Here is a 55,197-nt window from a genome sequence, read left to right on the forward strand (position 1 = left end):
GATCAAACTCTCCATAATAGAAGAAAATGAATAGCTCATTTCTTGCTGACTCGAATCCGAAGATTCTTGTGTGTGTTTCTTTTCAACCAACCGAAGCTGGCTTAGTTAGAAACGTTTTGCTCAAGTGCGTTAGCACTCTCGCTGTATTTCATTGATGTTTTGCTGTTCAGTTTTCAAGGTTCATGTAGGAAGAACTAACTTGCGTTCTTCGTTTTTAGTAGTTGTCGTTGTTTCGGTGACAACTTTTATATCATAACATTTTGTTTCGTCCGTGTCAACAACTAATTTCAATTTCTTTTTTCGTTGTTTGACTGTTTTCGTTATGTCGGACTGGCAACGTTATCTAATATAACACCTGGTTCTTTTAAATGCAACACTAATATCAAAATTAGTTTTAATTTCTTCTCCAGTAAAACAAAAACCGCTATACAATGCGCTTTCAAGGGCATTGTACAGCGATTGCTTCCTTTATTCTTTCGGACGCATCTGCGGGAATAGAAGGATGTCACGAATCGATTGCGCATTCGTCAACAACATAACAAGTCGATCGACTCCGATTCCAAGACCCCCAGTTGGTGGTAACCCATACTCAAGCGCTTCAATGAAGTCATCGTCCATATCATGCGCCTCGTCATTCCCTTGTTCTTTCTCAACAAGTTGTGATTCGAAACGTTCACGCTGATCGATTGGATCGTTTAGCTCCGTAAATGCATTCGCGTGTTCACGACGCACAATGAACAATTCGAAACGATCTGTAAAACGACCATCTTCCGGGTTTTTCTTAGCAAGCGGCGAGATTTCAACCGGGTGCCCATAGATGAATGTCGGCTGCACAAGTTGCTCTTCTACTTTTTGTTCGAAGAATTCATTCAGCACATGCCCCACTTCCATCGTCGCTTTTACTTCTACTCCATGTTCTTTAGCAAGTGCATGGGCTTCTTCCTTCGTCATTTCTTTCCAGAAGTCGACACCCGTATATTGTTTGATTGCGTCAACCATATGCAGACGAGTCCACCCTGGCGCTAAATTAATCAAATCTTCCCCGTACTGCACTTCCGTCTTACCAAGCACTTCTTGTGCAATATGCGAGACCATGTTTTCCGTCAATGCCATGATATCGTTATAATCCGCATATGCTTCATATAGTTCTATCATCGTGAATTCAGGGTTATGGCGCGTCGAAGTTCCTTCATTACGGAATACTCGTCCAATTTCATAAACCTTCTCAAGTCCACCTACAATGAGGCGTTTCAAATGGAGTTCGATTGCAATACGCATATAGAGTTCCATATCGAGTGCATTGTGGTGTGTGATAAACGGACGTGCAGAAGCTCCCCCCGCAATTGCGTGAAGCATCGGCGTTTCAACTTCAAGGAAACCTTGTCCATCTAAATAACGACGCATCGACTGGATGATACGGCTTCTTAGAATGAATGTCTCTTTACTACCCTCTGTTGCAATCAAATCTAAATAACGCTGACGGTAACGTTGTTCAATATCCTTTAGACCATGGAATTTCTCAGGTAGCGGGCGCAGCGCTTTTGTAAGGAACGTGAATTCAGTCGCTTTAATAGAAAGTTCTCCAACTTTCGTCTTGAAGATCGTACCCGTAATTCCGATAATATCGCCTAGGTCTGTACTATTGTAGAGCTTATAAGCATCCTCACCAATCGCATCTTGTCTTACGTAGATTTGGACCTGGCCTCCAAGATCTTGCAGATTCGCAAATCCCGCTTTTCCTTTTCCACGTTTCGTCATGATACGACCTGCAATTGTTACTTCATGAGTCGTTTCATCAAGATCTTCTTTTGACATCTCTTCAAATTGTTCTTGGATTTCATTTGATAGATGTGTACGTTCAAATCTCGAGCCGAATGGATCTAATCCACTTTCCCGTATATCCTGCATCTTCTGGCGTCTCACCAAAAGCTGGTCGTTCATTTCATCTAAGTGTGACATTTCTTTCACTCCTTCATCATTATCCGCTGCATTAGATAGCATGCATCTATTGTACACAATTTGTGCCGCCCGGACACGCTTTACTTATCCGCACTATTCGATTGTTTCATAAAAAAAGAGCCCCCACAATACGCGGCGGCCTGGATCATCTGATTCAAACAGCACTTACACCAAACGCTACTTGTTCGCGTTCCATTATTTCAGCAGCAAAACCGTTCATTAGATTAGTTAAGTCATGAGCTGTTTCTACAAACTAGATGGCTGGAGACATTTCATTCGCCATCTTGTAATAAATGACCGACTCCATTAACCTTCCTCCAAAGTACTACACCCGCGTCTATCACCGCACGACCCTTTAATGGAGCAATTTCAAGAAGTGGAATCAAAACGAAGGCCCGCTCATACATTCTTGGATGCGGCACAATCAAGTTTTCTGTTTCAATATTTTCGTTATTATACAGCAAAATATCAAGGTCGGCTGTCCGCGGACCCCATCTTACATCACGAACCCGACCGAGTCCGTGTTCAATTTTTTGGCACGCATCCAATAGGGCCTGTGCTGTTAACGCTGTTTCTACACATACCACCATGTTGAGGAAGTCCGCTTGATCCGTAAAGCCAACGGGTGCCGTTTCGTAAATCGATGATACCGATGTAACGATAATACCGTCGTGCGAATGAAGTGCCCGTACCGCCTCCGTCAGATGATACAATCGATCACCAATATTCGAACCAATCGACAGGTATGCTACACTCACTGGAAGTGCCCCCTCGTAATATCAACCGATACCGAAGCATAATGACCAGGAATCGGCGGATCCGGTTTCACGAGTACGACACGAACACCAGTCACTTTATCCGCAAACTCAGCCAATACAGCAGTAGCAATTTTTTCCGCAACCGTTTCAATCAATTTTACAGGTTCTCCTTCTACAATCGATTGACATACATTATATACTTCCGCATAATTCACCGTTTTATCCAGATTATCCGTTTTTCCCGCCTCCGAAAGATCCGTCGCCAGTGACACCGTCACACGGAAACGCTGGCCTAGTTTCGTTTCTTCAGGCAACGCCCCGTGATACCCGTAAAACTCTAATTCATTCAGATGAATATAATCCATAGTGCATCCTCCTATTGTTCGAAATTCATTTTCCCCGTCAGCACATCCATCATTTTCGCCATTCGTGCCATTTCCTTCACGTCATGAACCCGCATAATGTGGCAGCCGTGTTCAATCCCATAACAAACCGTTGCGCCCGTTCCTTCTAACCGTTCCTCGACAGGCAATCCTAGCACATTGCCGATTAACGACTTCCGTGAAGTACCCAAAAGAACCGGGTAGCCCATTTGTGAAATTCGATCAAGTCCTTGCATCGTCCAGATGTTTTGAATAGCATTGCGTGCGAAGCCGATGCCCGGGTCGAGCCAGATATTATCATGCGCCACACCAGCTGCGACTGCAATCCCGACACTTTCTTGCAAATCAGCGATTACTTCATCCATAAAATCGCCCTCATACTCCGCCTTTTTACGATTATGCATCAATATAATCGGCACGCCATGCTTTGCTGCAACGTCAGCGATATACGGTTCACGTTTCGCTCCCCATATATCGTTTATAATCTGTGCACCCGCAAGAATCGCTTCTTCTGCGACACCCGCCTTATATGTATCAATCGACACTGTACATCCAAACTCTCTTGTCAAGGCCCTGATAACAGGAATTGTTCGTTCAAGCTCTTCTTCCAATGAGATTGGTACATGACCTGGACGAGTTGATTCCCCGCCCACATCGATAATCTTAGCCCCGTCGCGAAGCATCTCTTCCGCGTGCTTAAGTGCTGTTTCGATGCGACCGTATTTCCCGCCATCTGAAAATGAATCCGGCGTCACATTCAAAATACCCATAATAACTGTTTCCTTCTTGAAATCCATTTCCGCATTACTAAACTGATAGCTATCACGTGCACGAGCCAATTCCATCAACAGCAACCTTCTTCCATTTCATTTATTGCCTGTATATAAAATTCATGTAGCTTTTTATAATAAGCACCCGTTGCTCCTGGTAGCGAAAATCCTTCAACCATAGATAGCGGCACAAGTTCCTGCACCGCATTCGTGACAAATAACTCGTCCGCGCCCTCCACATGTTCTTTACCGTAAAATCCTTCATTCACAGTAATCCCTGCAACTCTAGCGCATTCAATAATAAACGCACGTGTCGTCCCCGGAAGAATCCCCGTTTCGACGGCTGGTGTAAACAGCACGCCATTCTTCACCCAAAATATATTTGACGTAACGCCTTCCGCAACAAAATTTTCCGCCGTCACGAAAAGGCCTTCCAACTCTTTCAATGAAGGCAGCTCCAGCCGCCCCCGCACGTTATTAAGGAAATTATGCGATTTATGGCGCACAGTACTTTCCGGTTTATTACGGGTCGTCTCAAGCCAAACAGCCCTTTTTTCCGTACCACGAACAGCCGGAGCCAATTCTTTTCTGAATAAAATCACATTCGGCGATGCGTATGAAGAGGGTGCAAGACCGATGTCATGAACTCCCGCCGAAACATTTAACCGGAAATAGCCATCCTGTCCACCATTTAAGTCATCCAGTTTACGCACAGCCGCAAGAATTTCGGTTTCATCGTAAGGCATCGTAATGCGGTACTCCGTAAGTGCTGCATGCAATCTTTCCATATGTTTATCATACAAGAGCACATTACCGCCGTAAGTCCTGAAGGTTTCAAAAAATCCGGCGCCGTATAGAAATCCATGATCGAACGGGGAGATCTTTAACTCTTCCGCACGCAGGAATTCACCATTCATCCAACACCACATAGAGAATCCCCCAATCTTACTTTTCAGCCATTGCCTTTGCTTGCCAAAGTGCTTTTGCCTTATTCAATGATTCTATATACTCCGCTTCCGGTACCGAATCAGCGACAAGACCAGCACCAGCTTGAATATGTGCAATACCATCCTTGATATAGGCCGTTCGAATAACGATATTCAGTTCGAAATCACCATTAAAGCCAAACCAACCAATAGATCCTGTATATAACCCTCTTCGCGTCGGTTCAAGTTCTTCAATAATTTCCATTGTCCGGAGTTTTGGTGAACCCGTAATTGAACCTCCCGGGAACACTCCTTTCACAATTTCTGCATTCGTAATACCTTCTGCCGCCGTTCCACGAACGTTCGACACAAGGTGCATAACGTGTGAATATTTCTCCACAACCATGAATTCATCCGTTTCCACCGTTCCAGGTGCACAAACACGTTCAAAGTCTTCCCGTTCCAAGTCTACGAGCATTATATGTTCGCCAGTCTCTTTTTCATTCGATAATAATTCTGCTTTAAGCGCCGCGTCTTCGGTTTCATCTATCCCTCTAGGCCTTGTTCCGCCGATTGGTCTCGTACTTAGTTCATCCCCACGTTTTTTCAGTAGCAGTTCGGGTGAACCCGAGACAACGGAAAATTCAGGTGAACCTAGTGACGCCATATATGGCGACGGATTGAACGAGCGCAACGCTTCATACACATCTAACGGATGAACGGTCAGCTGTTTTGATTGCCTTACCGAAAGATTGACTTGTACGACATCCCCGCTTGCAATATAAGCCTGCACGTCGCGGACCATCTGTTCGAACTGAGGTCCCGTCACTGACACAGCAAGATCCCCTTCATCCAACAACACTTCCGTCGCTTTGCCTGGTGTGAAGACTTGCTTGCTCAATCCTTCCGAAGCTGCAGCCAACCATTCAACTTCCAACTCTGCCGGCTCCAATCCGCGACCCGGAAGTGTCATGAAATATGCAATTTCAGTCTTAACGTCAAGCACTACCCAGCGGTCGAATAAATAGAAGAACAAATCAGGTGTATCGAGATCATCTAGTGTATCGACCGGTATATTTTCATAAGTACGAACATAATCGTAACTGATGAATCCAGCTGCACCACCTTGAAAATCTGGCAGTCCAGGAATAGATTCCATTTCATAGGACTTAACAAATTCATTTAACAATTCAAGTGGATTTCCTTCTCTTACCTCTTCCGTACCATCACGCCAGATAAGTTGTAAGTTATCGCCATCCAACGTCCGTAACGTAACAAGCGGATCAATTCCCGCCATACATAATGCTCCGCCGCGTCCACTTTCAAGGAGAATATGACTGTCATGCTCGTGTGCCAACTCTTTATAAGCATAGAATAGTTGTTCTTTCGTCATTGCCACTGTCGTATAAGCTATCTTTTGTTCGTTCATCCCAGTTTCCTCCCGATAACAATTAATATCTTCATCTTACCGCGTAAAAGCCATTTTACGCTATAAAAAGAAAAGCAGATGGCAACTTTTTATTTGAAGGGCGACCATACCCAACCACTACATACAAATCTCAACGACAAAAAAGAAGAAGCATCTCAGCCTCTCCCCCTTCCACCCTATTACTCTTCGTCAAACTGATAAAGTGGCGTACTCAAGTAGCGCTCGCCGTTCGACGGAAGAATCGCAACAACTTTCTTCCCTTTCCCAAGCCTCTTCGCAACTTGAAGCGCTGCAAATATTGCCGCCCCAGATGAAACACCACCAAGAATACCCTCTTCGCGTGCTGCACGTCTCGCTGTGTCATACGCTTCATCGTTCGTTACTTGGACGATTTCATCGTAAATATCAGTATTGAGAACTTTCGGAATGAACCCTGCACCAATCCCTTGAATTTTGTGCGGACCCGGCTTTCCGCCCGATAGCACAGGTGAGTCTGTCGGTTCAACAGCAATGATACTTACTTCTGGAAAGCGCTCTTTCAAGACGCTACCTACCCCTGTAATCGTACCACCCGTTCCAATTCCAGATACGAACGCATCCACGCGATCCAGCGCATCTGCAATTTCAGGGCCTGTCGTTAAACGGTGTATTTCAGGATTCGCTTCATTGTTAAACTGTTGTGGCATGAACCAACCATTTTCCTTTGAAAGCTCTTCTGCTTTACCGATAGCGCCTTTCATACCTTCTGCACCCGGCGTTAACACAAGATCCGCGCCATAAGCACGAAGTAGATTGCGTCTCTCTGTACTCATCGTATCCGGCATAACCAAAACAGCCTTATATCCTTTCGCCGCCGCGATCATCGCAAGACCAATTCCCGTGTTACCGCTTGTCGGTTCAATAATCGTACTTCCCTCTTTTAAATCTCCAGACTTTTCAGCCGCTTCAATCATCGCCAGTGCAATACGATCTTTAACACTAGATCCCGGATTCATGTACTCCAGTTTCAAATAAACATCCGCATCATCTGCACCAGTCATTCTGTTCATTTTAACTAGAGGCGTCTTGCCAACAAGATCCGCAATAGAGTTTCCAACTAACGTCATTTATATCATCTCCTAATTCCTACTATTTTGATATGTCTTATACTATTAATATTACTACCGTTATGTGAACATTGTCAACAATTGAATGCCCACTATATGTATTCTTTTCCCTATATTTTCAGACTTAATCCGCTTAACTAAGAAAAGCTGTCCGGAAACACCAATTTATATCGGCTTCCAAACAGCTTTCTATTATTTACCGTAAAACCACTTTGCGTCGAATTCTTTCCAAAACGCTTCCGGACTAACCGTTTGCGGAAGCTGCTCAAGCGCAATTTCACGCTTGATATGATCTTTTACTTCCTTAAATGAAAACGACTGCCCTTTAACTACTTCACTTACACGAATAACAGCATATGTACCATCACTCAAGGTTATAACCCCACTCGTCAATCCTTCATTCGCATTCGACACAGCTTCGACGATTGCCTTGTCGGTTGCATCAGTCGAATCGTTGATATAACCGATATCCCCACCAAGACTAGCCGAAGCGAGATCTGTCGACCGCTCTTTTGCAAGGACATCAAAACTCGAACCTTTTGAAAGCTCTTCAATCGTCTGTTCCGCATCAGTTTTCGTTGGAACGACAATAATAGCAGTTCTATATGCCGTTAAAATATTGTAAAGTGCAGTATTTTCATCGTACTGCTTCTTTACCGCATCATCTTTAACAACAATATCTTTCGTTAATACCTTTTCGAGGATGAGGTTGGAACGGATTTTCTGACGCATTCCCTCCTCACCTTGACCAGAATGAGAGCGCCCGTCTACAGAACGAATAAGCGAAATTTCAAGATCAATTTCCTTATCAGATACATTAATACCGTATTGTTCCGCGGCTACCGCCATCACTTTTTCATTTACAAGGTCAAGAAGAGTTTCGCGTCCCACTTCTTTTTCCATTGCCGACATCCACTGTTCCCTCGTAATGGGCTTACCTGCGACCGACGCCACTTCCTCATCTGTCTGCTTCGATTTGTCCGGTATGAGCCAACCAACGAACCAGAAGATATTGAAAGCTAAAAGAATTACAATTAATAGGATGAGCGGTTTCGTCTTCAGTTTGCGTTTCTGCGAACTTGTCGTTTCTTCAGGCTTCTGATTGTATTTCATCGATAAAACCTTCCAAAACTTCTTTTGGATATACATATGTCTCCATACAGAAGTGACAGTGTGCTTCAGCTTGTCCATCCTCTTCAATCATGTCTCGTATCTCGTGCTCTCCAAGACCGATAATCGCATTTCCAAATCGTTCCCTCGAGCAATTACACGAGAACGAAACAGCCATCTGATCAAGAATTTCCACGTTTGCCGTTCCGAGAACCTCTCCAAGTATCTCCTCAGGCGTAAGGCCACGGGCAATCAACGTCGAAATCGGTTCAACGTTAGCAATACGCTCTTCCAACTCCACAATTGTCTCTTCCGTTGCGCCAGGCATAACCTGAATAATGAAACCACCGGCAGCTTTCACTGTATTGTCCGGGTTAACCAGCACACCAAGTCCCACTGCAGAAGGTACCTGCTCCGAAACGACAAAGTACTCCGTAAAATCTTCAGCAATTTCACCCGATACAATCGGAACTTGCCCCGTAAAGAAATCACGAAGCCCTAGATCTTTAACAACCGACAACAAGCCATCTGTTCCAACCGCACGCCTCACGTCAAGTTTCCCCTGCTCATTTAAATCAAAATGCGTTTGCGGATTGGACGCATAACCCCGAACCTCGCCATGCGCGTTTGCATCGATAATCATCGAACCAATCGGTCCATTGCCATCAACTTTTATTGTCAGTTTATCCTCGCCTTTTGACATGGCACCCATCATGACCGCCGCTGTCATTGAACGCCCTAAAGCTGCTGTTGCAGTCGGCCACATTGCATGACGACGTTGAACTTCTGATACCGTTTCTGTCGAGCGAGCCGCATACGCCCGGATTGTTCCGTCGAACGCGAGTGCTTTAACTAAGTAATCATTCATTTATTATCTGCTCCTTTTACATGTTTCGTTCATAAATTAGATGAAGCCCTTTTAGCGTCAAGAAGTTGTCAACGACATCAATCACCGTCGTTTCACTTGCGATCAAACCAGCAAGCCCTCCAGTAGCAATGACAGTTGGTTCTTCCTTACTTTGCGCTTTCATGCGGGCAACAATACCATCAACTTGCCCAACATAACCATAAACAATTCCAGCCTGCATAGCAGCTACCGTGCTTTTCCCTACAACATGATCCGGTTTTGTCAGTTCGATCCGCGGCAATTTAGATGCTCGGTCGAACAAAGCCTCCATTGAAATTCCGATACCTGGCGCAATTGCCCCACCCATGTATTCGCCTTTTTCATTCACATAACAATAGGTTGTCGCTGTACCAAAATCAACGATAATCAACGGACTGCCGTATTCATGAACAGCCGCTACCGCATTGACAATCCGATCCGCTCCGACTTCACGCGGATTTTCGTATTTGATATTCAATCCTGTTTTGAGACCAGGGCCAACAATAAGCGGTTTTTGGTTAAAATATTTCCTGCACATTTGTTCCAGGGGAAACATAACTGGCGGGACAACGGACGAAATGATAATGCCAGTTACATCGTCAAAAGAGAGCCCTACGTGCAAAAACAAAGATTTCACTTGCATCGCATACTCATCTTCGGTCTTATGTCTATAGGTTTCCATGCGCCAATGATATTTAAGCTGCCCCTGTTCATAGACGCCAAGGACAATATTTGTATTTCCTGTATCTAGCACTAATAGCATAATGGTTTCCTCGCTAACTTCGTCATTTTCCAACACATCATACCACATATCCATGGATAGAAAAAAGCCGACTGTCTCAAAAGAAACAGTCGGCCCTTATTAGGTGTTCAGTCTTTGCGTTCTTCGTTAATTGACTTAAGAGTTTGGTCCGTTTTGTACTCTTTCGGTAAATCACCGATAGCTGGGTCCGTAGGTGCTCCAGTTGCATCAGAAATGACTGTGTCATCTCCTTCTTTCGAAAGATCTACGCTCTTAGCTGCTTCATCTTTATTGTCCAAGCCATAACGACCGTATGGACGATCAGGCAATGTGCCATGATCTTTTAGATGATTAATTTGCTCCGCGTCGAGTGTTTCTACTTCAAGAAGCGTCGTTGCAATCAAATCAAGCAACTCACGTTTTCCAGAAAGGATTTCTTTTGTACGAGCGTATTGCTCTTTGATGATACGTTGCATTTCTTGGTCGATTTCATACGCAATCGCTTCAGAATAGTTCTGTTCAGAGTTGAAGTCGCGACCCAGGAATACCTGCCCTTGCGCCTGACCGAACTGCATCGGTCCGAGTTTATCACTCATTCCGTATTCAGTTACCATCGAACGAGCCAGACCAGTTGCGCGCTGGAAGTCATTGTGAGCTCCAGTTGAAACTTCGCCGAGAACGATTTCTTCCGCTACACGACCACCAAGAAGTCCAGCAATTTTATCAAGAAGTTCAGGTTTCGTCATGAAGTAACGATCCTCTTTCGGAAGCATAACGGCATAACCGCCTGCCTGTCCGCGAGGGACGATTGTTACTTTATGAACGATTTCAGCGTCATCGAGCATTAGCCCTACAACAACGTGACCCGCTTCATGGAACGCTACAATATCGCGTTCTTTTTTCGAAATAACGCGACTCGTCTTCGCAGGTCCCGCAATAACCCGGTCCGTTGCTTCGTCGATGTCCGACATATCGATTTTCGTTTTATCGCGTCTTGCAGCAACAAGTGCTGCCTCGTTCAATAAGTTTTCAAGGTCTGCACCCGAGAATCCAGGTGTACGTTGTGCAAGTGCCTTCAAGTTGACAGTGTCGTCAAGTGGCTTGTTGCGCGCATGGACTTGAAGAACTGCTTCTCTTCCTTTTACATCCGGACGACCAACTGTAATCTGACGGTCAAAACGTCCTGGACGCAGAAGTGCAGGGTCAAGAATATCAGGGCGGTTTGTTGCAGCAACAATGATAACCCCTTCGTTCTCACCGAAACCATCCATTTCAACAAGAAGTTGGTTCAATGTTTGTTCACGTTCATCGTGTCCACCACCGAGGCCCGCGCCACGTTGGCGACCGACCGCATCGATTTCATCGATGAAAATAATACATGGTGCATTCTTTTTAGCATTTTCGAAAAGGTCACGTACACGTGATGCACCAACCCCAACGAACATTTCCACGAAATCAGAACCTGAGATTGAGAAGAACGGAACACCCGCTTCACCTGCAACCGCACGCGCCAACAACGTTTTACCGGTACCAGGAGGTCCAACTAACAGGATCCCTCTAGGAATACGTGCACCGACTTCAACGAATTTACGTGAATCTTTCAGGAAGTCAACAACTTCCACAAGTTCCGCTTTTTCCTCGTCAGCACCAGCAACATCCGTGAAACGAACTTTTTTTCGGTCATCCGTATGAAGCTTCGCCTTACTCTTACCGAAGTTCATAACACGGCCACCGCCGCCTCCTCCGCCTTGCGCCTGATTTAACAGGAAGAAGAACAAGATGAAGATGATGATGAACGGTAGAAGACCTGTGAAGAAGGATACCCACGCACTCGCAACAGGAGTTGGTAAGATTGTGATATTCGTTTTAGTTTGCGTAGCAAGTGTACGGATATCTTCCTGCGTCTTGGTATCATTCATAATATTCGTGACGAACTCTTCGCCATCCTTGTAGCCTTTCATTGTGCCCTTCACATTAAGGACAAGTTGAACTGGCTGCAAACTTACTGTTGTTACTTTTCCATCTTCCAACGCAGTAATGAATTCATCGTAACGAATCTCTTTCTGTTTCGGGTTTGTATTGTTTAGTGAACTGAATATCCCCATGATTGCAAGAAATATCAGTCCGTATAATAGAAAGTATCGAAGTATTCGATTCATCCCAAGCCTCCTCATTTCATTAGACAGAAAACTAGTGTAAATCTTATCACAGGTCTGATTCATCCTACAAAGGAAATGCCTTAGTAGAAAATCTTTTCCGCGACCCTTTAATAGGTTTTCCTACAATTGTTTAGAAAGAATAGATTTCCTTTTTCAACACGCCAATATAAGGTAAGTTTCTGTATTTCTCCATGTAATCAAGTCCGTAGCCAACGACAAACGCATCCGGTACGTCAAAACCAACGTAATCCGCTTTTAAGTCTACTTTTCGGCCACTTGGCTTATCGAGGAGAGTAACAATTTTAATAGAATTTGCTTTTCGGTATTTCATCAATTCGACAAGGTAACTTAATGTTTTCCCACTATCGATAATATCTTCAATAATGAGTACATCGCGTCCTTCAACACTTGTGTTCAAATCTTTAACGATTTTCACTTCTCCTGATGAAACTGTTGCATTACCATAACTTGAAACATCCATGAAATCGAGTTCGATATAAGCATCGATACGCTTAATGAGATCACTCATGAAAGGTAATCCACCCTTAAGCACACCAATCGCAAGTACGTACTTGTCTTGGTACTCTTCTGTCAATACCGCACCAAGCTCACGGATTTTCTCTTGAATCTGTTCTTCTGTAATTAGCACTTCTTCGATATCTTTCCCCAACATCGAAATTCCTCCTCTTTCATGCAGATCAATTATAACTTTCTTGTACTAACTATGTACTTACTTTGATCTGTCTTGCGTCGTGAAAATACCACTCCGTACCGTACTCCTGGAACTGCACAAATTTCACCTTGCGCTGTAATGATTACCGGTAATCGGTCGCGTTCTGTCATGCCAACCTTTTCATCGATAAACAACCTGGATAAACGTTTCGGGTGTGTCATCCCCGGCAACAAGATTCGATCCCCATCCTCTCTTCTCCTGATAGACAGAGGAAGTTCAGAGTGAGGCAAGTCAAAATACATGATGTCATCTGTATCCGTGAATAACTCCGTATCGAGGTTACTCACTTCATTCCAATAAAGCTGAAAATCATTTCCCCAACGGGTCCAAACGCCTTTCGGCAACACTTTTTGCAACTCCACTTCTTCGGCTGGTGTTTCGCGAACGAACGTCAGCACGCCATATTCCCGAATGAATCGGTAACCGCGTGGAAGGTTAATGGATACATTCCCATCTTGCGAAAATAGATGGTGTAACAGTTGACTTATAAGCGCAGAATTATATTTTACGGGCATAATTTCCCCATTGTAAAGATACCTTAATAGTAGTGTAATCACCCGTCTTTGTAAAGTTTGATGCATGCTGGAAAAAGCATTCCCGTCAACGACAGGCAGGCCCGCTTCTGTGAACTTAGTAATTTCAGTAAAGCGTTCCCGCGCCAGCATTTCAAGCAATTCTTCATCTTCCTGTAGATAACCTGATATTCTTACTGCATTTTCAGCGGCTCCCGGGTTTTCAGCAAGAATAAACGGAACAATTTTGTGACGGTAACGATTACGCAGATAGGCATCACTTTCATTACTTGGATCTTCACGAAAATGTAATTCGTGCTCCCCTACATATGAATAGAGGTCCGCTTTCATAGCCGGAAGGAAAGGTCGAATAAGGAATCCGCCTTCAACTTCACGCTTCACCGACATCCCCAAAGGCTGACTGCCTTTCGTTACTTGCATCAAGACCGTTTCCAACTGATCTTCTGCATGATGTGCCGTTGCCAAAACATCATAATCATGCTTTGTCATGACCCTCTCGAAAAAAGCATATCGGCCTTCCCGACAGACAGCTTGCACATTGCCGCCTTCTTTCTCAATAATAGCTGGAACCGGGACACTTCCGCCAAAAAACGGAATTCCATACACTTCACACAGCCTTGCCACAAATGTGCCATCTTCCGCGGACTCTTTCCCGCGTAATTTATGATCGACGTGAATTGCGGCAACTTCAATCCCCATTCTGTCTCGATTTGAAGCCATGAAATGTAAAAGCGCCACTGAATCTACACCACCCGAACAGGCGATTAAAATACGGTCCCCCGGGGCGATGAGTGACCACTTCTTGATAAAGCCGAATATAGTCTGTTTAAATTTATCCATTGCCCCGCTCCCTGCTCTTTTCTAATCTACTATTATTCTGATTTTACCATAGAATAACTAAAGGAGGGGACTCACTCCCTTACGCATTCAACCGAATACCCTTTCCCGGGAAATAGTTTGTGAATAGGGTGTGAAACTAGACCACTTTGGAAGAACATGGTCGATTTTCATAACTAACACAGTTCGATCGTCTCCAATTACACCAAACCTTCGCTCCATTTCATGCATAATACGGTCCGCAATTTTGTCACATTCGAACCCTCCGTACTTTTCAAGTGTGTTGTATAACGAATTCTCTTGTTTCTCAAGCGGGACATCACCATTAAAGATACCGTCCGTTAACATAAGTATAATGTCTCCTGACTTTAACTCTTCGTTTTTTGCCTCCACAGAAAAGGATGGAAGAAAACCGACGGGTACAGATTTACTATCCAGTCTTAAAAAATCGTCACCGCGTTTAATATACGTGCTCATCGACCCTGCCTTCCAAGACCATATACGACCGTCTTGCAAATCAACGAGGGCCAGGTCAAGCGTGGCGTACATATCATCCAGCCCGTTCAAAGACATCATATAATGCAAGGTATGCATAGCTGTTTCAGGATCCATTTTCCGGTCCAAACATTCTCGCATCAAACGAATTACCTTTCGACTCTCACGATATGCATTTAGATCCTGGCCCATTCCATCCGACAACAAAACTGCGGTTAACCCTTCATGAATCGGGAACACTTCATATGCATCACCTGCGTGAAATGTTTCCCCGCCTGATGTTGCCGCAATACCATAATCAAGAGTAAAACGAACTGCCGAACCAAAAGTTAGTTGGATATGCGGAAAAGGGTCTTGTAAAACGGCAGATTTGGCGACCCGGAACGGCTCATCGTACATTTCTTCAAGAATCGGCAGAATAAACCTTTCAGCAACTGTCGTATCTGTTTCAAAGTCAGATCTTTTCTCGGGAATACAACAGATGATGCGACGCGCTCCCCTCTCCCCTGGTAAAACATCAATCTGGAAGTACTCAATATCTTTCTCTTGGAGCCGTTTCGCCAACTCTTCCTCGGCAGGCTTATAAACAGTCAAATCCTCTTTTACTTCATTCATGATTTTATCCAGGTGGGTGCTCATATCACGCAACTGGAGGGCAAGCATTTTTCGTCCATGCTGTAGTTGTCCCGTCAATAAACGGCTGGCAGCTTGTTCCTCAAGTTCCGTCACCAATCCATTGAATCGGATGCACTTATATTTAATTTTTTCCTCAACACGGTGACGTTTAGCTTTTTTCGTCATAGAATAGGTCGCTTCCCATTCACTTAGTAGCCCGCCCATATCATTATCTCCGCCTTCCCAGCATTTAGCATGACGAAAACACGACTGGCAAATCTTCGGTATTACTTGCTGAGGCAATACATCGGCATTATCGCGGGGGGGAAACCGGTCGCCAACAAGCGTCGACATAAATTCAGAGAACTTCTGGAAATCAGCTAGTTGTTCGTCTAGGCGTTCCGCTAACCATTTTTGTTGTTTTTCAGTAGTTTCCGTATTCTCCGGATAAAAAATGTGTTTAATCGGCTCTAGTCTTTTCGATGGGATTAGTAAAAAAATAATTGTTGCAGTAGCGATCGTTACAAAGTGCGAAGTATCAAGTGGCAGGGTCAAATCATACATAAGGAAAAATAAAGATACAGAGGCCGCACCTAACACGATACCAACTTTTCCAAACCGGCGGAGTGTACCTGCAAAAAAACCTGTCATGCCATATACCGCCATCATTCCAGTGAAGGATAATTCCGCCACTCCCACAATTGCGGCAATGATCATTGCGATTGTTGTTGAAAATGGCAGTCCTCCCACAAGTGCCGCAAGCAAGATAGTCAGGTGAATGAGTGTACCTGAAACCGAAACAGGACCTAACATAAGCCCGTTCATGCCAGTTGTAGCCAGCGCACCGACAAGGCAGGCGGCTCCAAGACGTTCAGGCGTCCATTTACCAAAGAAGATTCGATCTGCGGCAGGAAATGCGACAAAGAGGAAGAATGTCATGAATAAAGCAAGGACTGCTTCAAAGCCTATATATAATTGAACATTTACTGGTGGTTGCCCGACATGCATAATGAACTGCCACAACACTTGAACAACGATAATGCATCCCGCTACTGTTAGCGGCACCGATTTTCGCATTAGCGGATATTTAATAACCGCATTAAATAACGCAAGCATCAATAGATGTATAACAGCCTGTCCAAGACCAAGGAATGCACTCCCAAACATCCCGCCAATGAACACCCATATAAGATGCTTTCTGAAGCGGGCTCGCGCAAGTGCCCACACCGGCAAGAAAAAAGGAACCGCTGCATCGAACAAGACGGCTTGCGACAAGAAAAAAGATCCAAATAAGAATAGAGTCGCAACTAAAATATGCATTTTTCGTTTTCCAATCATCTCGACATACATACCAATCGGATGGCCTACTGGACGCACTAATTGATCAATTAGCTTCATTTCCCATTCCCCCTATGTCTACTATGCCTTGAGTATACATAGGCAAATGGAAAGAAATTGTCTGTTCATGACAACAAGAAAACTAAATGTTTCGACTCATTCCGAACTGTTTTTTCTTTTTCCTAACACGGGTTGACACTTCATTGTTTCACTTGTATTATAAGTATTGTTGTTCTGTACAAGCGAAAACAGGTGCTTACCAGAATACACGAAGGCGGCGTAGCTCAGCTGGCTAGAGCGTACGGTTCATACCCGTGAGGTCGGGGGTTCGAACCCCTCTGCCGCCATTAATGAAATGCAGGAACAGCCGTCCAGAGGCTGGACAATAAGTTTCCGAAAAAGCAGTTCCTACGTCGTGAATTCACGACGTAGGAACTGCTTTTTTCTGCAATAAAAAAGTGGGTGGTTGTTTGGTGAGGTGTGGCGGTTTATGCCATTTTCCGTGATAGTTTTACGACTTGGAATGACAGTTTATACGAATGCCATGATAGTTCACGATTGCCATCACAGTCTATCCAGTTGCCATCACAGTTCGCCACATTCTCCAAACCCCTCCGCGTCAACAATACAAAAAAACAGCGAACAAGGGTTATTCCCTTTGTTCGCTGTTTTTCCCTACACTATTCATACACTTTTTCATGAATTGAAACAGCTAGCAAGTTACCCTCTGCTTGCGCCACGGCCACCGCGTTTCGATTCTGTCGCTCTTTTCAAAGTAGAGAGACGCTCTTCGCTGTCTTTCATGAACTTTGCCATCTTTTGTTCAAAGTTCTCTGGGCGATCCATAGCAGGACGGCCACCACCTTGACGCGGACGTTGCGGGCGCTGAGGACGTTCTGGACGCTGTTCAGATTCAGGCTTCGCTTTTCTAATCGATAACCCAATTTTACCATCTGCACCGACGTTCATCACTTTCACTTCAACCATGTCACCGACTTTAAAATGATCGTTAATGTCCTTGACATAATTGTCCGCTACTTCACTGATATGGACCAGGCCTGTTGAGCCATTCGGTAGCTCAACAAACGCCCCGAAGTTTGTGATTCCTGTTACTTTACCCTCTAGCTTGCTGCCTACTTCAATTGACATAAAAAAAATGCTCCTCCTTAAAATTTAAGCGGGCCCCGCGCTGGGAGCCTTGCAACCGTATTAATGAGCCCTGCAAATTGCAGGATCCTTACTTCCATTATAGCCAATAAAAAAAGAGTGTCAATAAGACTACTCTTTTCCTTTATCTTGTTCATCTGTTTTTTTCTTGTTTTCGGGTATAGAAAAAATAATTTCATTCTTTTCAGACAAGAAATATTCCTTGCGAGCAAGTTTTGCGATATAGTCATCATCATTCAATTTCACAAGTTGTCTCTTTAGCATTTCTTGTTCTTCCTGCACCCCTTCGAGCTGGGCCAGCACCTCTACTTTTTGCTGTTCCTTCGCCGCTAACGCATGTTTTTGATTGATGAACATATTCGTTAGGCCACCAAGAATTATAGCGGCGGCAATAGCAAACACAGCCAGTCTACGATATAAACGGACTTTCCGCGCATTCTTCCTAGTCTCTTTCTTTTGAAGTGAGCGGACATATTCAGTTTGAATCGACGCGACCCTTTCGGACGATTTCCTCTGCTGTTTCTGTTCCACGTCTTGCACTTCCCCTCTTCACACACTACAACTTGTTAGTTCATATATTATATATCATTTCACTCTTCTTTTAAAGAGTTTCCCGGAAATGATACGGAATATTTTAACAAATGGTGTAAAGAGGACTGCCAAGACTTTCACAATAAAACGAATGACTAGACTTACAATAGATACTACCAGACGCGCGAGGAACAAGAGTGGTCTTATAAACAAAACCAACAAGATCCGCCCAACAAACCGAAACGGCTTATAAAAAGTAGTTACGTATAGCAACATTCCACTAATCTGTGCAAACGGATCATATATTCGCCACGCCCCATCCCTGACAAGGTAAAGGATATAAAACGTCCAACATCCGACTAGTATCCATCCAATGACTTCAAGCCAGACCGCACGCTTCCGAATAATTGATTTCTTCCCAGCGTGTGCGGTACCTGTTCCGATCATATCCATGAATGCCCCAGCAACAATGCCTGTCCCAATCATAGCGAGCAGGCTAAGAAATTGAACGGATAGACTCATCCAAACAATTTATGGAGGAAACCTTTTGAGCCTGATTCTTCTTCATCATATTGAATCGTGCCGACCGTTCCCTCCAATGTTAGAAGTCCTTTATCGACATCTAAATGGACGATGCGTAGTTCCTCTCCGCGGATTTGCAACAATCCTTGTGATGTTCGAACTAGAAATTCTTCCTGATCGAAACGGTCAATTGATTTTACCGACGTCAAGTCCATTCGTTTTCTATTGCGCATTGTAACAACGTGGTCTCCTGATGGTATCGCGTACGTAGGACTATCAGTTTGAAATTGCATTATATGCTTCCCCCTTTGGCTTGTACGTTCACTGCTAGCTTATGCCCGGGTATAAAAAAACATGACAGGAATATTCCCTGTCATGTTGTTTAGTCTTCGTCATCCATGAATTCCGGTTCCACTTTTTCAAGCTTCTCTTCGTTCAAAATTGTGTACATTGAGGCAGCATCGTCTTTTTTCGTCGTATCTTTCAGCATGTTGATTTTTACCGTTACGATTTTCTGCCCGAAACGGATGGCTAATTCATCGCTTTCTTTTACAACCGATGACGCTTTCGCCACTTTTTCATTGATTGTTATACGCCCTTGATCAGCCACTTGTTTCGCCAGTGTCCGTCTTTTGATCAGGCGGGATACTTTCAAGAATTTATCAAGTCTCATGATTATCTTCCCCTTCTTTGGCTAGTTTCCAAAACGCTTCAAGTTCATCAAGTGTATAGTCAGTAAACTTGCCCTGTCCATCTTTCACACTCTTTTCGACGAATGAAAACCGTCTATTGAACTTTTGATTGGCGTGAACCATCGCTTCTTCTGGAGATAGCTTGAGGAAGCGCGCAATGTTAACGATTGTAAACAGAACGTCACCTAGTTCGTCCATTTGACTGTATTTCGTTCCGTTCACTAGTTCTTTGCGGAACTCCATCCATTCTTCCTCAAACTTTTCAAAAGCACCGTCAATCGTTGGCCAGTCAAACCCAACCTTCGCCGCCTCTTTTTGATAATTAAGTGACGTCAGAAGCGATGAAGAAGGACGTTCTTGACCATGTAAGAGTGATTCAGCTTGCGGTTTTTCCTGCTTCTTGATGTCCTGCCAATTTTGAAGGACCTCTTCTGAATTGTCTACGCTTTTATCTCCAAAAACATGCGGATGACGGCGAATCATTTTTGAACCAACTGCTTGAAGGACGTCTTCCATCGCAAAATAGCCGTCGTCTTCGCCAATTTGAGTATGAAGGAATACTTGCAGTAGCACATCACCAAGTTCTTCTATGACAGCTTCGTCATCTTGTTTATCGATTGCCTCTAGTAGCTCATGTGCTTCTTCAACCAAATAACGCTTCAATGACGCATGCGTCTGTTCACGATCCCACGGGCAACCGCCCGGAGCGCGTAGTGCGGCAATAATTTCCCTGAACGTTGACCAATCTTTCAGCCGTGCTTCTCGTTCAACGACGGGCGGCACGTAAACGGTCGTCAAATTATTAATTTCAGTTACGCGGTCCAGTTCAAATAGCGGAACTGTAATCAATTGCTCGCCCGTAGAACCGGCCGCCGTTACAATTGTCACAGGATGATCGAAAGCGTATTTCTCCATCAGTGACAATTTTACCTCAGATGCCACAAATGCATCGTACACTTGTCCAATCAAAATATGCTGCTTCATATGGACATCATCGCGTTTCATATCCGTACCGTCTAGTAACTGGAACCCTTCAATTGGATCAATGCGTAAAGCTGCAAAAATTGGGTCAAGAAAGCTATTTCCACCGGCAATTTCCATCTGGATTAAACCTTGACGTTCTTTCTCGACTAATAATTGTACCGTCCGTTCCGCAACGAGTGGATGCCCCGGTACAACATAGGTAACCGGTTGTTGTGCACACATAATGAGCAGCTGTTCTACGATTTCATCATATACTTGCTCGAACGAGTCGTGTTTTTCATAAATTTCATCGAAGCTTGTTAGGACAATGCCTTCCGCCCTTAATTCGGCGACAGCAGGGTGCTGGTCCGTACGCGCGACAATGCAGGTAGCCTCTTTCAACTTTCGATATGTCCCAAGCGCCAATTGGTCAAGGTCCCCTGCGCCGAGACCAATAATTGTTAACTCATTCATGTCATTCACCTTTTCTTTTAGTAAGTCGTAATTGCAATGTAGCTAAACGTTTACCGAATGGTAGTAGAAACCATTCTTTCTCTGCCATTATACGTGATTTCATAACGACGAAAAGGAAAACAGCTGCTCCCGCCGAAACGGATGTTAATGCGATAAGTGTCGCTTCAATGCGCCCCGGCAACTTGTCTAATAAAAACCCGTCTGCAATGAGCATCCACGGCAAGACAACCGCTATCATGAGGACAGTTGCCCCTATCACCCATCCGTAAAAACGTACTGGCGCAAGGCGAATTGGCCAAACCTTTTTAAAGTATAGTAGTAACCCAAACGTAATAGCTGCGAAACCGATATTACCTGCAATTGCCGCCCCTGTGACATCCCAAAGCGGGACCAGAAGTTGATTGGCAAAGACTTTTATAACCAGTCCACCGATTAGCAGGAGCGTTGGTACTTTTACTTTCCCAGCCCCTTGAAGCATCGCAGTTAGCGGTAAAATAAGCGACAGCCAAAGAATTTGTAACGAGAAAATAATGAGTGCAACAGAACCGTCACGTGTTTCAAACAGCATTTCATTCACATAAGGCAATACAAGCGCAAGCCCCGCTGCAGCTGCCCAACCGAATAGAAAAGCAGTCCGGAACGTTAGTCGGATAAACGGCAGTGCCCCTCTTCCCACATTTTTTGTCGAGTGATGAGCGATAAGCGGAACAATGGCGAGCGCTAATGTCGAAGCAATCAAAATCCCCATTTGCACGAGTGGCTGCCCACGATCGTAGACACCCTTCATTACCATGGCTGTATTCCCCGCAAAACCGTTAGTTAGAAGAATATTATAAACCGTAAATGAATCGGCCAGTTGAAACATCAGCAGAATCAGTGAACTAGCACTAACCCCTAAACTGACAACCGTCAATTCTTTCACCACTTGCCATGTATTTACTTTTTCCAGCGGCCCTTTGAACGTGTTCCGGAAATAAAGCGCAAGAATAACAACACCGGCACTTTCCCCAACGACCGCCCCCCACATTGCCACTTCGCCCGCCGTATAGAGCGAAGCACCTGAAGATACTGCAATCCATGTCCCAATTAAAATAACTGTTACACGGAGGGCTTGCTCACCTACACCAGAAATGGCAACCGGAACCATTCGCCCCTCCGATTGGAATGACCCCTTCAAAACTGCTAATGCCGGCATAAGCAGAACAATATATGCACCTGCCCGCAGGAGAGATACGAGTTCAGCATCGCCCATGGAACGTGCGAAAAACGGAGCAAAAACAGTCAATAGAACAAAAAAGGTTACTGATAATAAAAGAAGATATATAAATGCCACACGCATCACTGCTTTTGCCTCACCGCGACTCGTACTTCCTGCAAGTAGTTTCGATACAGCCACTGCAAAGCCGTACGACGTCCAAACAATAAAAATACCGATGAACGGGTACACTTGCTGATAAATATAAAACCCTTTGTCACCGACAAGGTTTTGGAATGGAACTCGGTAAACTGCACCAAGCAATTTCACAATGATTGCGGAGATCGTCAGAATCGACGCACCTTTCATAAACGTTTTCATATCCCATTGTTGCGTCATATCCGTGCCTCTTTCTTTCGTGCATAGTAAGTCCATTATATCATGAATGAATAACGGCTAGATTCCAAAAAACATCGAATATTCATATTTAAGTTAAGAATAGGTTTAGTTGTTCAACTTTATGGGAAAGACATATGTATGAGATTTGTAAGTATCTTACTGTAAATTATATCGAAAAATAGAAATAATGAAAAAAGTAAATAAGGAGGGACCATGGATGGTAAAAAAAATTCCCAAAAAGCGATTTCTATTGGTACTAATAAAATTTAAAAGAAATGATATGTATGCGAAGGCAAAAGATTTTGGTTTGAGTCATCCGGTTGTCGTCGCATGCAGTCAAGAGCTGGATACATTACTGAATAGGTATCAGGGGATCCGGGCTATACGGTGATCTGACGATGTGTCGCTTTCTGAATACAAATAATTAACTAGGTGAGTTGAATAAATGAATCCACTGAATAACGCTTCGGCGCTTAGGGGATGCCTCTTGCCATAAGCCAATTGGCTTCGCCACCAGTCTTAGGGCTTCGGCTACCCCTGTAAGGCGCCTACGCTAGGTTCACATACGTATACAAGTTACTGACGTCATTTGTGCCCTTTGAATCGTGGCATGAACTGACAAGGGATTCAATACTTCAACATATATAGCTCCTTTTTCGTGCTTTGTACTACTATATGATTAGTGATTGATCATTTATGATATTGATGAGGATACTCTTAAGCCTGTTAATAGTTTATAACTCTTTTCATTTCATTTTCCGAAGAAGATATAACAAATACGGCGTACCAATCAGCGCGACAATCAACCCACTTGGAATGTCTTTCGGCGCGATTAAAATCCTTCCGACAAAGTCCGCAGTGACAAGAAGCAATCCGCCTAATAACCCTGATACAACAAGTAAAGGCAGATGACGGAAACCAACTAATCTGCGTGCGATATGGGGTGCAACAAGCCCGACAAAACCAATCGTCCCTACAATTGAAACAGCTGCCGTACTTATCGCAACACCTACGATTAACGCCCAAACACGTGTCGACTTCACAGAAAGCCCCAGACCCGCCGCCACATCATCGCCGAACGTCAATGTATCTAAACTGCGCGTCAAATAAATAGCCGGACCGATGAACAATGCGAATAACAACAAGGCTAGTTGTACATCATCCCATCCTTTTGCGTACGTACTTCCCGACAACCAGACGAGAGCAGCCGCAACGGCAAGCTTTGCTTTCACAACCAATACTTGTGTGGCGGCCGATCCAAATGCGGATATTGCAATTCCCATGAGCGCAACGAGCATCGGTTGGAAGTTATTTTTCCACGATGTTCCCAAAATAATACAAAGGGCGATGGTAGCTCCCACGACCGCGCCAAGCGGCATATAGCTAACCGGAATCGCGGGAAATAACACGAGAAGCATCATCGCCCCGGCACCACCCATTGATGTGACACCTAAAATACTTGCATCCGCCAATGGGTTTCGTAATACTCCCTGCAATAATACGCCCGCAACTGCGAGCATAACTCCAACGATGAACGCCGTTAACACGCGCGGAACTCGGAAATTCCACACAACAGGTTTCAGCCATTCAGTCGTCCATGCAGTGCCGTTAAATGATAAAGCCAATGAAATAATAACGATAATGAGTGCGACAACAATTGTGATGACAACCGGCAGTTTCACCGGTTTTAATGTACCGCCCATTTGACGGTCGCCTCGACTATGCGTTTTTGCAGTTTTCCATGCCAAGTACAACAGCCATGGCCCGCCAATCAACGCGGTCATTGCACCTACTGGAACTTCTTGTCCGGGTTGTATCAATCGCCCTAACACATCGGCTCCAATCAGCATGACACTTCCCCATAAAAATGACTGGAGAAGAATGTTCAAATGCCCTCGGACGCCAAGCATCCGAACAATATGCGGAGCCATTAATCCAATAAAACCGATTGGGCCGACAACGCTTACCGTTGTAGCCGCAAGAACAATTGCAACAGCCCACGCGAGTAATTTAACAAACCTAACATTTTGTCCAAGGGACGACGCGATATCTTCACCTAGCGACAGCGTATCCAACGGTTTTGCCAATACCAATGCGAGGACGAAGAACACAATTATTACTGGCCCCGCAAACGATACACCATCCCAATTTAACTGAACAAGTGTACCGGAGCCCCATAAAAAAAGACCGTTTGTCTGATTTTCGAATAATAGCTGCAAAGAACCTGTCATCGACGCAAACAGTAACGAAATAATCATCCCTGTCAGTGCCACACGTACCGGCTCCATTTGCTTACCTGCTAGCATCACAACGAGAACAGATGACAGTACAGCACCCACTAATGCAACAATAAACGGGAAATTACCAAGTAGCGATGGGAAGAAAATCATCGATACAACGACAAAAAAATACGCACCTGCATTAATTCCTAGTGTGCCTGCAGATGCTAATGGGTTGTTCGTCAATGTCTGCAAAATAGCCCCTGCCACTGCAAGGGCCCCCCCGGCAAGTATCCCGATTAGTAAACGCGGAAGACGGAGAGAGAGCACGATGTCCTGCACGCGCCCTTCTATCCACACTTCTTTTACTAATTGGGTAACCGTATAATCCGCTTGACCTTGTGTTAAGTGAATAAAAGATAATACAACCAACAGGAACAATCCTATAATCATGACTACAAAGGATCGTTTTCCTGAAGTCTTTCTTGCCATTACTTACTTACCATCGTGCTCGTAATTTTATCGAGCAACGTTTCAGCTGAGAGAGGACCTCCATATAACCAAGTATCCCCGCCCAGATCATACAAACGGTCTTCTTTCACGAAATTCAAGTTCTTCCAAACTGCATTATCTTTTAACTGTTTTTCATAAATATTGTCGTCGTTTTGTACAATATACAAATAGTTAGCATCCTCGTACTTCGTTAGCCCTTCCACGTTATACGTACTAGAGCCGTAAAGTTCAAATTGGTCCGGAATATGGATGTTGTTTAAACCAATTTTCTCTAACATGATTGAAGCCATCGAATTTGGTGTAAACACACGAATTTCAGGTGCTTGAGCTCCCGTGTAAGCGAGTGTTAAGACAACATCTTTCGTTTTTAAACCAGCATTATCGATAGTTGTTTTCGCTTCTTCATATTTTACATCCAGGTCGGCTAATACCTGTTTCGCTTCATCCTTTTTATCAACAGCTTTTGCAATTTCGTTAAATGTAGTTATCATTTCTTGATACAAATCCATTTCTTCATCCTCAGGATACGGATTAAAAATGACTGTAGGTGCAATTTTCTCCAAATCTGCAATCATTCCATCATGACGGAAGCTTGTACCGATGATCAAGTCCGGCTCCAATTCAGCAATCGCTTCCAAGTTGGGTTCTTGACGACCGCCGACATTTACCACGTCGTCACTTAATTCTACGTCGATATTCACCCAGTTATGATATTCTTCTATATCCGCCATCCCCGCTGGCTGAACACCTACTGCCAATAAATCTTCCGCATATGTCCATTCCAAAACAACGACCTTTTTCGCGGGCTTATCAAGTGTCACTTCACCGTTAACACCTGTAATTGTTATACTTTTCCCTGCATTCCCGTTGTCTACAGCTTTATCTTCTTCTTTCTTCGAAGAACAACCGACTAACAACACTGCTAAAACCGCTAAAACAAGCAGTGATTTCAAAGATTTCTTCATATTAAACATTCCTCCATTTATCCACTTATTGATTATCATTCTCATTTAGTAGTTTAAACTTGATTGTACTGTTTTGTAAAGTTTTTAATAAAATAAATGATTATCATTCTCAATAGATGCTAAATATGCTATGCTTATCTCTAATTGAAAATGAAAATCATTTAGATTCCCTATAGATATGGAGGCATTCCTATGCATACCTCAATTAAGGCCGAAAACCTGTCAATTGGCTATCAAGATAATCTTCTTTTTGAAAACCTGAATTTATCGATTCCGAAAGGCGAAATTACTGTTTTTGTCGGTAGTAATGGTTGCGGTAAATCCACGTTACTCCGTTCAATTGCCCGTCTTTTAAAACCTTCTGACGGCTCTATCTTGCTTGAAGGCAAGGATATCCACTCGCTGTCTTCGCGTAATGTCGCAAAAAAAATGGGTATTCTTCCACAAGGCCCCGTATCACCTGAAGGGTTGACGGTACATGATCTTGTGAAACAAGGACGCTATCCACACCAATCGTGGCTCTCAAGATGGACTGAAGAGGATACGAAGAAAACGGAAGCTGCACTGACAGCGACTAAGATAAGTGATCTACGGGATCAATCGATCGACACGCTATCAGGTGGTCAACGGCAGCGTGCATGGATTGCAATGACACTCGCTCAAGATACAGACGTCATTTTATTGGATGAACCAACGACATACCTCGACATGACACATCAGATCGAAATTCTTGACCTACTATTTGAATTAAACGAACAAAAAGGCCGTACGATTGTCATGGTACTGCACGATTTAAATTTAGCCTCCCGTTATGCACACAATATCGTGGCCATTAAAGACGGCGCCGTCCATGCACAGGGCAAACCAGAAGATATTATCACCTGCGAATTAGTTCGCGCTGTGTTTGGAATGGAATGCCAAGTTTCAACAGACCCCCTTTTCGGCACACCGCACTGCGTTCCCTATGGTCGTGGCCGCTGCATCGTGTCAGAACTTCGAGGAAATACTGGTGCCTAATTTAGAGGCGGAACAACTAGCTGCACTGGAACGGTTCAGTGTACATATTGGTCAACAGCCAAACACATTTTTATCCGCTGCAGACATATTATGCGAGGCAGGAAGCGGCAAGCTATTTGAAATGGTTCAACGTTTATCAGATGCTCCGACAAATACTGTGGCCACATCTGTTTATATGAGAAGGCATGGTTTTTTCATAGCTGCCCAACTGCATTTAATGAGCGAACATAATTTACTGTGGGCTGGCGATTTGGAAGATGTGTCGTTATTCATCGAAAATGATACAATCCTTTTTTCTGTTCCATCTACCGGTTTTAGGGTTGTACAAAACCGTGAAAAAGATATCCGCTTTATTCTCGAGACCTACGGACACCCTGTCGTTGACTATTTAAGCAAGCGTGCAAAAATTGCGAAGTTGATTTTGTGGGAGAATGTGTGGGGGTATGTCTTGTGGATGTACTCAATGCTACTTCAAGAAAACTCATCATTTGCGCAGCCCGACTTGGATATTTTATTGGCAGATGAAACATGGAAACCTGCGATGCGCCGGTCTCCTTTCAAACAATATTTGAATAATCAACGAGCACTAGATGCAATGGCCAATTACAAACGGGTGACATGTTGTTTATATAAGGAACTTCCGAATACGGAAAAGTGCCCGTATTGTCCGCAAAAATAAACAACACTGGCACGAAACCTAACAACGCTTCGCCTGAACTTAACAACACTAGCGCGAAACTTAACAACGCTTCTCCCAAATAAAAAAACAGCCCGCCTAAACCGTTAATATCCGGTCCAAGTGGGCTGTTTTTAGGGTTCCATCTGTTTCGCTAAAAAATGGGCAGCTACTTCCGCCGCTTTCATTTCAGTTTCGCCAATGAAATGCACCTTTGATAACAAGTAAATAGCACCAATCGTATCTCCGGCAGCAATAATTGGCGCAATACAATAAGACTTCACCTGCTCGACTTGTCCTGGCACCCATTCAATTGCCTTTTCGAGTTTTTCTGTAACGATTTTACGGCCTGTCAAAATTTCATCAAGATCAGGCGACAACTGGCGATTTATATAATCTTTTTTCGATAATCCAGACACCGCAATCATTTCATCCCGATCACTGATGAGTACAGGCGTGCCAAGTGTTTCGTACAACGTTTCCGCATACTCTTTTGCAAATTGCCCGAGTTCTGATATCGGCGAATACTTCTTCAAAATCACTTCGCCATCCCGGTCGGTAAATATTTCAAGTGGATCCCCTTCACGAATCCTTAGTGTCCTTCGAATCTCTTTAGGAATAACTACCCTGCCAAGATCATCGATTCTGCGAACGATTCCTGTTGCCTTCATACATGATGCCTCACTTTCCACAAAATTGAACATTAATTTCGTTTCAATTGTAGTATGCATCAAGGATGGGCAAAATATGCAATACGCCCTTTAGACGGAATCACTAACAACAGTTTCCTTTGCAGATTCATGCAGAATCCTCATCATTTCTTCAAGCACATCAAATGCGGTCTGCTTCCCCGTCTGGCGCTCATCAATCCTCATGATAAGACAGCCATTTTCCATCGTGAACCCAACCGCACGACCAAATGCCATTGAATCGGACACAAGCTTCGCACCGTCAGTTTTTGCGGTTCCTTCAGGTGATATGCGAACTTCAATAAGCGATTGTTGCTTCTTGATTGATTCAGCACCCGCGATACGTCCCCAAGCTTTTACTCGCGCAACACGTAACAACAAGTCAGCCTCGAGTGGCATATCACCGAATCGATCTGTCATTTCATCGACAAGTTCATTGTAGTCCGTTTCATTTTCAATCGCTTTGACCATTTTGTACATTTGAATTTTTTGGAATCCATCACGCACATACTCATCTGGTATATAAGCATTAAGCGGCAATGCAATTTCCAAGTCTGGTATATCTGCCTTTATGATACCTGTCTGCTTTTGTTCGACAGCTTCTTGCAGCAATTGAGAATAAAGATCGAAGCCGACCGAATCGATGAAGCCATGTTGCTGAGAACCCAGTAGATTACCTGCGCCACGAATCGATAAGTCGCGCATCGCAATTTTGAAGCCCGAGCCAAGTTCCGTAAATTCCTTAATCGCCTGAAGACGGTTTTCCGCAACCTCTGTCAGCACCTTATCACGCTGATAAAGGAAATAGGCATACGCAACACGATTCGAACGTCCAACGCGTCCACGTAGTTGGTAGAGCTGCGATAAACCCATACGGTCTGCGTCTTGAACGATAAGTGTATTGACATTAGGAATATCGATACCCGTTTCAATGATGGTTGTTGTTACAAGAACATCATACTCACCTTCAAGGAAGCTTAAAATCACTGACTCAAGTGCCGATTCGCCCATCTGACCATTAGCAAACCCAACACGTGCTTCAGGCACAAGCTGCTTGATTTCATCGACTTTTCGCTCCATATCTTCCACCCGGTTATACAAGTAGAACACTTGCCCACCACGACCCATCTCCCTTTCAATTGCCTCGCGGACTAGCCCAAAATTTTGTTCCATAACATATGTCTGGACTGGGAAACGGTTTGCTGGTGGGGTTTCAATAACGGACAAATCACGAACACCAAGCATCGACATATGGAGAGTCCGTGGAATAGGCGTGGCCGTCAATGTCAGGACGTCGACATGTGTTTTTAACTGTTTAAGTTTTTCTTTATGCGTTACGCCAAATCGCTGTTCTTCATCGACAACAAGTAAACCAAGATCATGGTATACGATATCTTTAGAAAGAAGGCGATGTGTCCCAACAATAATATCGACTGTTCCGGCTTTCAACCTTTTCAACGTCTCCGTTTGTTCCTTCTTTTTCCGGAAACGATTTAAGAGTGAAACTTCAACTGGAAAGCCAGAAAAACGCTCTTTCATTGTTTCGTAATGCTGTTGTGCCAAAATCGTAGTAGGCACAAGGAATGCGACCTGCTTGCCATCCAATACGGCCTTGAATGCAGCACGGATTGCGACTTCTGTTTTTCCATACCCTACATCTCCACACAACAAGCGGTCCATTGGACGTTCTTTTTCCATATCCACCTTCACTTCAGCAATGGATCTAAGCTGATCGTCCGTTTCGTCATAAGGGAACGCATTTTCAAATGACATTTGCATGTCGTCATCCGCTGAAAAAGCATGTCCTTTTTCCGATTCCCGTTTGGCATACAGCTCAATTAGGTCGTCCGCGATATCTTGAACAGCTGCTATAACTTTAGTTTTCGTCTTCTTCCAGTCCGCGCCGCCTAACTTATGCAGTTTCGGTTCTTTTTCACCAGACGCGACATACTTCTGGATCAAATCTATCTGGTCGGCGGGAACGAACAACTTATCTTCTCCCCGGTACCGAATGTCGAGGTAATCTTTATGAATACCGCTTACTTCAAGCGTTACAACCCCGTAATATTTCCCAATTCCATGATTAACGTGAACAATATGGTCACCAGGTTTGATCTCCGAGTAGCTTTTGATACGCTCCGCATTGGTCATCTTTTGCGGACGTGCTTTCCGTTTCGGTGTCCCTTTAAAGAGCTCAGAATCCGTTATAACCGCCATTCGTTGAAATGGAAGCTCGAAGCCCGCAGACAAATCACCGTCGATAACAATTATGCCGCCTGCTGCGGACGGTTTTCCGGACAAGGCAGATTGCATATCATAATCCTCAAGAATCGATTGGACTTTTTGCATCCGTTCGTTGCCGTCTGCAATAATGAAAATATTGAAGCGCCCTTGGTGCCAGCGGTCTATTTCATTTTTCAATAAACTCATTTGCCCATGAAACTGCTGCATCGGTTTACAAGAAAACGTCACCGTCTTCTTCACAACAATTCCTGGGACTGAGCGGACGAAAAGAGAAAAATACACTTTTCTTTGCTTTAATGCTCCATGCACCTCTTCGAATGAAAACGAAGTTTTTGCATCATGAACAATCTTTCCTTCTTCAAGAAGGCCAACCGTCCATTCCTTTTCATCAGACTCTAGTGACGCAACAACCTCAAGGATCCGTCCGATTTCATCGAATAGAACGATTCCGTTACTTGGAAAATAGCTTTCAAGGGAAGTCGTTCCAGCTGAAAACGATGCATATTTCAACATATTTTCCGGAGTGGATCCTTCCCTCATCAAAGCAATATCGCCCTTCATATTAATGGTTAAGCGTTCTTTCGCTTCCGCATCGTTCATCTTCTTCAGACTTACGCCAAGTGCATGCTCCAGCTTTTCTGCGATGACCATCAGATCTTCAGCCTTCCAAACAAATTCGGCAGCGGGAAGAATTGACACGTCTTTCAGCTTACCTGTTGAGCGTTGGTCTTCCGCCGAAAATGTTCGAATGGAGTCAACATCCGTATCGAATAATTCAATCCGTACTGGGTCTTCCAGGTTCAGTGGATACAAGTCCAAGATACCTCCGCGCAGTGCAAATTCGCCCGGTGCTGTTACCATTGACTGTCTTGTATAACCCATCGACACAAGCCTTTCCAGCCATTCTTCCATATTAATTTCTGCGCCTATTTCCGCTGATAATGAGTTAGTCAACCAACGCTCTTTTTCCGGCAATAGTTTTTTCATGCCTGCAATCGGCGTGATATAAATCCCCTTCCCAATTCGCACCATATGATCTAACGTATCGATGCGCTGGGCACGAAGTTCATAACTCGAAACAGAAAAATCTGCAGCAATGAGTTCCTCTGCAGGGTAAAGGTGGACGAGTGAGTCGCCCAACATTTTGACGAGGTCTTCATATGTACGCTGCGCTTGCAGTAAATTCGGAGATACAATAAGAATGGGCCGTTTGCTCGACTGCTGAAGTACTTTGAAAAGGATTGACTTCGCACCACCTGACAATCCCGCGATCAGTTGACGGTCTATCCCCGACTCCAAATCTCCCACTAGTTCGTCAATCTCTTTCTCTTGTAAAAATAAATCTATAAGTGATTCCAATGCTACACATCCTTTCTTTTAAAATAATAGTAGGCGTTCAAAAAGGGCTAGGCCATTCGATTGCACCAAGTCCAAACTATAGTTATATATCTGGAAAATAAATACCTATACAAGCTGGTCGAATTTAACGGAATTCATTATTTAAACACAATTACCTTTTGATAAAAAAACAGAAAAAGCTTTGGACGCATCTTGCGCCAAAGCGTACATCTTATTGAAGCCATTTGGTAAGTGTATAGTAGTCCGGGAAGCGTTGGAGAGATTGCTCACACTGTTCGCATATGCATCGTACCGTCAATGCCCCGTCTTTTTCATACGTAAGAAAATGCTCAACTTCCCTTTCGTCCATCTTGTGCAGAAGAAGGATAGCCTCCTTTGCAGATTCAAACGGAAGTCTGCCAATTTCAGTCTCACAATGCCGGCAAGTATAACGGATCGCCATTTTAGTCTCCGCCCCTTTTCTCAAAGTATAGGCGCAAGATGGCTTTATTATTCCTTATAAACCATTAAAGTTGTTCATGACATCATTAAATGGTTTGCCTAGCCACGCTTCACATGCGGATGCACTTTTTTTCACCATGTCTTCAATTAATGGCTTTTCATCTTTGCCAAAAGGTGCCAGGACGTAATCAGCCACTTTCATGCCGCCAACGGGACGACCAACACCGATACGGATTCGGTTGAACTGATCCGTACCAAGATGTGCAATAAGTGATTTCATGCCGTTATGGCCACCCGCACTACCTTTTTGACGCAGTCGAATTGTTCCTGGAGCAATATCAAGATCATCATACAGAACAACGATATCTTCCACATCGATATCAAAGTAATCCATCAATGGTCGGACACATTCGCCAGATAAGTTCATGTAGGTAAGCGGCTTGACAAGCATTACTTTTCCTTCTGGACGATGGACAACTGTATACATGCCACCAAATTTCGACTGTATTGCAGTGATTGGCAGACGAGTACTAAGCTCGTCAATAACGTGAAAACCCACATTATGACGTGTTTTTTCGTATTGTTTGCCCGGGTTTCCGAGTCCTATTATCATTTTCATAGATTTCATCTTCCTTTTACATTAAATAATTAAGAAGAGCATGAGGCTCCTTAACAAATACAACGGATTTAAAGAGGGCAAAAAAGGCAGTCTAAGTGTGCGACATCCTGTCGCAACGACTGCATAACAATACCCTAAGGCCCCGTGTCTAGCACCTAGATACTATTCCATGTTAAATAAAAAAGCTTATAACTACTTAACTTTGAAACAGAAAAGAAGCGCACGGAAATCCGTGCGCTCATTGTTGCATTACTTCGCTTCCTTCTTCTCGCCAATTACTTCAGGTTCTGCTGATTCAGAAGCATCACTTTCAAGTTCTTCCATCTCCGCCGCCGTACGCGGTGAAGAAATTAGAACAAGTGAATGATCATCTTCGTTTAAAATCTCATATTTCGATTTCGCTCGAATTTCAGCTACTGTAATCGATTCACCGATTTGAAGGTTTGAAATGTCAATATCAAATGTCTCCGGAATGTCTGATGGTTTCACTTTGATAGTCACTTCGCGGTTTGGCTGTTGAAGTACGCCGCCTTCTTTCAAGCCGACAGAGTCGCCTACAAGGTGTACAAGTACATCTACTTCAAGCTCTTCTGTCATATTGATAGCAAGGAAGTCCGCATGTTGAATTTCACCTTTTAATACGTCAGATTGATAATCGTTTAGGACAACATTGATGTCCTTCCCGTCAATATTGAGTTTAATAACGCCATTACGGCCCGTTATTTGTAGTGTTTTCAGTAACTCGCGCTCTTTTACTGAAATAGATGTAGCTTCTGTTTTATAACCGTAGACGACCGCTGGAACATAGCCCTCTTTACGTAATTCAGTTAGTACGGATTGTTTTGATGGTACTCTCGCTTCTGATTGTATAGTTGTACTCATTTTATTTAATCACCCTTCTTTTAAAAAAGTCGTGTTAATTAATAAATACCCAGTGACAAGCGACATGAAACATCTAAATTGAAATTACTCAAACAATGTACTTACGGACTTCTCTTCGAACACGCGTACAATAGCTTCTGCAAGCAATGAAGCAATAGAAAGCTGTTTGATTTTTGGAGATTGTTTCGTTGCTGGAAGCTCAATTGAATTTGTAATGATCAATTCTTTAATTTGTGAATTGTTAATTCGTTCAATTGCTGGACCAGACAACACTGGATGTGTACAACAAGCATACACTTCTTTTGCTCCACTTTCGATTAATGCGCTCGCCGCAATTGTGATTGTCCCTGCTGTATCAATAATATCATCAATAAGGATCGCTGTTTTGCCTTCAACATTGCCAACGATATTCATCACTTCAGCAACATTTGGGCGTGGGCGACGTTTGTCGATAATTGCAATAGGGGCTTTCATGCGGTCCGCCATCTTACGCGCACGTGTTACACCACCATGATCCGGTGATACGATAACTAATTCGTCAGTGTTCAAGCCTTTTCCTTTAAAGTATTCTGTAAGGATTGGCTCAGCAACAAGATGATCGATTGGAATATCGAAGAAACCTTGGATTTGTGGTGCATGCAGATCGATTGCAATGACGCGATGCGCTCCTGCTGTTTCAAGTAAATTTGCAACAAGTTTCGCTGTAATCGGTTCACGTGAACGTGCTTTACGATCTTGGCGCGCATAGCCGTAATAAGGCATAACGACATTGATTGTGCGTGCTGATGCACGTTTCAAAGCGTCAATCATAATAAGAAGTTCCATCAAATTTTCATTGACAGGGTACGATGTCGACTGGATGACGAATACATCGCAGCCACGGATACTTTCTTCGATATTGATTTGGACTTCCCCGTCACTGAATTGTTTGACCGAGCATTTGCCGAGTGGGCGTCCTATTTTTTCCGCTACTTGCGCCGCAAGTGTTTGGTTCGAATTCAAAGAAAATATCTTTAGTTTATCGTTAGGATAGTGATTAGCCATCATGTTCCCCCTGTTTAATTGAGATTTAGTTTGTTCGCGTATCCTTCTTTATTCTCCTGGCGCGCGCGCGCAATTGCAAGTGAACTTTCTGGCACATTTTTAGTAATTGTCGATCCAGCTGCTACATATGCACCTTTTCCAACAATAACTGGAGCGACTAAATTCGAATTACAACCAATAAAAGCATCATCTTCGATTGTTGTAAGATGCTTGTTCTTGCCATCGTAGTTGACGGTAATTGTACCGCAACCTATATTTACATGCGATCCAATTTTTGCGTCACCGATATAGCTCAAATGCGACACTTTGCTGCCTTCACCTAGCGTTGATTTTTTCACTTCAACAAAGTTACCGATTTTCACGCTGTCACCAAGAGTAGAATCCGGGCGGATATGCGCGAACGGCCCGATTGCCGTAGCTGAACCAATTCTGCTAGATAGAACAACGGATGAATGCACAGTTGTATTATCGCCAATTACACTATCAATAATCTGGCTATTTGGCCCAATTACACATTTATTGCCGATAACAGTATGCCCTTCAATCATCGTACCCGGTTGAAGTACTGCATCACGGCCAATTTCTGCAGCCGCGCTTATATACGTGTTTTCGGGGTTGATGATTGTTACACCGTTGCGCATATGCTTTTCAGCAATACGTCCGCGCATGACACGCTCTGCCTCTGCCAAGACTACGCGATCATTAATACCAAGTGTCTCACTGAAATCCTCCGTTACGTATGCCGACACGAGTGCATTTTTAGATTGCAAAATACCGACAACATCCGGAAGATAGTATTCACCCTGCGAATTATTATTTTTTACTTTTTTAAGCGTTTCAAAAAGTGTCCGATTGTCAAAACAATAGGTACCTGTATTGATTTCCATCACTTTTTGCTCTTCAGGAGTTGCGTCTTTCTGTTCTACGTTTCGGAGGACCTGGCCGTTCTCTCCCCGGATAATGCGCCCGTATCCTGTTGGATCATCTGCATAAGCCGTTAAGATTGTTGCTTTCGCTCCTGTAACTTTATGATGCGCAATTAGTGCCTCCATCGTCTCAGAGCGGATGAGCGGTGTATCTCCGCATACAACTATGGTTGTGCCATCCAAGTCACCAATAAGCTCCTGAGCCTGCTGAACGGCGTGTGCTGTGCCTAATTGCTCTTGCTGTAGTGCATATTCACTTTTCTCTCCAAGCGTTTCTTCTACCATTTCTGCACCATGTCCAACAATCGTAACAATTCGACTGGTACCAAGACCGCGTATATGATCAATTACGTGTTCGACCATCGGTTTTCCACAAACGGGATGCAGTACTTTATATAAATCGGACTTCATCCGTGTACCTTGCCCTGCAGCCAGGACAACGGCATATGTATTTGTCATTTAATGGCCCCCATGAATGAGGGATGAAGGAGAATCCCCCTCTTAATGTTTTCACTATTGACTATAGCTGAAAACGGGCTACTTTTCAACCTCATACCCCTTGACAAGTTGATTACAATCTTTTATCATTTATTTTTCTTTTTTCTTCGCTTTTTAAAACCACAAAATCCCCATGTGAAACAAAGCACGGGGTATCTGCACGTGAACACAGCCTAAGTTTGCCACGTCACGTAGCAACAAAGAGAAATATAGTTGAATCTCCACTCGCTGCGTAACCCACATCCCGCAGACCTCCGAGTATTAGGTACTCGGGGTCTATACGTGAAACTTCTAGCATTGTAAATTATTCACAGTACAAAGTTTTATGATTTCTTAAGCAACAAGAAAAAACTGCCCTATTAACCACAGGCCGTCTATATTACTTCATGATAAACGAAGGGACCACATCATGCGCCAGCCCCTTCAAATACTTCTTCTTCTGCCGAAAGGTGGTAAGCCGCCATTACCGCATCTTGGATTTTCGTTCGAGCACTTGTATTTATTGGATGTGCTACATCGCGAAACTCTCCATCAGGCGTCCGTTTACTTGGCATAGCTACGAATAAACCCTCATTTCCATCGATAACCCGAATATCATGCACGACAAATTCATCGTCAATCGTAATCGAAGCAATCGCCCTCATCCTTCCATCTGTTTCCATCTTCCGCAATCTCACATCTGTTACTTCCATCTTGTACCACTCCTTTTGTCTTTACAGCGCATGACGACTATATTCCACAAAAGTAAGCGTTTCCCTTCTTTATAAACGCAATTATTTAAACATTTAGAATGACGTGCAAATAAAAAACCCGCCCTAGTGGTATCTGGGCGGGTATCTGTTATTCGCTTACTAGAGCAATAACTTCTATTTCAATTTTTACGTCTTTCGGTAATCTAGCAACTTCAACAGTTGAACGTGCAGGTGTATGAGCCCCGAAATGGTGTGCATAAATGTCGTTGACTGCAACAAATTCATTCATATCTTTAATAAAAACAGTCGCTTTTACTACTTTATCCAAAGATGAACCTGCTGCTTTCAGCACTTCTTTTAGATTAGCGAACACTTGGTGTGTTTGGTCTTCGATAGTCCCCTCAACTAGTAATCCTTCTGGTGTCAATGGAATTTGTCCGGATGTATATACCATTCCGTTCACACTAACCGCTTGTGCATAAGGTCCAATCGCCTGTGGTGCGTTTTCTGTCGCTACATAATTCATATCATTTTCCACCTTCCGCAAAATAGTTTCCTTCTTCCAACTCGATGGTTCCATTCTTTTCATTTACCGCATGAAGCTTGACGAGAGATAGGTAGTTATCGACCAGAACCTCTTCAGCATGATCGGATTCTACTAGAACGGCAATACCTGCCAACTCACAACCAAACTCTTCCAGAAGACTCTTCATTCCAAGCATCGTACCGCCTGCTTTCATGAAATCATCTGTAATGAGGACTTTACGTCCACTTTGCATGCTTCTCTTCGATAATACCATTGTTTGAATACGTCTGGTTGAACCGGATACATAATTGATGCTCACAGTTGGCCCCTCGGTCACCTTGCTATCACGGCGAACTACAACGACCGGGACATTCAGATGACGCGCAATTGCATGGGCAATCGGAATTCCCTTCGTCGCTACTGTCATAATCACGTCAATGTCTGTCTCCGCGTACGCTGAAGCGAATACTTTACCTACGCGATCCATAATGCGCGGATTGCCCAGAAGATCCGTCATGAATAAATAACCGCCTGGCAGCAATCGATCCGAATGGCCAAGTTTCTCCATCAGAAGCGACATCACTTCACGAACTTCAGGTTCTGCCATCCTCGGGATGAACTTCACTCCTCCCGCTGCTCCGGAAACCGTCACCAATTTTCCTGTACCTTTTTCCTCAAACGTTTCTTTTACAATCGTCAAATCTTCGCTTATCGAGGATTTTGCCGCTTGGTAACGTTCGGAGAAAAAGGTTAGTGGAATAAGTTCATGTGGGGATTCCAACAATTGGCTAGTCATATCTACAAGCCGCTCGCTCCTTTTCCACTTCATAGTAACATCTCCTAAACCCGAATATTTTAATGTACATTACCACAATTGTACGTGTTTAATCAAGAATTGGACGTCCTCCGACCATTCTGACCGCATATACTTCCGGACAGAACCCCTTTAGTCCATTGTAAATTCGTGGCACCCTGGATTCATGTTTAACGAGACCGAAAACTGTCGGACCGCTACCACTCATTAAAACTGCATCTGCACCAAATCTCTTCATCTGCTCTTTCAGAACGACGACTTGCGGATACAGATCCATAGTGACGGTTTCTAATACATTCCCGACTGACTTGCACATTTCGTCGTAATCTCCCGCTCTTAATGCTTCAATCATGCCAACCGTATTAATATGATCAATCGAAGATAAATTCAGATTTCCGTATATATCTCCTGTCGAAACCGAAATTGCTGGTTTAGCAAGGATAACCCAGCAATTTGGTGGGGGAGGGAGGATTTCAATTAGTTCTCCGCGTCCCGTCGCAAGTGCTGTCCCACCATGCACACAGAATGAAACATCCGAACCAATACGCGCCCCGAGCCTCGCGAGTTCATCGACACTTAAATTTAAATCCCATAGCCTATTCAATCCCCGTAGCGTAGCAGCAGCATCCGAACTTCCGCCCGCGAGCCCAGCAGCAACTGGAATACTTTTTTCTAACGTAATCTCAACACCGTTTGTAATCCCATATTCAATTTGCAACAATTCAGCAGCTTGGTAAGCCAAGTTCTTTCGATCATTGGGTACATGCCGTTCTGATGCCTTGATGATGATTTTCCCGTTATCTGCCGGACGAAGCCAAATTCTGTCCGCTAAATCGACCGTGGTCATAATCATTTCGACTTCATGAAAACCATCCGGGCGCTTATGTAATACATCGAGTGTTAAATTGATTTTTGCTGGTGCCTTTTCATAAAGCATCCGGCTCCCTCCATTCCAGCTAGTCTGTGTCCCCCTATTTTACCATAGGGTGAAAAATTTGCGCTGTGAAATGATAATAATTGGGTAATTGATTTTTGAATGCCTCGGTTTTAGAACAAAAGTGAAAACGCGACCGACTATATAAACAACGTACGACCCAATCATACACGCCTACCTACCAAGCATAAACACCACACAATCAATCATATCTATAACTCATAACTTCCCAAGTAATAAAAAGAAGAGCCGAACCGGATGTCTTGATGACCCCGGATCCAGCTCTTCTTTTGTCAGCCTGTTAGTTGGATAATGGGTAATTCATAGCGTTATTTCTTTTGTGCTACTCCTCGTTCGGCCATTTCAATTGCTCGCTTCACCATATTACCCGCGTCGCGTGATTTGATGCCGCCCCAACCTTCTCGCTCTACAACATCATAAAATCCAAGCTCTTTCGCAATTTCTACCTTCAAGCTTTCAGACATTATGCCACGTTTTTTCGCCATTCGGTTTTCCTCCTTTTGGCTGACAAATGTAGTATGAACCAAATGAAAGAAAAAACACCCATACAAGACATCCTTATTCGGAATGCTTGCACGGGTGTTGTTTAAAAATGAATTAAATCATTAGTACAGTAATTATTTGATAATGAATGCAGTAGGATCTGCACCTTCAAGAATTGTTATTTCAACCGCTTCGGTTAAAATATCTGCGTAGCTGTAAGATACTCTTTCAAACGCATTTTCGTCCTGGTCAAGTTCAACTACAAATACCGCACGATATGTTTCCCGCAGCACTCCAGCTCTCTCGATAGTCTTCTTCCGACCGCCGTTTGCTTTTAAGTGCAAACGTTTTCCAAGATGAGAATCCAATGACTTCTTAATGTCCGCTAATGTTTTTGGCACGTCGCTTACACCTCACTAAGTATAAGCATAACACTTTTAAAAGTTTCTGTCAATTAAAATCTTCATTTTAACAATTGGCCGTCTACTTTGTCAATCCTTTTATTAAAAAAAAGGGTATTTTTCTAATAAAAATGTTCTAACTCTGTCGTTTTTTCTTATCCTCAAAAAAGTCCTCATACAAGGCATTCGACAGGTCGGCAAACTCTTCTATCGTCAGTGTTTCCCCTCGTCGACCAGGGTCCATGCCGATTTGTTCGAAAGCTTTCAATATCGTTTCTTTCTTCAACTTGCCATTAGGAAGTGACGATTGTAGGTTGTTCAAGATTGTCTTCCGGCGCTGGACAAATGAACCCCTAGATACCACAAACATAAAGTCTTCATCGATTACTTTTGCAGGCGCAGTTTCTTTTCTCGTCAAACGCAGAACAGCTGACTCAACATTCGGTTGCGGCATGAATACCGTCTTCGGTACAATCATAGCCACTTCCGCATCCATATAATACTGAATAGCGATAGACAAAGAACCGTATGCTTTTGTCCCAGGAACCGCGGTAATGCGGTCTGCTACTTCTTTCTGCATCATAACGACCATACCTGCTACCGGAACTTTGCCAAGCAAGAACTTCATGATAATTGGTGTCGTCACATAATAAGGCAAGTTTGCAACAACAACAACATCCTCGTAATCCGCGAAGTGATCCTTCATTACTTGTAGAAGGTCAGCTTCTAGTATGTCCTGATGAACGATTGTCACGTTATCGTAAGGCGACAGGGTGTCTTCCAATACAGGAAGAAGGCGTCCGTCAATTTCAAAAGCAACCACTTTTCCCGCGCTTCTTGCAAGATGTTCTGTTAGTGCCCCAATTCCCGGTCCGATTTCAATAACACCCGTTTTTTCAGACAAGCCTGCGTGCGAAATGATATTGCGTAAAATATTGGGGTCAATCAAGAAGTTTTGACCTAAACTCTTTTTGAGCGAAAAACCGTATTTAGCAAGAATTTCTTTCGTCCTGACCGGAGTCGCGATATCTTTATTCATTATTTTCCGTTTCCTCCTCGTCTAGAACCTTTAATACTTCTCCCAATCGATCATAACCAATTCGGAACATTTCCAACCGCTTCTTTAATCCTTTGCCATTCACTTGACCGATTTGCAACAGCTCGCTTAAGCGTTCACGCCGCCTCTTTGCATCGGGATGTCCGATAAGCCTAGCCGTCATCAAATCCGCTAGTGGAATATCAACAACAGGCTGGTCGTCCACTGTGTAAACCGCACTTAGCGCCGCTCGTATATGCTCATCATGCGCATGCTCAATCCCAAGCCCCGATCCATTTTTAGCAATCGTTAGCTTTTTTTCAAGAAAAGCATGTTTTACGCCCGGAATACGCTCTTCAATGATGGCACGGATTCTTCTCCCAGGAAAATCGGGATCCGTAAATACGATGACGCCCCGCGTTTCCTGTGCATGGCGAATCCGCGTGAGTGTTAACTCATCAATAGCAGAACCGTTCGTTTCAATCGTATCCGCACCCACCGCCCGTTTCACGGCGACTGTATCAGACTTTCCTTCAACAACAATAATTTCTTTAATGTTCACAAAAATCCTCATTCCCAATGCATTCTTTCCCTAATTCTACTCTGCCCACAAGCGGATGTACAGATGTGGAGGTGATCAATTACACCTCTGCGTAATTGCTTTAGCAGAAGCAAGCTGTAACGCAATAATCCGCGGGACTAATTTCAGTCCTGCGGATGTATATGTCAATCGATGATTTTAATTTTCACTTGACGCCTGCCAAATTTGTAGGCATCACTTTTCGTCGGTACATGCAGATCAATCTTCTTGCCCTTAATTGCGCCGCCTGTATCTCCCGCGACCGCATAGCCGTACCCCTCAACCCACACTTTAGAACCGAGCGGAATAATGCTCGGGTCAACTGCAATGACTTTCAAGTTGGGGTTCGCACGTAAATTGATGCCTGTACGCGTAATTCCAGAACAGCCATTACAATATGCCGTATAGGCTGTAGCAGTTACGTAGAACTCCTCGCCCCCTGCAGATGAATCATTACGCGACACACTTCTCGAATTAGACATCCCCGCTGATGCACTTGCGACCATCACTCGCGAGCCGATTGCCACAATTTTCGTTTGTGGTTCTTTAATTGATTTCTCTTCTAGCAGCTTACGGGAAACTTCTTTCCCGTTTTCTTTTACAATTTCAAACTTCCGTGAAACCATTCCTTTTTTTCCTGGCTGGACGATTTTCTCGCGCCCTTTCAGCAAAGATGGATCGTTGCGTGTTTCAACTGCAAAGTTCGCCGGTTCTTCCACTACATCGGTGACTTTTTCCACTCGTACGACTTCCACTATAGAACCAGGCTTTAGATACCCATTTGCCTTTCTATTCAGACGATCGTCATCATTCAAATGAATGTTCTCTCTTTTTAAAAAGTCAGCGACCGTAGTCGAAGTTGACCGGACCTTCTTTTCTTCTCCGCCGTCATTCAACGTTACTTCAAACGCTTTTTGGACGGTAATGCTATTTTCTTTCCCCAGCTGTTCTTCAAGCACAGGGTTTACAACATCATATTCGGTAATTTCAATACCCGCCTCAGCAAGTACCTCTTCAACCTTATCATTAGTCGTCCATATGGATGTGGTATCCTGATCGACATTTATTACAACTTGTTGCGACTGTTCCCACCTAATCGATAGACCATCTTCGATAGGTGTATTCACTGAGGGTATTACTAGATCGTGTTTGGCAACCTCAATTTCCTGTTCGGAAAGCAAGTGACCAACTGTATGTGCGTGCGTCTTAATGTTAAGTTCTTCACCGTTCACGTCTAGCGTGATCGATTTTTTTGTTCCTTCAAAGAGAACAAGTGAAATAACAGTAACAAATAGCGTTAGCGAAACTACGGTAATCGCTACTTTTTTACTCCTCAATGACTTATAGAACAGGTTTTTCATGGTATTTTTTGACACGAAAAAAACTCCTCCTTCATCACTCGGCTGATTATAAAGGCTACTCTTCGTCGTGTCAACCCGTGCGGATTTGATGCATAAGGAAATCAGGAAGTCTCCCGCATGAAAAACGCGGAAGAATACCTGACATCTTATTCACGTTATGTTAAATACTCTCAAGGCATTCGCTGTCGTTCTTCTTGCCACTTCTTCAACTGAAACTTCTTTTAATCTTGCAATTTCTTCCGCTACAAGCGTTACCCAAGCCGGTTCATTCCTTTTTCCACGGTACGGGTGAGGTGCCAAATAAGGAGCGTCTGTTTCAATTAATAAGTAATCGAGCGAAATCTCTGTTGCAACTTGTTTCGGCGCCTTTGCATTTTTAAACGTAACAGGTCCCCCCAAAGAAATCATGAAATTCATATTTATGCATTCATTTGCTGTCTCGACACTTCCACCAAAACAGTGCATAATACCACCCGTTTTTTCCGCTTCCTCTTCTTTCAAGATACGAACGACATCTGCCGTTGCGTCACGGTTATGGATGATGATTGGAAGGTTCACTTTCTGCGCGAGCCGAATCTGCTTTCTGAACACTTCCTGCTGTACGTCTTTCGGTGACTTCTCCCAATGGTAGTCAAGGCCTGTCTCACCGATTCCCACAACTTTAGGGTGTGCGGCAAGTGATTCAATCCATTCCAGGTCTTTTTCGGTGCAATCGATTGCATCTACCGGATGCCAACCGACAACGGCGTAAATGAAGGCATGCTGTTCAGTAAGTTCCATAGCCTTCAAAATTGTCTTGCGATCAAATCCGACGACCACCATCTTGTCAACGCCGGCCTCTTGGGCACGTTGAATTACTTCATCTATATCTTCTTCATACTGATCTGCATTTAAATGAACGTGTGTATCTATATACATTATTTTCGCCTCACTATCGTTTTATTTTAATCGAACGGATTAAGACTTCTATCATTTACTATATATGTTACATAAAGATTCCCTTCAAATCCGCTTCGGCGCTAGGGGATGCCTCCCGCCCTAAGCCGGATGATGTATCCTTTAACTTATATGAAATAACCTCTTGGCATTAACTGTATAATTTCTGCAAAGAACGCAGAAATTATACAAACCGAACTCTTCGTTGTTCGGTTGGCTACCCCTTGTAAGGCGCCTTCGCTCAGTTCCTACTTTTAGTCATATATTCTATATAGGTAATTACTTATGAAAAAGAAAAACGGCGTTTCCATGAGGGACGCCGTTTTTATTTTTATTTAACTTGTGCACCATTTTCAAGTGATTGATCAACTGTGGCAAGTTTCAAAATACCATCTGACTTCCCTGCTAAAATCATGCCTTGGGACAGTTCCCCGCGTAATTTCACGGGTTTCAAATTGGCAACAACAATTACTTTCTGCCCGACAAGTGCCTCAGGTTCGTAATGTTCTGCGATGCCCGATACAACTTGTCGCTGCTCATAACCCATATCCAGTTGGAGCTTAAGCAATTTATCTGCCTTCGGAATTCTTTCACATGCAATTACTGTCGCAACGCGTAAATCGACTTTCAGGAAATCATCGATTGAAATCTCGGCTGCTACTGGCTCTTCAACTTCCACTTTGGCAGGTTGTTCAGCAGGCGTATTTTCAGCCGGTGCAGTAATTGCCATCTGATCGCGGATATAAACGACTTCAACGTCCGCATCCAGGCGAGGGAAGATTGGAACACCTTTTTCTACAACTTTGGTGCCCGTTGGAATCGCGTTAAAATTACCTAGCGTATCCCAAGCAAGCAGTTTTTCATCAAGACCCAGTTGCGTCATTATCTGTTTTGGTGCTTCCGTCATGAACGGTTGCAATAAGACAGCAATGTGACGGAGTGACGTTGCTAGATGCATCATAACAGACGCTAGTTTCCCTTTATCTGCTTCTTCCTTCGCCAGTACCCATGGAGACGTCTCATCAATGTATTTGTTGGTCCGTGATATAAGAGCCCACAAATCGCCAAGGACAGCACTAAACTGCATCTTTTCCATGGACGCTTCGTATTTACCGACTGTAGTTGTCATGAAATTCGTCAAGCTGTCATCGAAATCCGTTGCGACAAGACCTTGTGTCGGGATCTCCCCGTCGAAATATTTATTGATCATCGAAATTGATCGGTTCAATAAATTTCCGAGGTCATTTGCAAGGTCATAATTTGTCCGCTCCACAAAGGACTCGGGTGAGAATACACCATCTTGCCCGAACGGCAATTCACGAAGAAGGAAATAACGTGTCGCATCAAGTCCATAGCGTTCAACAAGCATTTCGGGATAGACGACGTTGCCTTTAGATTTCGACATTTTCCCGTCCTTCATCATGATGAAGCCATGCGCAAATACTTTTTTCGGCAACGGCAAATCGAGCGCCATTAAGAAAATTGGCCAATAAATCGTATGGAAACGAACGATATCTTTTCCAACAACATGGACATCCGCTGGCCAATAGTTGTTGAATAGCGAATCATCATCTGACTGGTAACCAAGCGCCGTAATATAGTTTGTTAGAGCATCGACCCATACGTAAATGACATGCTTCAGATCTCCAGGAACTTTTATGCCCCAATCAAACGACATACGCGAAACAGATAAGTCTTCAAGTCCTGGTTTGATAAAGTTATTAATCATCTCGTTTTTGCGCGATTCCGGTTCGATGAACTTCGGATTGTCTTCGTAAAATTTCAACAGTCTGCCTGCATACTTCTTCATATTGAAGAAGTATGATTCTTCCTTCACTTTTTTGACCGGGCGTCCACAATCAGGACAGTTGCCATTTTCAAGCTGCCCTTCCGTAAAGTACGTTTCACAAGGCAGGCAATACCATCCTTCGTACTCGCCTTTATAAATATCGCCGTTATCAAGGAATGTTTTAAAAACCTTTTCAACAATCACTTTATGGCGCTCTTCCGTCGTACGGATGAAGTCGTCATATGAAATGTCCATTGTATTCCATACCTTTTTCGCCGTCTCTGCAATGCCGTCTACAAACTCCTGCGGGGGTAGTCCTGCCTCTTGCGCTTTTTCCTGGATCTTTTGACCGTGCTCATCCATTCCAGTCAGGAAATGGACATCATACCCGCGCAGTCGTTTGTAACGAGCCATCGCGTCAGAAGCCACAGTTGTATAAGCGGTACCAATATGGAATTTTCCGCTTGGGTAATAAATAGGTGTTGTAATATAAAAAGTCTTTTTCTGATCAGCCACGAATATTCCTCCAGTGTATAAGTATGTACTATCTATTCTATCTAAAGCGTACCGACGATACAATGAAATTCCTCGACAATAACTAACGCCATTCATGTTTTCACATCTATTAGTCTATTCTTGTCGAAATTAGACAGCTTATTTCAAAAAAACTACTATTTTTTTCATAGTTTTAAGCGCGTGCTATTGACGTTAATTGGAAGACTTGGTATGATGAATTGGATAAGAGAAATTTGTCGAATTTTGACGAAACTAAATGTATTGAAAGGAGCTAAAGTCATGAAATCAACTGGTATTGTAAGAAAAGTCGATGAACTTGGACGTGTGGTAATTCCAATCGAATTACGCCGTACACTTGGTATTGCACAGAAAGACGCTTTGGAAATTTACGTTGATGAAGATAAAATTATCTTGAAGAAATATATGCCGAATATGACATGCTCCATTACGGGCGATGTGTCTGATGACAATTTAAGTCTTATCGGCGGTAAGTTAATTTTGAGCCCAGAAGGCGCAAAACAACTTATCACTGAAATTGAAGATAGCTTGAAAAAGTAAGTCTATACTACTCTTATCCAGAACGGTTGACCGGTCTGGATTTTTTTTACATTAAAATGAACAAAAGTCACTTATTCATCTTCAACATGGAATTCTTTATAAACGTCGCGGCGGCTCAACCCACGATCGTTTGCTACTTCACGGATAGCCTCTTTTGAACGAAGACCTTTTCTTTCCATCAATTCTGTTACATGATCATGGATTTCTAAGTCGTTCCACCACTCCTGTTGCACTTCTACACTAACTCCGTCACTGCCTTCAATAACAATACAGAACTCCCCACGTATTTCGTTTGATTCTGCCCATAAAACAGCTTCTTCAAGCGTGCCACGGAGAAATTCCTCAAAACGTTTTGTCAATTCCCTTGCAAGGACAATAGAGCGTGTCCCACCGAAGCTCGTCTGTAACGCACGTAAGGTTTCCTTTAGCCTGTGGGGTGCCTCATACAAAATGACTGTCTCTTCCCGTTGTTTTAAATCGTCTAATTGAATGGTCCGGGTCTTCTTCTGTCGTGATAAAAATCCAAAGAACATAAATGGTTGCGGTACCAGCCCAGAAGCGACTAGTGCACTGATTGCCGCATTCGCACCTGGAACAGGAACAACATCATACCCTGCATTAATTGCCTTAGCTACAATGTCCGCGCCCGGATCAGAAATGCATGGCATACCTGCATCACTCACGAGTGCAACTGTCTTTCCATCCGCCAGCATTGCCAAAATCTTTTCGCCGCCGACTTCAATATTATGTTCATGATAACTCGTTAGCGCTGTCTTTATTTCAAAATGGTTACATAATCTGATTGTATTTCTTGTATCTTCTGCCGCAATCATATCGACCTCTTTCAAGATACGAATCGCTCGGTATGTCATATCTTCAAGATTACCGATTGGTGTACCGACTAAAAACAGTTTTCCACCGCCTGGTTCAGCACTTTTCTGTGACTTCATTTACGTTTCGCCCCTTTCCAATATAAATCTCTTTCGCATTTCTCTTCAGTTGTTTAAATTGATACTCTGCCTGCATAGCTTCACGTTTCGTCTCGAAGTTTTCGTGGTAAATACATTGTACAGGTCGTTTTGCGCGCGTATACTTAGCGCCCTTGCCTTCATTATGTACACGAACACGCTTTTCCAAATCATTCGTGTAACCGGCATAATAGGATCCATCCCTGCATTCTAATACATAAAATAAGTGATCACCCATTTTGTCCATAAAGGAGGAGCCTCACTTCTTCCGTATATTCATTATCAGCGCCATACACATAAAGAGGCGGTAATACTTTCAAATCCGGCTTACCATCTTTTATCGCCTCAATCAGCAATGTATTGGCTTCTTTACCCTCTTTCGGATAAATAAACTGTATTCGTTTCGGCTCGAGTCGATTAGCACGCATTGCAGTGACAATGTCAAGTAAACGTCCCGGACGGTGGACAAATGCCGCTTTGCCGCCCTGCTTCAACAATTCGCTTGCCGACTGGATAGCCTGCTCAAGCGTTAGGTGGATTTCATGCCTGGCAATTGCCAGATGCTCCGACAAGTTCTTGTCGCTTGCCTCGTGCGCTGGGAAGTAGGGAGGGTTACATGTTACTGTATCGTATTTCTCATAGCCAATTTTTGCCGCAATACCAATGACATCACCATTAATGATTTGGATCCTATTTTCCAATCCATTATACTGGACACTTCTTTCCGCCATATTTGCAAGTCGCTCCTGTAATTCAACGGCAATAATAGTAGCGTTCGTTCTGGCGCTTAAAAACAACGGAATTGCTCCATTACCTGCGCATATATCTACAATTTTTCCGGACTTTTGTAGCGGGACATAAGCAAATCGCGCAAGTAATACTGCATCCAAAGAAAATGAAAAAACTGACGGACTTTGAATAATCCGCAAACTTTCCGCCAATAAATAATCAAGTCGTTCATCATCCTGTAAAATTTCATCCATAATACTTTCCTCCATAATAGAAATGCGTAAGACACCGAACTAAGGAATGCAACCTAAGTTCACCACGAATACGCCTATAATTTGTAGCTTTCCTTAATGAGACTGAAGCTTATAAAGGAAGGCATCCTAAGTACGCCGCGTCCTGCGGCAACAGATGCATGACCCACCTCCTGTGGGTCTACAATAAAAGAAAAGCCGATGCCTACGTTGCAATAGGATCGGCTCACTTTACACGTTTTGTTTATTTAAGAATGAGAGGCAGAACAGACAATCTTCCCCTTTTCGAATACCACCGTAATGGACATTGCAGACGTGAAATCCTTCATTATATAGGCGCGCTAAATTATCAACGCCTTCTCCAACGTCTATTTTGTTCGTTTTTTTCCGATGTTGCCTCGTGTTGATTGCCTGTGCTTCTTCATCAATTTGTTTATCCATTTCTTCAAGCCGCTTGCGCAAATGATGGTTTTCGAGTTGAAGCGAATGGTTCTCTTCCGTCATCTGCGCGACGAATCCAATCAATTCGCGGAATTGCTTTTGCATAGATTCGAGTTCTTGCTCGAATTCCATAACCCTATCCAGAAAACTCTTTTCTTTCAACTATCCCACCTCATTATTTCATCAATTGAGCCGTATTTTTTTGCAGTTCCATTATTTCTTCCAACGTATATTCCAATACCAGATCTTGCTCCGCTATACTTACTTGAAGAAGGCGTTCAAGCAGATTCAGACCAACTACTTTCCCAGGTCCCTCAGGTGTTTGGACCCGTGTTCCGACGTCTGGCATAAGCGCTTTCGCTTCTTCGTAATCATCATTCTCATATTTCAAGCAACACATAAGACGTCCGCATAAACCTGATATTTTTGAAGGATTAAGTGATAAGTTCTGATCTTTTGCCATTTTTATCGAAACTGGTTCAAAATCACCGAGGAATGTTGAACAGCAAAGCATCCGGCCACATGGACCAATGCCACCAAGCATTTTTGCCTCATCTCGTACACCGATTTGTCGCAGTTCAATACGTGTCCGGAAAATCGAAGCAAGATCTTTAACAAGATTCCGGAAATCAACACGGCCTTCAGCCGTAAAGTAAAAGACAATCTTGTTTCGATCGAATGTGTACTCTACATCAACCAGCTTCATTTCTAGCGCATGTTCTATAATCTTTTCTACACCTGTACTAAATGCCCGTTCAGCTTCAAGACGATTCTCCTCTACTTTTTCGAGGTCTTCCGTTTGAGCTGGACGAATGATCTTTTTGAGCGGCAAGACAACATCATTCTCACCAACTTCTCTTACCTTACCTGTAACTTTACCGTATTCAATTCCACGTGCTGTTTCAACAATGACGTAGTCGCCTTCGTCAAGCGTATATTCAAGTGGATCGAAATAATATATTTTACCCGCTTTCTTAAAACGGACACCTACAACTTTATACAACAAGTAACCCCTCCTGCATGCTGAGCACCAATTGTTCCATTAAAAGCGTGCGATTCATATTGCCATTCAACTGCTTTTTCGACTGCAAGATTGCCTCCATATTAGCAGACAGCCGGCTATATGTCATCTTCATCGAAAGACCTCTAACTAGTTCTTGCTGATCGGGAAATGTTGCTATTGACTGCAAACCGGCTTTGGATGCCACTACATCTCTGTAAGCATAAAGCAGTAGATCCAGTCCGCTCTCAGTCTCTTCCTTCTCTTTAAATATAGGGGCCCATTCAGATTGAATGAATAACAACGCTTCATGGACATGTCTATCCGATGCTTCAACCAATTTTAACACTGTTTTTCGCATGTGTGCAAATTGATCATCTCCAGCCAGTCGAAAAGCTTCATCCAGATTGGCGGTGACCATCGTAACTGTCGCCGCCATTGAAGGTGTAATTCCCTTTTCGACTAGCTCACTAATCATCATTTCTCTAGATGGCGGTAGAAAAGATAGCCGCTGACACCGTGATTGGATCGTGGGTAATATCGATTGATATGAATCCGTTAAAAGAATTGCTGTTACATCACCTTCAGGTTCCTCAAGAAACTTGAGCAACGTATTCGCCGCAGCAATATTCATCCGATCTGCCCTGGAAATAATATATATTTTCCTACCCGCCTCGTACCCCTTCTTCGTCATGCTATATACAAGATTAGACATCTGCTCTTTCCTGATATCCTGCCCATCTGGCCGAATAAGTGTTACGTTAGGATGATTACTAGACGTCACTCTTCGACAAGAATGGCATGTTTCACATGGAACAAAGTTTTCTGGACTAACACAAAGGAGTAATTTAGCAAAAAAAAGTGCAACTGCTTCTTTTCCCGTTCCACGTTCACCGTCAAACATATATGCATGTCCGATTCGTCTATTTTTATAGGAAGAACTTAATCGTTCAGTTATTCTTTTTTGCTCTACTACAAGTCGGTTATTCATTTCATCTTGCATAAGTACGCACCTCCGTGTTCAAAAAAACCGTGTTTCTTAAACGACAGAAAACACGGAATCACATGTATAGATTGATGAGTAATCCTTTAATCTCACCAATTTTAGCTAGTAAATCGACAGATGTTTTTTCTTCATTCAACAGGTCTTCTGCCAACTCAATTAGCCTTTCGTCTATCGTTTCGACAATTTTCAACCGTCGTCCCTCACCGAAACGATTCCATGTATGAGACTGTTTAAGTCCCATCCCAGATTCAACAGCTTCTTTAAGAAAACGTCGAACCAGCATTTTAAATTTAGCCATATCGCGCAAATTGCGTGAACGGGCAATTCGGTCACCTGCCGATGAAATATCACCGAGGAGCTTCGTAACCTGCTCTCCTTGGAGGCGCTGCTCTTGTTTAACTACCATTTGGCCGAACCGCGCTCCACCTTGAGATGAATGTAAAGGATCGTTCCTCATCTTATCGAGGCCCGACCGGTAGTCAATATTGACTTTCAATTAGGTTCACCTCTATTCATCAAAAATGATGAAAATGTTCAATTGGAAGGACGAATACAGTCGCACCGCCAACCTCGACCTCAACCGGATAAGGAATGTAAGAATCTGCATTTCCACCCATCGGAGAAACAGGAGCTACCATTTGATCTCGTGAACGGCAATTTTCCCGAATAAGTTCAAGCGCCTTCGGAACGAGGGCATCATCGGTACCAATCAGAAATGTCGTATTCCCCGACCTTAAAAACCCTCCCGTACTAGCCAATTTTGTTGCTCGGAAGTCACCCTTGGTCAAAGCCGTAGATAACCGGTTACTGTCTTGGTCCTGTACAACTGCCACAATCAATTTCACGATAATCTCCCCTTTTCCGCTTTCCAACCATTATATCATGAATCTGACTATTTAATGAGTTGGGAGCATATGATTTTCCAAACATTTTCCGTTACTTGCTCTTTAGAGAGCGAAGCATCCGTTGATTGAATCCGTTTTGGGTAACGACGGATGAGCTCCTGATAACCCTCGTAAACATTTTGATGAAAGTGGATACTTTCATTATCCAACCGGTTTTCTTCACGTTTGTCATTTGCTGCAATCCGCGCAAGTCCTAGTTCTGGATTGATATCAAAAAACACCGTCAGATCCGGCATCGTATTGCTGATAGCAAACTCATTAATCGATAGAACCTCATCAATTCCTAGTCCGCGCGCATGCCCCTGATAGGCTAGTGAACTATCAACAAAACGATCACATAAGACGACCATTCCATTCTGAAGTGCAGGAACTACTTTCTCTACAAGATGCTGCCTTCTTGCTGCTGCATAAAGAAGCGCTTCCGTCCTTGCATCCATTTCCTGATGATCATTATCGAGGATGATTTCACGAATTTTCTCCGCAATACGAATTCCACCCGGTTCGCGCGTAAGAATGACCTTCAATCCTTGTTCTTCCATACGTTTATATAACTCTTTGATGACTGTTGTCTTTCCGGCTCCTTCAGGCCCTTCAAATGTGATGAATACACCTTTCTGTATCATGTTATTCCTCCACTCTATTCATTACTACAACTATCTGCTTTTCATTAATTCGAATTTCTCCTTGGAATTTCGCACCCATTTGGAGCAACTTTTCGAGAGTTTGAACATGCTCATCCTTTACAATCTCTCCGGCGATTAAAAGCGGAATTCCAGGTGGATAGGGAATAATGGAAGCTGCCGCCACACGACCCACGGAATCTTCATACGGAATCCACTCTACCTCCATATTCGCCGCTTCCTCGAACGTGTAAGCGAGACAAGATAATCCCTCCCCAAGTGCTGGTGCTTCTACTTTACTTCTTTTCTTATCTAATCCATTTAAACTAGCTACCGCAGTTTTCATTTTCTCGTAAATTTCATCGAAGGGATAGGTCGATTCCACTTTTAGTAATGGTAACACGAAAAGCACTTGATAAGGATCTGCAATTTCCCCGTATATTCCTTCCGCTTCCAGCCTTTGTTGTATATCAAAACCGGAATAACCTTCAATTCGCAAAATAAGTTTTAACGGATCATCGGTTTCAACTATTTGGAGTCCTTGAATAAGTTGTAGCTGTTTAATAAAAGTAGCCCGCCGTTCCGCAAAGTGTTTTTTGTCTTCCTCATTAAAAGACTCCGCATAAGCTCTTGCATCATCAAGCGATGCCATCAACAAGTAAGACGGACTGCTGGATTGTAGCATCCCTAAATAACGGGCAACCTTTTCTATAGTTATGAAATCTGAGCGGACATGTAAAAAAGAAGCCATCGTCATCGCAGGCAGTGTTTTGTGTGCTGAATGCACAACTACATCCGCCCCCATCTGAAGCGCCGAACGCGGAAATGGTTCTCCTACAATAAAATGCGCACCGTGTGCCTCGTCTACCAAGACCGGAACTCCATATGTATGACAAAGATTGATAGTCTCTTCCAGCTCGTCCCCCGCTATGCCATAATACGTCGGATATGTAAGAATAACAGCCTTGGCCTCAGGATAAGCCTTGAGTGCCTCACCGACTTGCGTAGCCGTCACGCCCCCGGCCGTCATTGTAGGCACATCCCAAACCGGTGACACAAATACCGGCCTTGCGCCAGTCAGCTCAATCGCATGGAAAATCGACTTATGTGCATTGCGCTGAACAATAACCGTTTCACCCGCACGACAAGCCGCATAAACCATTGCCAAATTCCCTACCGTTGAACCATTCACAAGGAAGAAGCTTCGATCCGAACAATAGAGTGATGATAGCTTTTGCTGTGCCTCTTCAATTACTCCACTCGGCTCATGAAGATCGTCAAGACCCTCTAACTCAGTGAAATCGTATTTAAGAGCCGTCCGTAATTCGGCCGGTAATCCAGAAAGCATTCCTCCCTTATGTCCAGGCACGTGGAATGAAATCGGATTTGCTTCCTTGAATTTCGTTAACGCTTCAATGAGCGGCCGATTAGGATTTAACATTGTAAATCACATTTCCTTTCCTTCTATTATATAGTATCTCAGACCGATCATATAACCAGTACAACCAATCATATAGCCCCTCTTCGCTAGGCATCCTAGTCATTATTAATTAATTATAAACAAAAAATCATTACCCACTCACCGGCAATGACTACATTTCTTTAAATTCATACTTTCTATGCATTCGTGCTTTGATTTTTGATAAAAACACGCTTATAACACAAAACGAGATGATTCTAAAGAATCATCTCGTTTTGTGTTATCCATGGTGCCCGGCGACGTCCTACTCTCGCAGGGGGAAACCCCCAACTACCATCGGCGCTGAAGAGCTTAACTTCCGTGTTCGGGATGGGAACGGGTGTGACCTCTTCGCAA

General features: G+C 43.6%; 55 protein-coding genes, 1 tRNA gene and 1 rRNA gene. 5 read left to right on the forward strand and 52 right to left on the reverse strand.

Annotated features, from left to right (window positions below; all coding sequences use genetic code 11):
- Positions 1 to 468: 468 nt before the first annotated feature.
- The 14 genes from lysS to I2483_RS14505 form a co-directional block, all read right to left on the reverse strand.
- On the reverse strand, positions 469 to 1,959 hold the full coding sequence (gene lysS / locus I2483_RS14440; RefSeq protein WP_207277837.1) for a lysine--tRNA ligase: 1,491 nt from the start codon (positions 1,957 to 1,959) through the stop codon (positions 469 to 471).
- A gap of 272 nt (positions 1,960 to 2,231) precedes the next feature.
- Positions 2,232 to 2,717, reverse strand: a complete 486-nt coding sequence (gene folK / locus I2483_RS14445) for a 2-amino-4-hydroxy-6-hydroxymethyldihydropteridine diphosphokinase (RefSeq protein WP_346267733.1) — start codon at positions 2,715 to 2,717, stop codon at positions 2,232 to 2,234.
- Positions 2,714 to 3,082, reverse strand: coding sequence for a dihydroneopterin aldolase (folB, locus tag I2483_RS14450; RefSeq protein WP_207277838.1), 369 nt, complete (start codon positions 3,080 to 3,082; stop codon positions 2,714 to 2,716). The genes folK and folB overlap by 4 nt, the downstream gene beginning before the upstream one ends.
- An 11-nt stretch (positions 3,083 to 3,093) precedes the next feature.
- Positions 3,094 to 3,945: a dihydropteroate synthase gene (gene folP / locus I2483_RS14455; protein ID WP_207277878.1), complete on the reverse strand. Its 852-nt coding sequence runs from the start codon at positions 3,943 to 3,945 to the stop codon at positions 3,094 to 3,096.
- The gene (gene pabC / locus I2483_RS14460; protein ID WP_207277839.1) at positions 3,945 to 4,799 is read right to left on the reverse strand and encodes an aminodeoxychorismate lyase; all 855 of its coding nucleotides are present in this window, start codon (positions 4,797 to 4,799) and stop codon (positions 3,945 to 3,947) included. The genes folP and pabC overlap by 1 nt, the downstream gene beginning before the upstream one ends.
- A 16-nt stretch (positions 4,800 to 4,815) precedes the next feature.
- Positions 4,816 to 6,225: an anthranilate synthase component I family protein gene (locus I2483_RS14465; protein WP_207277840.1), complete on the reverse strand. Its 1,410-nt coding sequence runs from the start codon at positions 6,223 to 6,225 to the stop codon at positions 4,816 to 4,818.
- A 179-nt stretch (positions 6,226 to 6,404) separates the two neighbouring features.
- Entirely contained in the window at positions 6,405 to 7,331 is a 927-nt protein-coding gene (gene cysK, locus I2483_RS14470) for a cysteine synthase A (RefSeq protein ID WP_207277841.1), read from the reverse strand.
- A 192-nt stretch (positions 7,332 to 7,523) separates the two neighbouring features.
- On the reverse strand, positions 7,524 to 8,444 hold the full coding sequence (locus tag I2483_RS14475; RefSeq protein WP_207277842.1) for a peptidyl-prolyl cis-trans isomerase: 921 nt from the start codon (positions 8,442 to 8,444) through the stop codon (positions 7,524 to 7,526).
- Entirely contained in the window at positions 8,422 to 9,309 is an 888-nt protein-coding gene (hslO, locus tag I2483_RS14480) for an Hsp33 family molecular chaperone HslO (protein WP_207277843.1), read from the reverse strand. The genes I2483_RS14475 and hslO overlap by 23 nt, the downstream gene beginning before the upstream one ends.
- A gap of 16 nt (positions 9,310 to 9,325) precedes the next feature.
- Complete coding sequence (locus I2483_RS14485) at positions 9,326 to 10,090, reverse strand: type III pantothenate kinase (RefSeq protein ID WP_207277879.1); 765 nt, start codon at positions 10,088 to 10,090, stop codon at positions 9,326 to 9,328.
- A 107-nt stretch (positions 10,091 to 10,197) separates the two neighbouring features.
- Positions 10,198 to 12,228, reverse strand: a complete 2,031-nt coding sequence (ftsH, locus tag I2483_RS14490; RefSeq protein ID WP_207277844.1) for an ATP-dependent zinc metalloprotease FtsH — start codon at positions 12,226 to 12,228, stop codon at positions 10,198 to 10,200.
- A gap of 130 nt (positions 12,229 to 12,358) precedes the next feature.
- Positions 12,359 to 12,901, reverse strand: a complete 543-nt coding sequence (gene hpt / locus I2483_RS14495; protein WP_186673366.1) for a hypoxanthine phosphoribosyltransferase — start codon at positions 12,899 to 12,901, stop codon at positions 12,359 to 12,361.
- A gap of 29 nt (positions 12,902 to 12,930) precedes the next feature.
- Complete coding sequence (gene tilS, locus I2483_RS14500; RefSeq protein ID WP_207277845.1) at positions 12,931 to 14,334, reverse strand: tRNA lysidine(34) synthetase TilS; 1,404 nt, start codon at positions 14,332 to 14,334, stop codon at positions 12,931 to 12,933.
- A gap of 87 nt (positions 14,335 to 14,421) precedes the next feature.
- Positions 14,422 to 16,839, reverse strand: a complete 2,418-nt coding sequence (locus tag I2483_RS14505) for a SpoIIE family protein phosphatase (RefSeq protein WP_207277846.1) — start codon at positions 16,837 to 16,839, stop codon at positions 14,422 to 14,424.
- Positions 16,840 to 17,052: 213 nt separating this feature from the next.
- On the opposite strand from I2483_RS14505, the gene I2483_RS14510 reads away from it, so the two are divergent.
- Positions 17,053 to 17,126, forward strand: a tRNA-Met gene (locus I2483_RS14510).
- Between the two features lie 373 nt (positions 17,127 to 17,499).
- Here the strand turns inward: I2483_RS14510 and I2483_RS14515 are convergent.
- The 7 genes from I2483_RS14515 to I2483_RS14545 all read right to left on the reverse strand — a co-directional run bounded on the left by I2483_RS14515 (position 17,500) and on the right by I2483_RS14545 (position 22,722).
- Positions 17,500 to 17,928 carry a S1 domain-containing RNA-binding protein gene (locus I2483_RS14515; protein ID WP_067213725.1) on the reverse strand — a complete coding sequence of 143 codons (429 nt, stop codon included), beginning with the start codon at positions 17,926 to 17,928 and terminating at the stop codon, positions 17,500 to 17,502.
- Between the two features lie 129 nt (positions 17,929 to 18,057).
- Positions 18,058 to 18,477 carry an FtsB family cell division protein gene (locus I2483_RS14520; protein ID WP_207277847.1) on the reverse strand — a complete coding sequence of 140 codons (420 nt, stop codon included), beginning with the start codon at positions 18,475 to 18,477 and terminating at the stop codon, positions 18,058 to 18,060.
- A gap of 54 nt (positions 18,478 to 18,531) precedes the next feature.
- Positions 18,532 to 18,999 carry a spore cortex biosynthesis protein YabQ gene (gene yabQ, locus I2483_RS14525; protein ID WP_207277848.1) on the reverse strand — a complete coding sequence of 156 codons (468 nt, stop codon included), beginning with the start codon at positions 18,997 to 18,999 and terminating at the stop codon, positions 18,532 to 18,534.
- Positions 18,996 to 19,292: a sporulation protein YabP gene (gene yabP, locus I2483_RS14530; RefSeq protein ID WP_067213728.1), complete on the reverse strand. Its 297-nt coding sequence runs from the start codon at positions 19,290 to 19,292 to the stop codon at positions 18,996 to 18,998. The genes yabQ and yabP overlap by 4 nt, the downstream gene beginning before the upstream one ends.
- 89 nt (positions 19,293 to 19,381) lie before the next feature.
- Positions 19,382 to 19,672, reverse strand: coding sequence for an RNA-binding S4 domain-containing protein (locus I2483_RS14535; protein WP_207277849.1), 291 nt, complete (start codon positions 19,670 to 19,672; stop codon positions 19,382 to 19,384).
- On the reverse strand, positions 19,662 to 21,128 hold the full coding sequence (gene yabN, locus I2483_RS14540) for a bifunctional methyltransferase/pyrophosphohydrolase YabN (protein ID WP_207277850.1): 1,467 nt from the start codon (positions 21,126 to 21,128) through the stop codon (positions 19,662 to 19,664). Before yabN ends, I2483_RS14535 begins: the two co-directional genes overlap by 11 nt.
- Before the next feature lies 1 nt (position 21,129).
- Positions 21,130 to 22,722 (reverse strand): putative polysaccharide biosynthesis protein, encoded by a 1,593-nt coding sequence (locus tag I2483_RS14545; RefSeq protein WP_207277851.1) that lies wholly within the window; start codon positions 22,720 to 22,722, stop codon positions 21,130 to 21,132.
- A gap of 217 nt (positions 22,723 to 22,939) precedes the next feature.
- Between I2483_RS14545 and I2483_RS14550 the strand changes: the two genes are divergently transcribed.
- Positions 22,940 to 23,113, forward strand: a complete 174-nt coding sequence (locus I2483_RS14550; RefSeq protein ID WP_207277852.1) for an aspartyl-phosphate phosphatase Spo0E family protein — start codon at positions 22,940 to 22,942, stop codon at positions 23,111 to 23,113.
- Between the two features lie 355 nt (positions 23,114 to 23,468).
- Here I2483_RS14550 and I2483_RS14555 read toward each other — a convergent pair whose 3' ends face one another.
- Positions 23,469 to 25,373 carry an iron ABC transporter permease gene (locus tag I2483_RS14555; RefSeq protein WP_255550462.1) on the reverse strand — a complete coding sequence of 635 codons (1,905 nt, stop codon included), beginning with the start codon at positions 25,371 to 25,373 and terminating at the stop codon, positions 23,469 to 23,471.
- Positions 25,374 to 25,432: 59 nt separating this feature from the next.
- Positions 25,433 to 26,419, reverse strand: coding sequence for an ABC transporter substrate-binding protein (locus I2483_RS14560; RefSeq protein ID WP_207277854.1), 987 nt, complete (start codon positions 26,417 to 26,419; stop codon positions 25,433 to 25,435).
- Positions 26,420 to 26,611: 192 nt separating this feature from the next.
- On the opposite strand from I2483_RS14560, the gene I2483_RS14565 reads away from it, so the two are divergent.
- Both I2483_RS14565 and I2483_RS14570 read left to right on the forward strand, forming a co-directional pair.
- Complete coding sequence (locus I2483_RS14565; protein ID WP_207277855.1) at positions 26,612 to 27,436, forward strand: ABC transporter ATP-binding protein; 825 nt, start codon at positions 26,612 to 26,614, stop codon at positions 27,434 to 27,436.
- On the forward strand, positions 27,429 to 28,115 hold the full coding sequence (locus tag I2483_RS14570) for a hypothetical protein (protein WP_207277856.1): 687 nt from the start codon (positions 27,429 to 27,431) through the stop codon (positions 28,113 to 28,115). The genes I2483_RS14565 and I2483_RS14570 overlap by 8 nt, the downstream gene beginning before the upstream one ends.
- 131 nt (positions 28,116 to 28,246) lie before the next feature.
- Here the strand turns inward: I2483_RS14570 and spoVT are convergent, their stop codons facing one another.
- From spoVT to metG, 18 genes are all read right to left on the reverse strand, one after another.
- Complete coding sequence (gene spoVT, locus I2483_RS14575; protein WP_207277857.1) at positions 28,247 to 28,783, reverse strand: stage V sporulation protein T; 537 nt, start codon at positions 28,781 to 28,783, stop codon at positions 28,247 to 28,249.
- A gap of 90 nt (positions 28,784 to 28,873) precedes the next feature.
- On the reverse strand, positions 28,874 to 32,404 hold the full coding sequence (mfd, locus tag I2483_RS14580; RefSeq protein ID WP_207277858.1) for a transcription-repair coupling factor: 3,531 nt from the start codon (positions 32,402 to 32,404) through the stop codon (positions 28,874 to 28,876).
- A 211-nt stretch (positions 32,405 to 32,615) separates the two neighbouring features.
- Positions 32,616 to 32,846, reverse strand: a complete 231-nt coding sequence (locus tag I2483_RS14585) for an anti-sigma-F factor Fin (protein ID WP_186673339.1) — start codon at positions 32,844 to 32,846, stop codon at positions 32,616 to 32,618.
- Between the two features lie 54 nt (positions 32,847 to 32,900).
- A complete protein-coding gene (gene pth / locus I2483_RS14590) occupies positions 32,901 to 33,464 on the reverse strand; it encodes an aminoacyl-tRNA hydrolase (protein ID WP_207277859.1) in 564 nt (187 codons plus the stop codon).
- A 249-nt stretch (positions 33,465 to 33,713) separates the two neighbouring features.
- Entirely contained in the window at positions 33,714 to 34,346 is a 633-nt protein-coding gene (locus tag I2483_RS14595) for a 50S ribosomal protein L25/general stress protein Ctc (RefSeq protein WP_207277860.1), read from the reverse strand.
- A gap of 84 nt (positions 34,347 to 34,430) precedes the next feature.
- Complete coding sequence (locus I2483_RS14600; RefSeq protein WP_186673335.1) at positions 34,431 to 35,390, reverse strand: ribose-phosphate diphosphokinase; 960 nt, start codon at positions 35,388 to 35,390, stop codon at positions 34,431 to 34,433.
- 14 nt (positions 35,391 to 35,404) lie between these two features.
- Positions 35,405 to 36,775 (reverse strand): bifunctional UDP-N-acetylglucosamine diphosphorylase/glucosamine-1-phosphate N-acetyltransferase GlmU, encoded by a 1,371-nt coding sequence (glmU, locus tag I2483_RS14605; protein ID WP_207277861.1) that lies wholly within the window; start codon positions 36,773 to 36,775, stop codon positions 35,405 to 35,407.
- Between the two features lie 446 nt (positions 36,776 to 37,221).
- Positions 37,222 to 37,506: a septation regulator SpoVG gene (gene spoVG / locus I2483_RS14610; protein WP_207277862.1), complete on the reverse strand. Its 285-nt coding sequence runs from the start codon at positions 37,504 to 37,506 to the stop codon at positions 37,222 to 37,224.
- Positions 37,507 to 37,654: 148 nt separating this feature from the next.
- The gene (locus I2483_RS14615) at positions 37,655 to 38,032 is read right to left on the reverse strand and encodes a RidA family protein (RefSeq protein ID WP_186673332.1); all 378 of its coding nucleotides are present in this window, start codon (positions 38,030 to 38,032) and stop codon (positions 37,655 to 37,657) included.
- A gap of 1 nt (position 38,033) precedes the next feature.
- Positions 38,034 to 38,861: a pur operon repressor gene (gene purR, locus I2483_RS14620; protein WP_207277863.1), complete on the reverse strand. Its 828-nt coding sequence runs from the start codon at positions 38,859 to 38,861 to the stop codon at positions 38,034 to 38,036.
- 55 nt (positions 38,862 to 38,916) lie between these two features.
- A complete protein-coding gene (ispE, locus tag I2483_RS14625) occupies positions 38,917 to 39,783 on the reverse strand; it encodes a 4-(cytidine 5'-diphospho)-2-C-methyl-D-erythritol kinase (RefSeq protein WP_207277864.1) in 867 nt (288 codons plus the stop codon).
- Positions 39,784 to 40,109: 326 nt separating this feature from the next.
- The gene (locus I2483_RS14630) at positions 40,110 to 40,286 is read right to left on the reverse strand and encodes a small, acid-soluble spore protein, alpha/beta type (RefSeq protein ID WP_186673327.1); all 177 of its coding nucleotides are present in this window, start codon (positions 40,284 to 40,286) and stop codon (positions 40,110 to 40,112) included.
- A 132-nt stretch (positions 40,287 to 40,418) separates the two neighbouring features.
- On the reverse strand, positions 40,419 to 40,685 hold the full coding sequence (gene veg, locus I2483_RS14635) for a biofilm formation stimulator Veg (protein WP_067213752.1): 267 nt from the start codon (positions 40,683 to 40,685) through the stop codon (positions 40,419 to 40,421).
- A gap of 136 nt (positions 40,686 to 40,821) precedes the next feature.
- Positions 40,822 to 41,724 carry a 16S rRNA (adenine(1518)-N(6)/adenine(1519)-N(6))-dimethyltransferase RsmA gene (gene rsmA, locus I2483_RS14640; RefSeq protein WP_207277865.1) on the reverse strand — a complete coding sequence of 301 codons (903 nt, stop codon included), beginning with the start codon at positions 41,722 to 41,724 and terminating at the stop codon, positions 40,822 to 40,824.
- Positions 41,717 to 42,283 carry a ribonuclease M5 gene (gene rnmV / locus I2483_RS14645; protein WP_207277866.1) on the reverse strand — a complete coding sequence of 189 codons (567 nt, stop codon included), beginning with the start codon at positions 42,281 to 42,283 and terminating at the stop codon, positions 41,717 to 41,719. Before rnmV ends, rsmA begins: the two co-directional genes overlap by 8 nt.
- Before the next feature lie 164 nt (positions 42,284 to 42,447).
- Positions 42,448 to 43,677 carry a ubiquitin-like domain-containing protein gene (locus tag I2483_RS14650; protein WP_207277867.1) on the reverse strand — a complete coding sequence of 410 codons (1,230 nt, stop codon included), beginning with the start codon at positions 43,675 to 43,677 and terminating at the stop codon, positions 42,448 to 42,450.
- Between the two features lie 135 nt (positions 43,678 to 43,812).
- Entirely contained in the window at positions 43,813 to 44,580 is a 768-nt protein-coding gene (locus I2483_RS14655) for a TatD family hydrolase (RefSeq protein WP_207277868.1), read from the reverse strand.
- Between the two features lie 349 nt (positions 44,581 to 44,929).
- Positions 44,930 to 46,903 carry a methionine--tRNA ligase gene (gene metG, locus I2483_RS14660; RefSeq protein WP_346267734.1) on the reverse strand — a complete coding sequence of 658 codons (1,974 nt, stop codon included), beginning with the start codon at positions 46,901 to 46,903 and terminating at the stop codon, positions 44,930 to 44,932.
- A gap of 279 nt (positions 46,904 to 47,182) precedes the next feature.
- Here metG and I2483_RS14665 point away from each other — a divergent pair, with 279 nt between their 5' ends.
- The gene (locus I2483_RS14665; RefSeq protein ID WP_186673315.1) at positions 47,183 to 47,461 is read left to right on the forward strand and encodes an AbrB/MazE/SpoVT family DNA-binding domain-containing protein; all 279 of its coding nucleotides are present in this window, start codon (positions 47,183 to 47,185) and stop codon (positions 47,459 to 47,461) included.
- Between the two features lie 71 nt (positions 47,462 to 47,532).
- Here the strand turns inward: I2483_RS14665 and rsmI are convergent, their stop codons facing one another.
- From rsmI to rrf, 11 genes are all read right to left on the reverse strand, one after another.
- Complete coding sequence (rsmI, locus tag I2483_RS14670; RefSeq protein ID WP_207277870.1) at positions 47,533 to 48,411, reverse strand: 16S rRNA (cytidine(1402)-2'-O)-methyltransferase; 879 nt, start codon at positions 48,409 to 48,411, stop codon at positions 47,533 to 47,535.
- Positions 48,389 to 48,676 (reverse strand): GIY-YIG nuclease family protein, encoded by a 288-nt coding sequence (locus I2483_RS14675; protein ID WP_207277871.1) that lies wholly within the window; start codon positions 48,674 to 48,676, stop codon positions 48,389 to 48,391. Before I2483_RS14675 ends, rsmI begins: the two co-directional genes overlap by 23 nt.
- Positions 48,660 to 49,412 carry a tRNA1(Val) (adenine(37)-N6)-methyltransferase gene (locus tag I2483_RS14680; RefSeq protein ID WP_207277872.1) on the reverse strand — a complete coding sequence of 251 codons (753 nt, stop codon included), beginning with the start codon at positions 49,410 to 49,412 and terminating at the stop codon, positions 48,660 to 48,662. The genes I2483_RS14675 and I2483_RS14680 overlap by 17 nt, the downstream gene beginning before the upstream one ends.
- A gap of 228 nt (positions 49,413 to 49,640) precedes the next feature.
- Positions 49,641 to 50,012: a DNA replication initiation control protein YabA gene (yabA, locus tag I2483_RS14685; RefSeq protein ID WP_186673311.1), complete on the reverse strand. Its 372-nt coding sequence runs from the start codon at positions 50,010 to 50,012 to the stop codon at positions 49,641 to 49,643.
- Between the two features lie 13 nt (positions 50,013 to 50,025).
- Positions 50,026 to 50,853: a PSP1 domain-containing protein gene (locus tag I2483_RS14690; protein WP_207277873.1), complete on the reverse strand. Its 828-nt coding sequence runs from the start codon at positions 50,851 to 50,853 to the stop codon at positions 50,026 to 50,028.
- A complete protein-coding gene (gene holB / locus I2483_RS14695) occupies positions 50,846 to 51,853 on the reverse strand; it encodes a DNA polymerase III subunit delta' (protein ID WP_207277874.1) in 1,008 nt (335 codons plus the stop codon). Before holB ends, I2483_RS14690 begins: the two co-directional genes overlap by 8 nt.
- A gap of 58 nt (positions 51,854 to 51,911) precedes the next feature.
- The gene (locus tag I2483_RS14700) at positions 51,912 to 52,352 is read right to left on the reverse strand and encodes a YaaR family protein (RefSeq protein WP_207277875.1); all 441 of its coding nucleotides are present in this window, start codon (positions 52,350 to 52,352) and stop codon (positions 51,912 to 51,914) included.
- Between the two features lie 19 nt (positions 52,353 to 52,371).
- Positions 52,372 to 52,701 (reverse strand): cyclic-di-AMP receptor, encoded by a 330-nt coding sequence (locus I2483_RS14705; RefSeq protein WP_149582625.1) that lies wholly within the window; start codon positions 52,699 to 52,701, stop codon positions 52,372 to 52,374.
- A 47-nt stretch (positions 52,702 to 52,748) separates the two neighbouring features.
- The gene (gene tmk / locus I2483_RS14710; RefSeq protein ID WP_186673307.1) at positions 52,749 to 53,384 is read right to left on the reverse strand and encodes a dTMP kinase; all 636 of its coding nucleotides are present in this window, start codon (positions 53,382 to 53,384) and stop codon (positions 52,749 to 52,751) included.
- Between the two features lies 1 nt (position 53,385).
- Positions 53,386 to 54,822, reverse strand: coding sequence for an aminotransferase class I/II-fold pyridoxal phosphate-dependent enzyme (locus I2483_RS14715; protein ID WP_207277876.1), 1,437 nt, complete (start codon positions 54,820 to 54,822; stop codon positions 53,386 to 53,388).
- 270 nt (positions 54,823 to 55,092) lie between these two features.
- Positions 55,093 to 55,197: ribosomal RNA gene (gene rrf / locus I2483_RS14720) — 5S ribosomal RNA — on the reverse strand; the annotation flags it as partial.

This window comes from Sporosarcina sp. E16_3, from assembly GCF_017347125.1.
GTDB lineage: Bacteria > Bacillota > Bacilli > Bacillales_A > Planococcaceae > Sporosarcina.

Coding starts and splice junctions, on each gene's coding strand:
- rsmI (WP_207277870.1), bottom strand. CDS start 48,411: ATGAAGTCACAGAAAAGTGCTGAACCAGGCGGTGGAAAACTGTTTTTA.
- yabQ (WP_207277848.1), bottom strand. CDS start 18,999: ATGAGTCTATCCGTTCAATTTCTTAGCCTGCTCGCTATGATTGGGACA.
- I2483_RS14505 (WP_207277846.1), bottom strand. CDS start 16,839: ATGAAGCTAATTGATCAATTAGTGCGTCCAGTAGGCCATCCGATTGGT.
- I2483_RS14665 (WP_186673315.1), top strand. CDS start 47,183: ATGAAATCAACTGGTATTGTAAGAAAAGTCGATGAACTTGGACGTGTG.
- I2483_RS14550 (WP_207277852.1), top strand. CDS start 22,940: ATGGTAAAAAAAATTCCCAAAAAGCGATTTCTATTGGTACTAATAAAA.
- yabN (WP_207277850.1), bottom strand. CDS start 21,128: ATGAATGAGTTAACAATTATTGGTCTCGGCGCAGGGGACCTTGACCAA.
- pth (WP_207277859.1), bottom strand. CDS start 33,464: ATGAAAATGATAATAGGACTCGGAAACCCGGGCAAACAATACGAAAAA.
- I2483_RS14485 (WP_207277879.1), bottom strand. CDS start 10,090: ATGCTATTAGTGCTAGATACAGGAAATACAAATATTGTCCTTGGCGTC.
- rsmA (WP_207277865.1), bottom strand. CDS start 41,724: ATGAATAAAGATATCGCGACTCCGGTCAGGACGAAAGAAATTCTTGCT.
- I2483_RS14515 (WP_067213725.1), bottom strand. CDS start 17,928: ATGTCAATTGAAGTAGGCAGCAAGCTAGAGGGTAAAGTAACAGGAATC.
- cysK (WP_207277841.1), bottom strand. CDS start 7,331: ATGACGTTAGTTGGAAACTCTATTGCGGATCTTGTTGGCAAGACGCCT.
- I2483_RS14595 (WP_207277860.1), bottom strand. CDS start 34,346: ATGAGTACAACTATACAATCAGAAGCGAGAGTACCATCAAAACAATCC.
- tmk (WP_186673307.1), bottom strand. CDS start 53,384: ATGATACAGAAAGGTGTATTCATCACATTTGAAGGGCCTGAAGGAGCC.
- I2483_RS14655 (WP_207277868.1), bottom strand. CDS start 44,580: ATGTATATAGATACACACGTTCATTTAAATGCAGATCAGTATGAAGAA.
- glmU (WP_207277861.1), bottom strand. CDS start 36,775: ATGACAAATACATATGCCGTTGTCCTGGCTGCAGGGCAAGGTACACGG.
- folP (WP_207277878.1), bottom strand. CDS start 3,945: ATGGAATTGGCTCGTGCACGTGATAGCTATCAGTTTAGTAATGCGGAA.
- I2483_RS14545 (WP_207277851.1), bottom strand. CDS start 22,722: ATGACGCAACAATGGGATATGAAAACGTTTATGAAAGGTGCGTCGATT.
- I2483_RS14715 (WP_207277876.1), bottom strand. CDS start 54,822: ATGTTAAATCCTAATCGGCCGCTCATTGAAGCGTTAACGAAATTCAAG.
- I2483_RS14560 (WP_207277854.1), bottom strand. CDS start 26,419: ATGAAGAAATCTTTGAAATCACTGCTTGTTTTAGCGGTTTTAGCAGTG.
- I2483_RS14680 (WP_207277872.1), bottom strand. CDS start 49,412: ATGGATGAAATTTTACAGGATGATGAACGACTTGATTATTTATTGGCG.
- I2483_RS14675 (WP_207277871.1), bottom strand. CDS start 48,676: ATGGACAAAATGGGTGATCACTTATTTTATGTATTAGAATGCAGGGAT.
- I2483_RS14535 (WP_207277849.1), bottom strand. CDS start 19,672: ATGAGACTTGATAAATTCTTGAAAGTATCCCGCCTGATCAAAAGACGG.
- hpt (WP_186673366.1), bottom strand. CDS start 12,901: ATGTTGGGGAAAGATATCGAAGAAGTGCTAATTACAGAAGAACAGATT.
- yabP (WP_067213728.1), bottom strand. CDS start 19,292: ATGCAATTTCAAACTGATAGTCCTACGTACGCGATACCATCAGGAGAC.
- I2483_RS14630 (WP_186673327.1), bottom strand. CDS start 40,286: ATGGCGAAAAAACGTGGCATAATGTCTGAAAGCTTGAAGGTAGAAATT.
- folB (WP_207277838.1), bottom strand. CDS start 3,082: ATGGATTATATTCATCTGAATGAATTAGAGTTTTACGGGTATCACGGG.
- spoVT (WP_207277857.1), bottom strand. CDS start 28,783: ATGAAGGCAACAGGAATCGTTCGCAGAATCGATGATCTTGGCAGGGTA.
- holB (WP_207277874.1), bottom strand. CDS start 51,853: ATGCAAGATGAAATGAATAACCGACTTGTAGTAGAGCAAAAAAGAATA.
- tilS (WP_207277845.1), bottom strand. CDS start 14,334: ATGGATAAATTTAAACAGACTATATTCGGCTTTATCAAGAAGTGGTCA.
- spoVG (WP_207277862.1), bottom strand. CDS start 37,506: ATGGAAGTAACAGATGTGAGATTGCGGAAGATGGAAACAGATGGAAGG.
- I2483_RS14565 (WP_207277855.1), top strand. CDS start 26,612: ATGCATACCTCAATTAAGGCCGAAAACCTGTCAATTGGCTATCAAGAT.
- I2483_RS14475 (WP_207277842.1), bottom strand. CDS start 8,444: ATGAAATACAATCAGAAGCCTGAAGAAACGACAAGTTCGCAGAAACGC.
- I2483_RS14600 (WP_186673335.1), bottom strand. CDS start 35,390: ATGGCTAATCACTATCCTAACGATAAACTAAAGATATTTTCTTTGAAT.
- I2483_RS14465 (WP_207277840.1), bottom strand. CDS start 6,225: ATGAACGAACAAAAGATAGCTTATACGACAGTGGCAATGACGAAAGAA.
- I2483_RS14615 (WP_186673332.1), bottom strand. CDS start 38,032: ATGAATTATGTAGCGACAGAAAACGCACCACAGGCGATTGGACCTTAT.
- I2483_RS14585 (WP_186673339.1), bottom strand. CDS start 32,846: ATGGCGATCCGTTATACTTGCCGGCATTGTGAGACTGAAATTGGCAGA.
- hslO (WP_207277843.1), bottom strand. CDS start 9,309: ATGAATGATTACTTAGTTAAAGCACTCGCGTTCGACGGAACAATCCGG.
- purR (WP_207277863.1), bottom strand. CDS start 38,861: ATGAAGTGGAAAAGGAGCGAGCGGCTTGTAGATATGACTAGCCAATTG.
- ftsH (WP_207277844.1), bottom strand. CDS start 12,228: ATGAATCGAATACTTCGATACTTTCTATTATACGGACTGATATTTCTT.
- ispE (WP_207277864.1), bottom strand. CDS start 39,783: ATGCTTTATGAAAAGGCACCAGCAAAAATCAATTTAACACTCGATGTA.
- lysS (WP_207277837.1), bottom strand. CDS start 1,959: ATGTCACACTTAGATGAAATGAACGACCAGCTTTTGGTGAGACGCCAG.
- pabC (WP_207277839.1), bottom strand. CDS start 4,799: ATGTGGTGTTGGATGAATGGTGAATTCCTGCGTGCGGAAGAGTTAAAG.